Below are 56,472 nucleotides of genomic sequence, written 5' to 3'. Positions count from 1 at the left end.
GAGACCCTCGATGGCGTCGACATGCCGGAACGGATCCGCACGCAGCTCGTGGCGCTCGCGGACTTCGTCGTCGTACGGAAGAGATGATCACCATCACACGCAGCACGAGGCGGAGCGTCAGCCGCGCCATATGAATCGCGTCGCCGGCCGGTGACCTTGAGCGTCACCGGCCGACGGAGACCCCAGCACAGCAGAGGACCACTGCAACGAAGGGGAAGCCATGACAGCGACGACCGACGGAGGCAACGGGCCGCTGCGGGCCTCGGGTGCCGCTGCCGGCAACACGACCGCCCCCGCACCCGGCACAGCCACGACGGCCACGGGGCCCAAGGCCCCCGCGGACGTCCGCGAGGCCGCCGGGAAGGCGGTGGAACGGGCGGTCGACCATCTGCTCCGACGCCAGGACGCCCAGGGCTGGTGGAAGGGCGACCTCGAGACCAACGTGACGATGGACGCCGAGGATCTGCTGCTGCGGCAGTTCCTCGGCATCCAGGACGAGCGGACCACCGAGGCGTCCGCCCGTTTCGTGCGCGGGCAGCAGCGCGAGGACGGCACCTGGGCGACGTTCTACGGCGGCCCCGGTGAACTGTCCACCACCATCGAGGCGTACGTCGCCCTGCGGCTCGCGGGGGACCGGACCGACGACCCGCACATGCTGCGCGCTGCGGCGTGGATCCGCTCGCGAGGCGGCATCGCCGCGAGCCGCGTCTTCACCCGGATCTGGCTTGCCCTCTTCGGCTGGTGGAAGTGGGAGGACCTGCCCGAGCTCCCGCCGGAACTGATCTTCCTGCCCCCGTGGTTCCCGCTGAACATCTACGACTTCGGCCAGTGGGCCCGGCAGACGATCGTCCCGCTCACCGTCGTGTCCGCCAAGCGGCCCGTGCGTCCGGCGCCGTTCCCGCTGGAGGAGCTGCACACCGACCCGGACAACCCCTGCCCGCCCAAGGCGCTTGCCCGCGCGAGAAGTTGGGACGGGTTCTTCCAGCGCGCCGACAAGGCGCTGCACCTGTACCACAAGGTCGCCCCACGCCGTCTGCGCCGTACCGCCATGAACAGCGCGGCCCGCTGGATCATCGAGCGCCAGGAGAACGACGGCTGCTGGGGCGGCATCCAGCCCCCGGCCGTGTACTCCGTGATCGCGCTGCGCCTGCTCGGCTACGACCTGGAACACCCCGTGATGCGGGCCGGCCTGGAGTCGCTGGACCGGTTCGCCGTCTGGTACGAGCAGGACGGGCTGCCCGTCCGCATGATCGAGGCGTGCCAGTCACCGGTCTGGGACACCTGCCTCGCCACCATCGCGCTGGCCGACGCGGGCCTGCCCGCCGACCACCCGGCGCTGGTCAGGGCCGCCGACTGGATGCTCAGCGAGCAGGTCGTACGGCCCGGGGACTGGTCCGTGCGCAGGCCCGGACTGACGCCCGGCGGCTGGGCGTTCGAGTTCCACAACGACAACTACCCCGACATCGACGACACCGCCGAGGTCGTCCTCGCCCTGCGCAGGGTCAGGCACCCCGACCCGGAGCGTCTGGACGCGGCGGTCGAGCGCGGCGTCCGCTGGAGCCTCGGCATGCAGTCGAGGAACGGCGCCTGGGGCGCGTTCGACGCCGACAACACCAGCGCGTTCCCCAACCGGCTGCCGTTCTGCGACTTCGGCGAGGTGATCGACCCGCCGTCGGCGGACGTCACCGCGCACGTCGTGGAGATGCTGGCGTACGAGGGCAAGGCGGGCCACCCGCGGACCCGCCGGGCGATCGAGTGGCTGCTCGCCGAACAGGAGCCGAACGGCGCCTGGTTCGGCCGCTGGGGCGTCAACCACCTCTACGGGACGGGGTCCGTGGTTCCCGCGCTCACCGCGGCCGGACTGCCCGGGTCCCACCCCGCCGTGCGCCGGGCGGTCGCCTGGCTGGAGTCGGTGCAGAACGACGACGGCGGCTGGGGCGAGGACCTGCGCTCCTACCGCGAGGAGAAGTGGATCGGGCACGGCCCCTCCACCGCGTCCCAGACGGCCTGGGCGCTGCTGGCGCTGATCGCGGCGGGGGAGCAGGACGGCAGGGCCGCCCGGCGGGGCGTCGCCTGGCTCGCCGGCGCCCAGCGCGCGGACGGCTCCTGGGACGAGCCGCAGTTCACCGGGACCGGTTTCCCCTGGGACTTCTCCATCAACTACCACTTGTACCGGCAGGTCTTCCCGCTCACCGCGCTGGGCCGCTTCGTGCACGGCGAACCCCCCGCCGCCCGCGCGCACACCCGCAAGGGGGGATGATGGCCCGTCCCCCGGAGCCGGCCGGCTCCGCCGCACGGCTGCTGATCGCCTGCGCGCTCGGTATCGAGAAGGCCGCCCTGCGCAGCGGCGTCCGCGCCCTGGACGCGGACGGCCGGCCCGGGGACGTCACGGTGCTGCGTACCGGGATGGGTCCGGTCAACGCGGAACGGGCCGTGCTCGCCGCCTGTGCGAGCGGCCCACTGCGCGAGGCCGCCGTCGTCGCCTCCGGCTTCTGCGCGGGGCTCGCCCCGGGCATGCACCCCGGTGATCTGGTCGTCGCGGACGAGACCCGCTTCGACGAGGTCACCACCGCGTGCACGGCTGCCGGACTGCTGCGCCGGGCGGTGGCCAGGGCCGTACCGGGACGCACCGTGCACGGCGGACTGCTGACCGGCGTCGACCATGTGGTGCGGGGCAGCGAGCGCGCCCGGCTGGAGGCCACCGGGGCGATCGCCGTCGACATGGAGTCCGCGGCCACGCTGAGCAGCGCGCTGCGCACCGGCCCCCGCCCGGTTGCGGCCGTCCGGGTGGTCGTGGATGCTCCGGAGCACGAACTGGTCCGTATCAGCACGGTACGCGGTGGAATATCGGCTTTCCGTGTTCTTCGTGCCGTCCTTCCTGCTTTCTACGAATGGCACCGTTCTTTGCTGCTCCCCAGGAGGTGAGCCAGATGGCCATGCCGCTCCGCCAGACCATCAGGGTCGGGACGTATCTCTTCGAACAGAAGCTCCGCAGGCGTGAGAAGTTCCCCCTCATCGTTGAACTCGAACCACTGTTCGCCTGCAATCTCGCGTGCGAAGGATGCGGCAAGATCCAGCATCCCGCCGGCGTGCTCAAGCAGCGGATGCCGGTGGCGCAGGCGGTCGGGGCGGTGCTGGAGTCCGGGGCCCCGATGGTCTCCATCGCCGGCGGCGAGCCGCTGATGCATCCTCAGATCGACGAGATCGTCCGCCAGTTGGTGTCCCGGAAGAAGTACGTATTTCTCTGCACGAACGCGCTGCTGCTGCGCAAGAAGATCGAGAACTTCGAACCGTCACGCTACTTCGCCTTCGCCGTGCACATCGACGGACTGCGCGAGCGGCACGACGAGTCGGTCGCCAAGGAGGGGGTGTTCGACGAGGCAGTGGAGGCGATCAAGGAAGCCAAGCGCCGCGGCTTCCGTGTCACCACCAACTCGACCTTCTTCAACACCGACACCCCTCAGACCGTCATCGAGGTCCTGAACTACCTCAACGACGACCTCGAGGTCGACGAGATGATGATCTCGCCCGCGTACGCCTATGAGAAGGCGCCCGACCAGGAGCACTTCCTCGGTGTCGAGCAGACCCGCGAGCTGTTCAGGAAGGCGTTCGCCGGCGGCAACCGGCGGCGCTGGCGGCTCAACCACTCCCCGCTCTTCCTCGACTTCCTCGAAGGCAAGGCCGATTTCCCCTGCACGGCCTGGGCCATCCCCAACTACTCGCTGTTCGGCTGGCAGCGCCCCTGCTACCTGATGAGCGACGGCTACGTCCCCACCTACCGCGAGCTCATCGAGGACACCGACTGGAGCAAGTACGGACGGGGCAAGGACCCGCGCTGCGCCAACTGCATGGCGCACTGCGGCTACGAACCGACCGCCGTGCTCGCCACCATGGGTTCGCTCAAGGAATCCCTGCGCGCCGCCCGCGAGACGGTCAGCGGCAGCCGGTGATCCCACGGCGGCGGCGAGCGGCGGTCCGCCGGACCGGCCGCCGCGGCCCGGAGCCGTCCAGCACGTGAAGGGGGCAGACATGTCGATCCGCGACCACAGTCCGGGGGCCTCGGGACCTCACGGCGCTCACCGGGCCCGACCTCGGTCCGGCGCCGCCATGGCACTCCGGGACCGGCCTGCCGAGGGCCCAGGCAAGGAGAACTGAGTGATGACCGAGGCGTCCAAGGGCTTCGACCTGGCGACACTGCTGGCCCGGCGCGGGGCCGAACGCTACGAGCTGCACGCCCGTCACCTCAACCACCAGCTTCCGCGCATGCTGCACACCATCGGCTTCGACAAGATCTACGAGCGGGCCGAGGGCGCGTACTTCTGGGACGCCGACGGACACGACTACCTGGACATGCTCGCCGGGTTCGGCGTCATGGGCCTCGGGCGTCACCATCCGGTCGTACGCAAGGCCCTGCACGACGTGCTCGACGCCTCACTGCCGGACCTCACCCGCTTCGACTGCGCTCCACTGCCGGGCCTGCTCGCGGAGAAGCTGCTCGCCCACACGCCGCACCTGGACCGGGTGTTCTTCGGCAACAGCGGAACGGAGGCGGTGGAGACGGCGCTGAAGTTCGCCCGGTACGTCACCGGCCGGCCGCGGATGCTCTACTGCACGCACGCCTTCCACGGTCTGACCACGGGGTCCCTCTCGGTCAACGGCGAGCCCGGATTCCGGCAGGGCTTCGAGCCGCTGCTGCCCGACTCGGCCATCGAGCTCGGTGATCTGGACGCCCTGGAGCGCGAGTTGCAGAGCGGCGACGTCGCGGGTCTGATCGTCGAGCCCATCCAGGGCAAGGGGGTGCTGCCGAGCCCGCCGGGATTTCTGCGGGCCGCACAGGAGCTGCTGCACCGGCACAAGGCGCTGCTGATTGCCGACGAGGTGCAGACGGGCATCGGGCGCACCGGCGACTTCTACGCCTTCCAGTACGAGGCGGGCGTCGAGCCCGACATGATCTGCCTCGCCAAGGCCCTGTCCGGCGGCTACATCCCCATCGGGGCGACGCTCGCCAAGGACTGGATCTTCAAGAAGGTCTACTCGTCCATGGACCGGGTGCTGGCGCACTCCGCCAGCTTCGGATGCAACGCGCAGGCGATGGCCGCGGGCCTGGCCGTCCTGTCGGTGCTGGAGGACGAGCATGTCGTGGCGAACGCCCGGGTGACGGGCGAGCTGCTGCGGGCGCGGCTCGCCGCGCTCGTGGACCGCTACGAGCTGATGCGGGAGGTCCGCGGCCGCGGCCTGATGATCGGGATCGAGTTCGGACGCCCGGAGTCGATGCGGCTGCGCAGCCGGTGGGCCATGCTGCAGGCCGCCCGGAAGGGACTGTTCGCGCAGATGGTCGTGGTCCCGCTGCTGCAGCGGCACCGGATCCTCACCCAGGTCGCCGGCGACCACATGGAAGTGATCAAACTGATCCCGCCGCTGATCATCGGCGAGCGCGAGGTGGACCGGTTCGTGACGGCGTTCACGGCGGTCATGGACGACGCCCACAACGGCGGCGCCCTGATGTGGGACTTCGGCAAGACGCTGGTCAAGCAGGCCGTGGCCAACCGCTGAGCGGATCCCCGGAGCCTTTGCCTGAGAGGCAAGAAACTTGCCTCCTGGGCAAGAGCCTGGCGCAATGGACGCATGACCACTTCCGCCGCACCGACGGGCGAGGGGATCCACCACGTCGCGCCGCGGCTGCGCGAGCTGCGCCGCCGCCGCGGGCTGACCCTCGAGGCCGCCGCCCAGCGCGCCGGGCTCTCCCCGGCCCATCTGTCCCGGCTCGAGACCGGGAACCGGCAGCCCTCGCTGCCGATGCTTCTCGCCCTCGCCAGGATCTACGGTACGACGGTCGCCGAGGTCCTCGGCGAGCTTCCGCCCGAGCGTGAGCCGGTCATCCGGGCCGGCCGCCGAGAGCCGGCGTCCGCCGACGGCTGGACGTACCACCAGGCCGGCGCTCCCGGCCGGGCCATGCAGGCCCTGCGGGTGGTCGTCCCGTACGGAGCCCAGGGCGATCTGATCCGGGTGCACCCGGGCGAGGAGTGGCTGTACGTCCTCGGCGGACGGCTCCGTCTCGGCCTCGGCGACGCCGTCCACGAGCTGGCGCCCGGGGACAGCGCGCACTTCGACTCGCTCACGCCGCACCGCATCGCGGCCGCCACGCCCGAGGGCGCGGAGCTGCTCTTCATGCACACCCTGCTGCAGAGTCCCGATCCGCACCCGCACGTCTGACCCCGGAGGTTGTGATGACGCCCACATGGGACCCCCTGGACAAGCCCCTGCCGGACACGCCCGAGAACAGGCGTGAGGACCGCTTCCCGCGCGGCCTGGTCATCCGCCTGTTCGCCTACCTCGTGGCGGGGCACCTCGTCGCCGCGTTCCTCTACCTGCTCTTCCTCGTGGGCGGCCAGAACCAGTAGGCGGCCCCGCCCCGGGGCTCAGCCCTCTTCGACGAGCCGTTCGCGCAGCCGCTCACGGGTCGTCGCGGAGAGCCCGAGCCCCTTCGAGAGGTACTGCTCGGTGCCGCCCCACGTCTCCTCGATCGTCTCGAACGCGGCGGACAGATAGGTGGCGCGGGCGTCGAACAGCGGGCTCAGCAGCTCCATGACCTCCGCCGACATGGCCTCGGGGGAGTCGTCGCCGCGCTTGACCTTGTAGCGGCGGTGCGGGTCGTTCGACTTCAGGTAGTCCGCCTCGATCGCCTCGCGCTCCACGCCGACGGCGAGCAGGGTCACCGCGATCGACAGGCCGGCGCGGTCCTTGCCGGCCGCGCAGTGCATCAGCGCCGGGACGCTGTCCTCGGCCAATGCGTGCAGGACGCGGCTGTGCTCGGCGGTCCGCTCCTTGATGATCATCCGGTAGGAGGCGATCATCCGGGCGGCGCCCTTGCCGTCGGCCAGGATGGACTTCAGCTGGTCGAGGTTGCCGTCCCGGACCATCTTCCAGAACTCCGCGCCGTCGGCAGGGTCGCTCAGCGGGAGATTCACGTTCCGAACGCCCGGGAGCTCGACGTCCGGGCCTTCCAGCCGCTGGTCCGCCGCATTGCGGAAGTCGAAGATCGTGTGCAGCCCGAGGGACGTGAGAAAAGCGGCGTCGCCCTCGGTGGCGTGCGCGAGGTGCCCGCTGCGGTAGAGCCTGCCGTGCCGCACGCGCCCGCCGTCCACGGTCGGCAGTCCGCCCACGTCCCGGAAGTTTCGGACTCCGGCCAGCCGGGGTTCGGTCGACGGGGCCTGCGGCAGCTGCTGCGTCACGTGGACTCCTTCAGGCGACGGCCGTCGGCGCCGGTCGCCGACGATGGCGCGATCCGACGATACGGCACAGGTTCATCAGGCAATCATGTCGGTCGTGATGCGTTCCGTGCCCGCGGGCGTGGCGGGACCGGCCGCCCCGGCACCGTCATGAGGGCGGGGCCCGCGGGCGCCCCCGCGCACCACGCGGCCGGGCTCCGCGTGAATGGCCGGCCGCCGCGATCGAAAGCCGAGGAGTGCGGCGGCCCGGCCCGATTCCCTTTGCGTGAAAGGGGCCTGCCGTCATTCGCTTGGTGTTTCTCCGGGATGCGGCTGGCTGAATTCAGGGTGGCCGGAAACGGGCGGCGAGGGGCTCCGCCGTGGGCCGCGCGGCGGCAGGGGACGAAGTCGGGCGTTGCGGACGGCGCTTGGTGCCCAAGTGTGCCCTTAGATGATTGTTTATGCCTTCTGTCCGAATTGAGCCTTTACGGATAACGTGCCCAGGATACGGGGGAGATGGGATGCGGCTCGTGAGCAGGATCATATTCGTGACGGAACGTGCCTGCTTTCCCTGTGTCAATTCCGTGGTCGGCAAGGGAATTGACCGTCACTCGTCCACGGAGGGTGACGAGCGGTGCGGCCCGGAAATCGTGACCGGGAAAGCCGGGCGAAATTCGCGGCTTGTACCGCCCGGTGTACTCGCCTACGGTCACGCTCAATCCGGACGGACCGCCTAATCCTGCCGCCGACCGGACTTCGAACCCACTCACGCGTGGCAGGAGCGGGGGAACCAGGTAGTACGCCGTATCCGGAGAATTCGGACGGCTCGGGGTTAATTCGTGCAACAAGCGCGAACGGGCATCTCCAGCCCGAACCCGACAGCTCACCTCGCAGGCGCCGGAGAGGAATGCGCCATGCCCGGAAAGGGTAAGCACCGCCGTCCCAAGGCCAACCCCGTCACTCGCGGCCTCGTCGCCGCCGGTACGGGCAGCGCCGCCATAGCCCTGCCGCTGCTCGGCGCAACCGGCGCCAACGCCGCGACCCCCGCCGCCGCTCCCCAGAAGGCCGCTCCGGCCTCGGTCGCCGCGGCCGCTCCGGCCGCGGCGAAGGCCCCGAAGACGTACACCGTCGTCGCCGGCGACTACCTCGCCAAGATCGCCGAGGAGCAGAACGTCCGCGGCGGCTGGAAGAGGCTCTACAACGACAACCGCCGTGCCATCGGTGCGGACCCGGCGCTGATCCACCCGGGTCTCGAGCTGACCATCAACGCGAAGTCGAAGGCGAAGAAGGACTCGGAGCCGCGCTCCGAGTCCAAGCCCCGGTCCTCGCGCGACGCCTCGCGGGCCGCGGCCCCCGCCGCCGCGGCTCCCGCCGCCGAGGCCCCCGCCGAGAAGGCCGCCCCGGCGTCCTCGGGCTGGACCGCTCCGGTCGGCGGCGGTGTCTCCACGCCGTACCGCGCGTCCGGTGCCATGTGGTCCAGTGGCTACCACACCGGCGTCGACTTCATCGCCGGCAGCGGCACCAGCGTGAAGTCCGTCGGGCCGGGCACCGTCGTCTCGGCCGGCTGGAGCGGTTCGTACGGCAACGAGGTCGTCATCCAGCACGGTGACGGCACCTACTCGCAGTACGCCCACCTCTCCTCCCTGTCCGTCTCCAGCGGTCAGAGCGTTTCAGGCGGCGAGCAGATCGGTCTGTCCGGTTCCACCGGCAACTCCACCGGTCCGCACCTGCACTTCGAGATCCGTACCAGCCCGTCGTACGGCTCCGACATCGACCCGCTGGCCTACCTGCGCCAGCACGGCGTCTCCATCTGACGTACACCGGCGGCCCGTTGGGCCGCCGGCCGCGCATCCCTCGTTCCGTCCGGCGGCGGAGCGGGGGATTCCGCGTATTCCGGCTTGACGGAAACTTGACAGGTGGCATAGATCACCTCCCGTCAACCCCTCCTTACGGTCGCGTAGGTCACATCCGTAAAGGAAAGATGTGCTCCCGTGGCAGACGATTCGAGAACAGAGAACAAGGGCGTATTCGGGTCGTACGCGGCGATCGGTGACAGCTTCACCGAGGGCGTGGGGGACCCCGGTCCCGACGGGACGTACGTCGGCTGGGCGGACCGGTTCGCGGTGCTGCTCGCCGACCTGACGCCGGAGCACACCTTCCGGTACGCCAACCTCGCCGTACGCGGCCGCCTCCTCGACCAGATCGTCGACGAGCAGGTCCCGAGGGCCAAGGAACTCGCCCCCGACCTGGTGACGTTCTGCGCGGGAGGCAACGACATCATCCGGCCGGGCAGCGACCCGGACGACGTGGCCGAGCGGCTCGAGCGGGCCGTCGCCGACCTCAAGAGCTCGGTCGGCACGGTCATGGTGACCACCGGCTTCGACACCCGGGACGTGCCGGTCCTGCGTCATCTGCGCGGAAAGATCGCCACGTACACCGCGCACGTGCGGGCCATCGCCGACCGCCACGACTGCCCCGTCCTCGACCTGTGGTCGCTCAAATCCGTTCAGGACCGGCGTGCGTGGGACGCGGACCGGCTGCACCTGTCACCCGAGGGCCACACCCGCGTCGCCCTGCGCGCCGCCCAGGTGCTCGGTCTCGACGTGCCCGCCGACCCGGACCAGCCCTGGCCGCCGCTCCCGCCGCGCGGTGCCTTCGAGGTGCGGCGCGACGACATCCAGTGGGCGCGCGAGTACCTGGTGCCGTGGATCGGCCGACGGCTGCGGGGCGAGAGCTCCGGCGACCATGTGGCGGCCAAGCGCCCGGACCTCCTGCCGCTCTGAGCCGAGGCGGCACAGTGCCCGGGGCTCACGCCCCGGGCGCAGACGCCCCGGCTAGCGGGACGCCGTGAGCGACTCGCGGTCCACCCCCAGCTCGCGGGCCAGCGCCTCGTCCGTCCACTGCAGCATCGCCGCACGGGTCAGCGAACCCGCGTACGACGTCATCTGAACGGCGAGCCCGTCGAGGAACGCCGTCAGACGCCAGGCCGCGGCCGCCGGGTCCTCGCACGGGAACTCCCCGGCCTCCGCGCCCTCCGCGATCACCTCGGCCAGCGCCGCCTTCCACTGCTGGTCGAGGGCGCGGGCGACCTCGCGCAGGGTCGGATCGCGCAGGGAGGCCGCCCAGGCGTCGATCCACAGCCGCCAGCCCTTGGCCTGGCCGGTCGGGGCGTACCAGCGGACGGCCGCCCGCAGCCGGCGCAGCGCGGAGGTGCGCCGCCCGAGGATTTTGCGCAGGTGGGCCAGGTCGGCGTCGGCGGCATGCGTGAACGCCGCGGCGACCAGCTGTTCCTTGGACGAGAAGTGGTAGAGCACCAGGGCGCTGGAGACGCCGAGGGACGAGGCGACATCGGCGATCCGCACGGCCGCCACGCCGCGCTCCTCGATCTGCTCGACAGCCGCGTTCAGCAGCTCCTCACGCCGCTCCGACACGTTCAACCGAATCCGGGCCACGGCGTCACCCTACACAGCCGATCTTGAGCGGGATCCCCCTTCCTGCCGAGGCGGAAGGGGATGCGGTGGTCCGGGCTCAGGCCGCCGTTCCGGTGGCGGACCGTGCGGCGGCCGGGATCTCGCAGTGGTCCTTGAAACCCTGGCTGGTCAGGCCGAGTGCCGCATTGATGCGCGAACGCAGGTTCTCCACCGCCACCATCGCCGTCAGCTCCACGAACGCCTCCTCGCCCAGCGCCGCGAGCAGGCGACCGGTCAGCTCGTCGGTCACCTCCGGCGGATTCGCGGTCATCGCCTCGGCGTACTCCATGACGTCCCGCTCCAGCGGGGAGTAGACGTCGCTGTCCCGCCACACGGGGACGTCCCGCACCTTGCGCGCGTCCATCCCTCGCGTCCGGTTCTCCCAGTGGCCGAAGTCCATGCACCAGCTGCAGCCGATCGACGCCGCGGACGCCATCGTGGCCAGCGCCTTGAGGTCCGTGTCGAGTGCCTTCCACCTGGCGACCGACATCTCCAGCCTCAGGTCGGTGAACAGCACCCGCCGGTTGTGTCCCAGGGCCCGCAGCGGGTCGAGGGCCTTGCCGTACCTGCGCCGGGTGTACCACTCGGTGAGGCGCAGGAACAGGGTGCGGCGCGGTGCGAGGGAGATGCGGGCCATGACGGGCCTCCTGCGGTCGTCGTGCGTGGCTCCGTACCTGTCGTACGGGTCTTCGCGGTGTCCTTTCGCCGGTACGACGGACGGGGGCCGCCGGAATGTGACATCGCGCCGGCAGGCTTCGGCGCGGGGCCCGTGGGGAGGGGGCAGGAACACCGGCGCCGGGGTGCGCGTTGCCCGTCATGACGGATCGGACGCAGCGCAGGACACCTGGCGTGACGTGCGTGCCCGCACATAATGAAGAAGCCCCCGATCATCAGGAGGTGTCGTGACCGGCGCTGGTTCCCCCCACTCGCTGAGAGCCCGGCTGCGTTCACTCAGGCCGGCCGCCTTCGGAGCCGACCCGGCCGGGGAGCGGATGGCGCGAATCCGCCGCTCTCCGAACTTCGCCGACGGCGTCTTCCGCAACCCGGTGGGCGCGCGCACCAGGCCCTCCGGCGGTTCCATGGTCGAATTCGCCAAGATCTACTTCGAGAAGGAGGCGCGGGCCCGCCGGACCCCGGTCGGTCATGTGCCCGTGCACCCGACCACCGTCGCCGATCTCGCCGAGCCGCCCGCCTCCGGGCTGCGGCTGACCTGGATGGGCCACTCCAGCGTCCTGGCGGAGATAGACGGCCGCCGGATCCTCTTCGACCCCGTCTGGGGCGAGCGCTGCTCCCCCTTCGCCTTCGTCGGGCCCAAGCGTCTGCATCCCGTGCCCGCGCCGCTCGCCGCTCTCGGCACCGTCGACGTCGTGGTGATCTCCCACGACCACTACGACCACCTCGACCTGCCCACCATCAGGGCCCTCGCCGGCACGGACACCGTGTTCGCGGTCCCCCTCGGTGTGGGCGCCCACCTGGAGCGCTGGGGCGTGGCCCCGGACCGGCTGCGCGAGCTCGACTGGAACGAGTCGGCCGAGGTCCACGGCATCCGGCTGACCGCCACACCGGCCCGCCACTTCTGCGGGCGCGGACTGCGCAACCAGCAGCACACCCTCTGGGCCTCCTGGGCGGTGGCCGGCCCCGAGCACCGGATCTACCACAGCGGCGACACGGGATACTTCCCCGGCTTCGCGGACATCGGGGCGGAGCACGGACCGTTCGACGCGACCATGATCCAGATCGGCGCCTACTCCGAGTACTGGCCGGACATCCACATGACACCGGCAGAGGGCATGCGGGCCCACCTGGACCTCCAGGGCGGTACGCCGTCCGGTGTGATGCTGCCGATCCACTGGGGCACGTTCAACCTGGCGCCGCACCCGTGGGCCGAGCCCGCCGAGGGCACCGTCACGGCCGCGTCCGGCGCCGGAGCCGCCGTCGCGTTGCCCCGTCCGGGTGAGCCCTTCGAGCCGACCGCGGCGAACGTGCCGTCCGCGCTGTGGTGGCGCGCGGTGGCGACCACTCCGGCCGGAGGCTGGACCCCTGCGACGGACGCCGCCGCGGCCACGGCGTCGGCCGTCACGGCCCCGCAGGCCCCTCCCGCGGCCGACAAGGACCCGGGCGGCACCCCGGAGGCTGCGCCCTCCCGCTGACCGGGAATCGCATCGGGCCGCAGCCGCAGCCGGAGCCGCAGCCGGCTCGCGTCGCACCGCATCCGTCGGCCGCACCCTGCGGCGGCCGGATCGGAACGGCCGGATCCAGCCGTGATCATCACTGTCGACCCCGTTGCCGCCCCGCGGCACGGGGTCGACGCGTGTTTTCGGGCTGGCGTACGAGCCCTCATACCAGAGCGGGACGCACGGCGGGGAAGTTTCCCAACTGCCCGCCGGACGCGGCTGCTCCGCGACTACCGTGTGTGGCCGGTGATCCACGGTGGGCTTGCCTTCGTGTGCCCTCGGCCCGCCGCGCACCGACGTCGCCCAACCGCAGTACGCCGATTCCTGGGGCCCACGTACCAAGGACGCTGATGTCTCAACTACGCGCACCCGCCACGCGGTCCGACCGCCGAGAGGGCGGGCGTCACGGCCGGCCAGGCGCCCGCACCCTGTCCTCGCCCGGGCGGTCGCAGACCTCGACGCCGTCGGAAACCCGCATAAGACCCCAACTCCTGCGCTCCGCAGTCCTGCCCACCGTAGCCGCCGCCCTCAGCGGCGCGGCAGCGGTGCTGTTCACCTTGCGTGTCGCGTCCCCCGAACCGACCCTCGCCCTGTGGGCCGTACTCCTGGGCATGGCCGCCCTCGCCGTGACGGCCGTGGCAGCGGCCGCCGTGGGCGCCGACCGCACGGCCAAGTCCCTGCTCGACCGCGCCTCCACGCTGCGCCGCACCACCGCGCGGGGACAGGCCGAACTGCGCACCGTCGTCGACGGACTCCGCCGCGGCGAAGTCCCCCAGCCCCGCCGCGACTCCGCGCCCCCGGTGCCCGGGGCGGACGAATTCGACCTGCTGGCACAGGAGTTGGCCCGCTCGCACGACGCCGCCGTCACGGCGGTCGTCCAGGCGTCCCGGCTCTCCAGCAGCGTCGGCAACGAGCAGAAGGTCGAGGTCTTCGTCAACCTCGCACGGCGGCTCCAGTCGCTCGTCCACCGCGAGATCCAGCTGCTCGACGAGCTGGAGAACGAGGTCGAGGACCCCGAGCTGCTCAAGGGCCTGTTCCACGTCGACCACCTCGCGACCCGCATCCGCCGGCACGCCGAGAACCTCGCCGTCCTCGGCGGCGCCATCTCCCGCCGCCAGTGGTCGAACCCGGTCACCATGACCGAGGTGCTCCGGTCCGCGATCGCCGAGGTCGAGCAGTACCCGCGGGTCAAGCTGGTACCGCCGGTCGACGGCACGCTGCGCGGGCACGCGGTCGCCGACGTGATCCACCTCCTCGCCGAACTCGTCGAGAACGCCACCCTGTTCTCCGCGCCGCACACCCAGGTCCTGCTGCGTGCCCAGCACGTCACGGCCGGGCTCGCCGTCGAGGTGGAGGACCGCGGCCTCGGCATGCCCCTCGGTGAACAGGACAAGATGAACGCCCTGCTCACCGACCCCGACCAGGTCAACGTCGCGCATCTGCTGCAGGACGGGCGGATCGGCCTGTTCGTGGTCTCCGCGCTGGCCCGTCGGCACGGCATCGCCGTACGGCTGCAGTCCAACATCTACGGCGGGGTGCAGGCCGTACTCGTCCTGCCGCTGGGCCTGCTCGGTGCCGAGCCGGGCGGATTCGCGCAGAACGAGGGCGAACAGCCCTCCGCCGGGCCCCGTATCGCGGCCACCTCACCGCCCCGGCTCCCGCAGTCCCCGGCGATCCCTCGGCCGCAGCCCGCCGGGGCCGACGCCCAACCGCCGGCTGATCCGCATCCGCGGACACGGCTCCCGTCCGAACCGCTCCCGCAGCACCGGACACAGCCGCAGCCGCTGCCCGCACAGCGCGAGCCGGTCCGGGTCTCGGACCGGCTCGAACCCCTGCCCGTACGCGGCGAGCACGGCGAGCGACCCCACCCGGCCGCCGCCCAGCCCGGTTACGGCCACACCCCGTCCCACCAGGAACCGCAGGAACCGGCAGCGGACCCCCCGCAGACCGACGTCGACCCGCTGCGCCCCCACGCGGTGCGCGACACCATGGGCCGCCCCCAACTCCCCAAGCGCCGCAGTCAGGAGCACCTGGTCCCGCAACTGCGCGACGCCCCCGCGCCGCGCAAGGACGACGACCAGGCCCTCCACGACCCGGGCCTGATGGCCGCCTTCCAGCGCGGCATCGGCCTCGCCGCTGCGCAGCCGCCGACCGCCCCGGCACGATCCGACCTGCACCCCCAGGACACCACCATCAAGGAGTAGATGCACCATGGCGAGCGATGTGCCGTCCGGCCACGTCTCGGACCTCGACTGGCTGCTCAGCGGCCTCGTACAGCGAGTGCCGTACACCCGCAACGCTGTACTGCTCTCCTCCGACGGCCTGGTCAAATCCGTTCACGGCCTGGACAACGACAGCGCGGACCACATGGCCGCCCTGGCCTCCGGCCTCTACTCGCTGGGCCGCAGCGCCGGCGCCCGCTTCGGCGACGGCGGCGAGGTGCGCCAGGTGGTCGTGGAACTCGACTCCACCCTGCTGTTCGTCTCCACGGCCGGCTCCGGCACCTGCCTGGCCGTGCTCGCCGGACGCGAGGCCGACGCCGCCGTGCTCGGGTACGAGATGGCGATGCTGGTCAAGAGCGTACGGCCGTACCTGGTCACGCCGGCCAGAGCGGCCGCGGGGGTGCCGAGCACTGCGGGGCAGTGACATGCCCGCGCCCAAGGAGGGGCCGCTGCTGGACGACGCGGCCGGCCGGCTGATCCGTCCGTACACGGTCAGCGGCGGCCGCACCCGTCCGACGACGGCGCTGGATCTGCTCAGTCTGGTGATGGCCACCGGATCGGCGCCGCAGGGACACCTCGGCCCCGAACACACCATGGCACTCGGACTGTGCCACGGGCCGACGTCGGTCGCCGAGATCTCCGCGCACCTGAGGCTGCCGGCCGTCGTCACCAAGGTGCTCCTTTCCGACCTCGTGGCCTGCGGCGCCGTCACCGCGCGGGCGCCGCGCACCCATGACACATCCACGGACCGATCACTCCTGGAGGCGGTGCTCGATGGCCTACGACGACGGCTCTGAAACCGCCGACCTGTTTCCGGCCGCGCTCAAGATCCTGGTCGCGGGCGGTTTCGGAGTGGGCAAGACGACGTTCGTCGGAGCGGTCAGCGAGATCGATCCGCTCAGCACGGAGGAGCTGCTCACTCAGGTCAGCGCCGCGACGGACAGCCTGGACGGCATCGAGGCCAAGACGACCACCACGGTCGCCATGGACTTCGGCCGGATCACGCTGGACGCCCGCCACGTGCTCTACCTCTTCGGCACACCGGGCCAGGAGCGCTTCTGGTTCATGTGGGACGAGCTCTCCGAGGGCGCGCTCGGAGCGGTCGTCCTCGCGGACACCCGCCGCCTGGAGGAGTCCTTCTCCGCGGTGGATTTCTTCGAGCGGCGCGGCATCGGGTTCGTCGTCGCCGTCAACGAGTTCGACGGTGCGTACCGCTACGAACCCGACGAGGTGCGGGCGGCGATCGACCTCAAGCCGGAGGTGCCGGTCGTGCTGTGCGACGCGCGGGTCGCCGGCTCCGGGATCGCGACCCTGGTCACCCTCGTCCAGCATCTGCTCACCACCACCGCCCAGCCCGCCCCGGCACCGAGCTATGGAGCACCGACATGACGTACGACCCCACCGGCCACCTGCTGCTGACCCCGGTCGACCGCGAGGCACCCGCCCGCGTGCAGCGCCTGCGCCAGCTCGGGTTCGGGGAACGGCCCGACCCCGCCTTCGACGACTTCGCCCACAAGCTCGCGGAGGTGACCGCCGCGCCGTACTCGATGGTCAACTTCATCGACGAGAAGCGGCAGTTCTTCGCCGGGCTGCACACACCGGGCGGCACGCACCGCGGCACCGACCTCGGCGCGGCCGCGACGGGCGGCGGGGTCAGCCGGTTCATGGCGCGGGACCACGGCTACTGCCCGCATGTGGTCGTACGGCGCAAGGCGCTCGTCCTGGAGGACGTCTGCGACTACCCGCGTTTCGCCGGCAATCCGGTCGTCGACGAGATCGGCATCCGCTCCTATCTGGGAGCGCCGCTGATCGACCGCACGGGGATCGCCCTGGGCACGATCTGCGTGGTGGACACCGAACCGCGCCCGTGGGGCAGGGCGGGGCTCGAGACGATCAAGTCCCTGGCGGCGGAGCTGATCGCGCAGATCCACCGGCGGGAGGACGGGAGCATCTGAGGCGGGGCCCCGGGGCGGGCGGGCGCCCCGGGGCGTGTCGCCCCAGGAACCGTCCTCCGCGCTGTCGCCCGCGCACGCCTCAGCCGGTGGGCGCCATCCGTACAGCGTCCGACAGCCGTTGCGACCACTGGCCCTTCGCCGTGCCGAGCGCGACCTCGGCCAGGCGGAGCAGCTGGACGTCGGACGTGCCGGCGGGCGCGAACATGTGCAGCGCGTCCCGCATGTAGCGCTCGATGGGTCGGTCCGTGAACAGCCCGGCGGCGGCGTGGATCTCCATGGCGTTGCGGGCGGAGTCGATCGCCGACTCCACGTTGACCAGCTTGGCGTTCATCAGCTCGGCGTCGCAGGACATGCCCGCGTCCAGCAGGTGGACCGCGTGGTACGCGGCGAGCCGTGAGGTCATCAGCCGCGACTGCATCGTGCCCAACTTCAGCTTGACGGACGGAAGTTCGTGCAGCGGCCTGCCGTAACGGTGGCGCTGCTCGCAGAAGCGCGTGGTCTCCTCCAGGATCGCCTGGTGGATGCCGAGGGACACGGCGGTGAGGTTGGCCCGCCCGTACAGCACGCTGGAGGAGTACGCGACGGACAGTCCGTCGCCCTCCTCGCCGAGGCGGTTCGCGGCGGGGACGCGGCAGTTGTCGAAGAACAGCTCGCCGAAGCTGAAGCCGTGCAGTCCCATCGTCGGCTTCTGCTCGCCGATGCGGAACCCCGGCCGGCCGGACTCGACGAGGAAGGCGGTCAGCCCGTGCGAGCCCGGACCGGTGCGGACCACGACGCCGTGCAGATCACCGACATGGCTGTTGCCCACATATACTTTCCGGCCATTGAGGACGTAGTCGTCGCCGTCGCGCACGGCGGTGGCGCTTATGCCGAGCACGTGTCCGCCGGACTCCGGCTCGGTGACGGCGATGGTCGGCAGGCATTCGCCGGCGGCTATCGCCGGAAGCCAGGTCTTCTTCTGCTCGGTGTCGCCGAAATGGACAATCTTGGCGACGCCCAGCTGCGACGCCTGCACCATGGCGCCCATCGCTCCGCTGACCCGTGACAGCTCCTCGATGATGAGGGTCTTGGCGAGGTGGCCGAGAGCCATGCCGCCGAAGTCTGCGCTGATCGTGACGCCGAGCCAGCCCTGCCGGGCGATCAGCAGGGAGAGGTTCCTGTCGACCGCGCGGGTGGCCTCCATGGCCGGAATGCGCGGGCGCACCTCCCGTTCGGCGAAATCCCTCACCTGGGCGCGCAGCTGGTGATGCAGTCGACTGGCGAAATAACCGTCCATCGCGAGCTCCCCTCCGCGTAACGCCTGTTCGCGCAGTTGTGCGAGCAGGTGGTGCATCGGCAGTGGCCCCGTCCCGAACAGGCCGACACTTCAGCCTGTTGACCCTTCCCGACCGGAACAAGGCCACTGTCAAGTTTGGCCGAAATTCAGAGCGTTGACGTTTGATTGGAGATATGAGCTGTGTGGGTACAGCCGCTCTCCGCCGCTGCTCGGGACCATTCCCCGTGGCCCTTTTCCTGCCACATGCCAGCGGCAAAAGACGCGGAGGCGTGGGCTGAAAACGCCATGGGGGATACCTCGGATGTGCACAGGAGTGCTATCGGTGAACATGTGCACGATCGATATGGCGCCCAACAGGACCAAAAACTGACCTTGTCCGTTACGGGTTTTCTGTGGCACCGGAATTCACCAGTGTCGTGCCGTGAGTTTCGATCACCAAGCACCGGTGCTCGGCCTTGCGCGCGGCCGATACATCACTCCGCGGGGCCGCCGGGCGGATCCGCCGCGACCGGACCGCCGCGGTCCCAGCCCGGGCTGCGCACGGTCAGGCGCAGGTCGTCCGGGGAGACCTCGGCACCGCAGTGGCGGCAGCTGTGGACCATGTCCAGTTCCTCGCCGCAGGAGTGGGTGAAGACGGCGGGCGGCTCGTCCACGAGCCAGCGGTCGCCCCAGTCGCGCAGCGCCGTCAGCACGATCAGCAGGTCGCGGCCCGCGTCGGTGAGGTGGTACTCGAACCGGGGCGGGTGTTCGCTGTACCGGCGGCGGGTGAGGACGCCCACCGCCTCCAGGTGACGCAGGCGTGCGGTCAGGACATCGCGCGGGGCGCCGGTGTTGCGGGCGATCGCACCGAAGCGGTGGTTGCCGAAGCTGATCTCCCGGACCGCGAGCAGCGCCCACTTCTCTCCGACCGCCTGGAGCGAGACGGCGATCGAGCAGGGCCTGCCGCGCGAGTCCACGGTGAGTGCGGCGGCAGGTCCGTCCCCGGGCGTCGGTGCCTTCATACTCCTAGGTTGCCATATCCAACTCACCTTCTGGCGTCACACCCGCCGGCGGCGACAGAGCGCGGTTCCTGCCGCGGCACCCCCGCCCGGCGGCGGGCTCCGGCACCTGAGTGCCGCGGCCGAGGGCGTCGGTCGAGCAGGGGACAATCGCCGTATGGACGAGCAGCGCAGTGCCGGGCCCCGCCGTGACCGAGACGCGGAGGGCCGCGCCCGCAGTGCCCGGCCCCGCGACGGTCTCGGGCGCCCCCTCCCGTACGGCGCCCCGGGGGTGGAGCGACAGCCCGAAGGCGTGCGGCGCACCGGCCCCGAGACAGTGGCCGAGGCGCAACGGCTGCTGGACGCGGGTATGCCGTTCCACGCCCACGAGGTCTTCGAGGACGCCTGGAAGTCGGGCCCTGCCGCTGAACGGGAGCTGTGGCGGGGGCTCGCCCAACTGGCCGTCGGCCTCACGCACGCCGCCCGCGGCAACACCACGGGGGGCGCGCGGCTGCTGCTTCGTGGAGCGGAGCGGATCACGCCGTACCAGGGACCGTACGGGATCGACGTTCCGGGCCTGGCCCGGTGGGCCCGGGAGCTGGCGGGCGGCCTTACGGGCCCGGTGGACGCGGGGGCCGAGGCCCCGCAACTGACAGGTGGTCCGGCGGACCGGGCGCCCGGCCCCGGCAGGTGACGTACGCGGCCCGGCACGCGACGGGTCGGGCCGGACGCGTTGCGGTCAGCCGGACGGGCCGGGGTGCGGTCCGGGTCGGCCCCCGCTCGCGCCGCCCGGCTCGCGGTGGTGCGTCCGGCCGGCGTGGGGGATGCGGGCTAGCGGCGCGCGCCGAGCAGGCGCAGCAGCACCGACGCATGGCTGACGTCCGGGTCCTTGGCCGCCGTGAGCAGAGTCAGCGATCCGTCGGCCGCGAGTCCCCTGAGCCGTTCCAGGGCCTCGGCCGCCTCGGGCTCGGCGAGTTCGTCCTCGTAGCGCCTGCAGAACTCCTCGTACGTCCCGTCCGGGCTGTGGTACCAGCGGCGCAGTTCCGTCGACGGGGTGAGCGCCTTGGGCCATTCGTCGACGCGCGCCTCGGTCTTGGCCAGCCCGCGTGGCCAGAGCCGGTCGACGAGTACGCGCACACCGTCGTCCGGCTCGGGCGTCTCGTAGACCCGGCGGACCTTCACCCTGTCGGAACGTCGCTGCATTCCTCCAGGGTCACCGCTCGGCCGCCAGGACGCAGCGGAACGTCGCCGTACGGTCCACGCCGGATCCGTGGCGAACCCAAGCGCGGGAAACGGCACCGCCGCTGCCCGCCCGGCGCCCCTTGCGTCAGGCGGGCTCCTCGGCCTGTGTGTCCGGCAGCCGCAGCAGGCACAGCAGGCTCACAACGCACACCCCCACGAGGTAGGCCGCCACCGCCCAGGGCACGCCGTCGCCCGTCGTCTGCGCCAGCCTGCTGTTGATCAGGGGTGTGAGCGCTCCGCCGAGCACGGCCCCCAGGTTGTACGAGACCGCCGTCCCCGACGTACGCAGCCCTGGTGCGAACAGCTCCGGGATGTACGCGCCCTGCACGCCGAGCATGGTGATCAGGGCGAGGAGCATCACGGTCGTGCAGGCCCACAGGGTCGGCAGGCCGCCGGTTCCCAGGAGCGCCAGATAGGGCACGGCGGTGACGCCCATGGCCAGGCAGCCGGCGATGCTCAGGGTGCGCCTGCCGTAGCGGTCGCCGAGCGCGGCGGCGACGGGAGTGGCGGCGGCCATCACGGTCATCGCCGCCATCAGGCACAGCAGCGTCCCTGTGGCGGTGAAGCCCGGGCGGCCCGCGAGGTGGGACATCGCCCAGGCGGTGGCCGTGTAGTGCACCGCGTACGTGCACGTGACCGCGCCCGCCACGAGCAGGATGCGACCCCGGTGCCGCCGCAGGACGGTCCGCAGTGGGGAGCGGGCGAGGGCGTCGTCGCGCGCGAGCCCCTGGAAGACCGGTGTCTCGGCGATCCTGGACCGCAGGAGGAAGCCGATCAGGGTGAGGAGCCCCGCGCACCAGAACGGCACGCGCCAGCCCCAGGCCAGGAACTGCCCCTCGGTGAGCGCCGCCGAGAGCGCGAGAACGCAGCCGTTGGCGAGCAGGAAGCCGATCGCCGGGCCGGTCTGGGGGTACGAGGCCCACAGACCACGGCGGCCGGCCGGCGCGTGTTCGCCGGCGAGCAGGACCGCCCCGGTCCATTCGCCTCCGATCCCCAGCCCCTGGACGAAGCGGAGGACGACGAGGCAGACGGGCGCGGCGACCCCCAGCTCCCGGTAGCCGGGCAGCAGCCCGATGGCGAACGTGGCGAGGCCGGTGACCAGCACCGTGGACTGCAGGACGACGCGCCGGCCCAGCCGGTCTCCGATGTGTCCGAAGAGGACCGAGCCGAGCGGGCGCGCCACGAAGCCGGTGGCGAAGGTCCCGAACGCGGCCAGCGTCGCCGCCGCAGGGGCGAAGCCGGGGAAGAAGACGGGGCCGAACACGATCGCGGCGGCGGTGGCGTAGAGCGCGAAGTCGTAGAACTCGATGACCGTGCCGACGAGTGCCGCGCTCGTGACCCGGTTGACGGACGCCGGTGTCCGTACCGGGCGCTCGGTCGGCTGCCGGATGCTCACACGTCCTCCTCGGCCGTCCACAACCGCACGCGTTCCTCCAGCTCGACGGCGGCCTGCACCCTGCGCTGCCGGTACGGGGCCAGCTCGCGCCGCATTCCGGCGACCGCGCGCGTGACACGAGTGGAGCGCACCCCGTCCATCAGCTGCAGCGCCTGATCCCAGGTGGCGCACGCCTGCTCCACCAGGCCCTGCCGGCACTGCATCCTCCCGGTGTGCGCGACGCTGAGCGCGGTGATGCGCCGGTGATCGCCGTCGGGTCGGCTCCACACGGCCTGGCTGAAGTGGCGTTCGGCGACGTCGTAGGAGCCGAGGTGCTCGGCTGCCTTGGCCGTGTGGTTGCCCACGCAGGCGCTCGCCGATCCCCACAGCGCCGCCCAGAACGGCATCTCCCGCTCGTCCGCGCCGTCCACGAGCCGGGCCGCGCGCGCCGCCTCCGCGACGGCCTCCCTGCCCCGGCCGGCCATGGCGAGCGCGCGGGCACGGGTGGCGAGGTACAGGGACTCGGTCGCCGGGTCCGTACGGCCCCGCACGCGCCGGAGCGCTTCGTCGAGGAGGTCGAGCGAGTGCTCCGGGCGGCCCACCTCCATGCCGTGGTGGGCGAGGACGCGCAGGACGAACGCGCCGTGCAGCTCGTCGTCCGCCTCGCGGGTGAGGGCGTACGCCTGGAGGTAGTAGCGCTGGGCGAGTCCCTGTTCACCGGCGTCGTACGCCTTCCAGCCGGCCAGGTAGGCCACGCACGCCCCGGCCGACAGCATCTGCCGCTTGATTTCCCCGGTCCGGAAGCGGGCGCGGCACAGCGCGGCGACGTCGCTTCTGAGGTACTGCACCAGTGCCGTGCGTCCGTGCTGCCCGCCGAAGCGCTCGTCCACGGCGGTGAACAGCCGGGTCATCTCGCGCACGGCAGCCACCTCCGTCTCCCCGGCGGTGCCGGTGCCCTGTCCTGCGTCTCCCGGCTCCGCGCGGGGTGCGCCGGCTGCCAGGGGAAGGGCGGCGGCGTCGACGCTGTAGGGGACGGTGCGGGACCAGGGGCTGCGGTCGATGTCCGCCGCGGCGAGGGCGTCGAGGACCTCCAGCGGGTCGCGGTCGTCACCGGACCCCGGAAGGGGGTCGTCGTCGGCCTCAGGCGAGGTCAGCAGGCCGAGCTGGACCGGTGACACGGGCAGCGGCAGCCGCCGCGAAAGGGCCTCGGCGATGAGCTGGGCTGTGGCGCGTCCCGGCCGGGTGCCGGCGATCCAGTGGGCGACGGCGGAGGAGTTCGTGCGTGCGGGGATGCCGTTCTCGGCGGCGAGGGCGCGGATCTGGCGGGCGAGCTCGGCGTAGCTGTAGCCGGACTCGCGCACGGCGCGTGCCAGTCGCTCGTTCTTGGGGCGCACACAGCACTCCCTTCTGCTCCGGGTCCGGTTTAAGCGGTCTAAGCGACCCTGCCGCCGACGGACGCTATCCAGGCCGTGCGCGGTCCCGTTGATTCCTCGTCAGAAGACCGCACGCATGGGTGAGGAGCTCGCCAAGTGCCTGCACGCACGCACGGTTTCCGGGAGGATGCGCCGGATGCGCGCACGGTCGTGGAGCGCGAGCTGGAGTTCGAGCTCGTGCTCGGACCCCGTCCGGCCGCGCGCACGCCGGTGGCCGTACCCACCCGGCTGGTCTACCGCGTCAGTGATCCGTACGCCGTGCACATCGCCTTCCACATCGACACGCCCGACCCCGTCAGCTGGACGTTCGGGCGGGACCTGCTCATCGACGGGGTGTACCGGCCGAGCGGCGAGGGCGACGTGCGGATCTGGCCCGCCACCGTCCACGAGGAGCGCAGCGCGATCTGCCTCTTGCTGTCGGCGCCGGACGGGAACGCCGTGCTGCGGGCTCCCGCCACGGCGCTGACGGCCTGGCTGGAGCGGACGATGCGGCTGGTGCCGCCGGGCGACGAGCGGCTGCTGGTCCCGGCAACCCCCTGAACCACCGCCATCGCGGCATTACCTCCACAGGTGGATCTTTCGCTCACTTGTCCAAGGACGGCTGCCGTCGGCCGTCCGCGCGGGCATCATTCAGTCCCTGCTCCTTGGTCCTGACGCCTGACTAGCTGCGAACGTCCGGTGAACGGCAGCATGGGAGAGAGGGCGACGCCTGTCCGCGTACGGAGGCGGTACAAACTTTGACAAGGCAAGACTTTGCGTTCTGCGGGGCCGAGCTGGCAGCTGTCTACGTGCTGGCCGAGGAGAGCGACGGCCTGCGCCTGGCCGAGGTCGCCGGGGACCGCGGTGGGGCGCACGGGCTGCCGACGCACGTCCCGCTGACCGGCCGCTCGCCGGCGGCGGACGCCTTTCGCGCGGGCCGGCCGCTGTGGCTCGGGCCCTCGGACGTCGCCGCGTACGGGGCGGGCGGGGACGCGCCCCTCCTCGACCCCGGATCGGGCACCTCTCCCCGCCCGCTGTCGCTGGGGGCCCTGCCGCTCGGCCGCGGCGCCACGGAGCTCGGGTGCCTCGTGGTCGCCGGGGACGTCGGCGGCGGCTTCGACGCCGACAGCCGCACACTGCTGGAGCTCTACGCCGATCAGGTCGCGGCCGGGCTCGAATCTGCCGCGGCCCGCTCCTCCGGCCGCGCCCCGCACCCGCGCTCGCACGGCCCCTCCCTGGTACCGCCGCAGGGCGGCGCGTTCACGCTGACGCTGAGCACGGGCGCGATGGACGCCGATCCCCAGATGCTGAGGCTGCTCGGCATGGCGCCCGAGCGGTTCGACGGCCGGGCGGAGACGTTGCTGGCCTGCGCGGTGCCGGACGACGTGCCGGCGCTGATGGACATCGTGGAGCCGGGCCGACTGGCCGAGGCGGGGGGCCAGTTGGCGTTCCGTGTCCGGCGCCCGGGTGGCGAGCTGCGCTGGCTGGGACTGCGGTGCCGGCTGCGGTTCGGCGCCGACGGAACACCCGAGCGCATACTCGGCGTGGTGGCCGACGCCGCCTACCTGCGGCCCACCGCCGACGAGGTGGCCGTCGTGCAGGAGCTGTCGGCGAAGCTGGCGGGAGCCACGACCGTACGGGAGGTCAGCCGGCTCGTGGTCTCGGCGCTGAGCGGCCCGCTGCGCGCGGACCGGATCGCGATCGCCGAGCTGGAGGGCGACCGGCTCTTCGTCACCGTCCTCGACCCGCCGGACCACCACGCCTGGCCGCAGGTGTGGCAGTCCGAATGGCGCTCCGAGTGGCCGGACGCGTCGTGCCACGCCCTGCCCACCCTGCAGAACGCGCTGCGCGACGGCCACGTGAGCCTGTGGACCTCGGGCACCGGTCTGGAGCCGGGTCTGGCCGGAATCGGTCCGGGTGGTCTGGCGGTGCTGCCGCTTCCCGCGGACGGGCGCATGGTCGGGGTCTGCCTGGTGGGGTGGGGCGCGCCGCACGAGTTCGGCCCGGAGGAACGGTCGCTGCTGACGGCCGTCGCGGGCCTGGTGGGCCAGGCCCTGACCCGCGCGCACGCCCTGGACGCGGGCCACGAGCTGGCGACGATGCTCCAGCGCAGTCTGCTGCCGCGGAAGCTTCCGGCACTGGCCGGCGGGGTCGCCGTAGCCCGCTACCTGCCCGCCACGGTCGGGCTCGAGGTGGGCGGCGACTGGTACGACGTGATCCCGCTGAGCGACGAGCACGTGGCCCTGGTCATCGGCGACGTCCAGGGCCACAGCGCCGGTGCCGCGACGATCATGGGCCAGATGCGCACGGCCGTGCGCGCGTACGCGGTGGAGGGGCATCCGCCCGATGTGGTGGTCGCCCGTGCCAACCGGCTGCTCGTGGGCATGGAGACGGACCTGTTCGCCACCTGTCTCTACGCGGACCTGGACATGGAGGAGGGCATCGCCCGGTTCGTACGGGCGGGGCACCTGCCGCCCGTACTGCGCCACCCCGACGGCACGACACAGGAGCTCACGGTCGAGGGAGGGCCGCCGCTGGGGGTGCTCGCGGACTCGGAATTCCCCATGACCGAGGCCGGGTTGGCCCCGGGGACGCTCGTGACGATGCTGACGGACGGACTCGTCGAGTCGGCGCATCTCGCGCTCGAGGACGGCATGCTGCGGATCCGCGAGGTCCTCGCGGACGCCGACCCCGCCGACACGGGGCGGGTCGCGGACCGGCTGCTCGGCAGCGCCGACGGCCGCGACGACGACGTGGCCGTGCTGTTGCTGCGCTACGACGGCACGCGCGCCCGGCCGCGGCGGACCCACTGGACGGTGTGGCGGCTGCCGGACGCGGTGATGCACGCGCGCCGCTTCACGGCGCGGACGCTGAGGTCGTGGGATGTGCGGGACGAGGTGGACGTGGCCCTGCTGGTGGTGTCCGAGCTGGTCACGAACGCGATCGCGCACACCAGGGGCGAGGTACGGCTCAATCTGACGTTGTCGACGGACCGGCTCCGTATCGCGGTGAACGACGCGTCGCCGCGCAGTCCGGTCAAGCCGGCCAACGTGGACTGGGAGGCGACCGGCGGCCGGGGCCTGCTCATCGTCGAGGCGATGTCGACGGCCTGGGGCTCCGTACCGCTCAGCGGCGGGAAGCAGGTCTGGGCGGAGATCCCGGTGACGCCGGTGGACGCCTGAGGCGGGCGCGCGGGGCCAGCGGTGCCCGGCAAGATCCGAGAGAGAGGGCTTGGCCAGACCTTCGGTGCCGCGGGCAGCTGCGTTGTCGGTACCGCGGTCTACGGTGCGACCATGTCGTTCGCCCTGCCCGATGGTCTGCCTCCCGGCCGGTTCCTGTCGTGTGGTCCCGTACGCGTGTGGGTCTCTGACGCATTCCCGGAAGACGTCGGACGGCTGTGGCCCCGCCTGCTGAGCGAGCAAGGAGTACACGGCCTGGTGCCACTCCTGTGTTGGCCCGACGCCATGGGAAGACCGCTCAGCTCGGACCACGTCGACGCAGTCCGCCTGGAGGGGGTGCTGGCCGCGGACTTCGCCGAGTACCGCCGCAGGAGGCTGCCGTTCTGGACGGACCCGACGCCGGCCCCGGTACCCGAAGGAGTCGAGCCGTGGCCGCACGACCCCGGGCCGCCCTTCGAACAGTGGCCGGGCCTGGCGCCTGGGATGCCCCTCACTTCTGAGGGCCCCACACCCGAGGAGGCTGCGTCGAGCCTGCTGGCCGGGCTCATGGAGACGGGCCGGTTCGGGCTGGACGAGTGTCGCCTCGTTCTCGTCCCCGCCCATCGCAGCAGCGATGCTCTGGCGTTGATCGGCTGGTCCGCGCAGGCGCCGCTTCCTCTGCTGGGCGCACTCCTACGGAGCTGGGAGGACCGCTTCGGTGCCCAGGTCGTGGCGGTGTTCGGCAGCGAGCTGTACGTCTCGGTCGCGAGACCCCCCGTTGAAGCAGAGCACGCGAACCTGCTCGCTCTGGAGCACGTGCTGTCGACCGCGGACAACATCGTCGATGACCCGCCCACGCCGTTCCCCGAGTACGCGACGGAGCTGGTGGGGCGGACTTCCTGGTCGTTCTGGTGGGACTAGGGCAAGCCCGAGCCCGCAGCCGACGGGGTACCTCGAGGACGAAGAAGAGGAAGCCGATCTTTTCTAGCCGTCGGCGGCGGCCAGACCGTCGAGCAACGCATCCACCCCGGCGGTGAGTTGCTCCTCTCCGCCTCGCTCGGCCAGCTCCTGGCCGAGCGCCCGCAGCATGGGGAAGTCGCGGGCCGGCAGGCGGTGCAGTCCGAGCCGGAAGGCCGGGTCGGGCTCGTCGGGGTCGTCGACCACTTCCCGGAGATCGATCACGAGGTAGCCGAGGATCCAGGAGATGAACGCCCGGTACAGCCGCAGGGCGGCCCGGTCGTCGAGTCCCGCCGCATGCAGCAGCACGAGCAGGCGCTCGTGCGTCCGCAGCACGGCATGGGGCCGGCGCGTCAGAGGGGTCGTCAGCGTTCGCGCCGCGCACAGGGACACGACGTTCGGGTGCGCGACCGCGACGCGGTACATCTCCCGCGCGATGCCGTGGAGAGACTGCCGAAGGGCGGCCCTGTCCAGGGAGCGCGGCCCGGGTGAATCCGCGAGGGCGGCGGGTCCGGCGGCGGACAGCCGCTCCTCCAGATCGAGGAACAGCGTCTCGACGAGCCCGTCCAGGAGGTCGTCCTTGCTGGGCGTGTACCGGTACAGGGCCATGGTCTCCACGCCGAGCTCCTCGGCCACCCGCCGCATGCTCAGCGCCGGCAGCCCTTCGCCGTCCGCCACCAGGAGGGCGGCCCGCAGAACCCGTTCGCGGCTCAGACGCCCGCGTCCCGATGCCGATGGTTCGTCGCTCATGATCGTGTCCGGACCTTGACGGTGCCCGCCCACACGGAGCAGCATATATGAGATAAACGTACGAAATAAACATATGGCGCAGATATAGGCCATATACGTATTCCCGGCGAACGGGAACGCCCGAGCACGTAACCGGGCGGATCGCAGGCGGGCCGCCGCTCCGGCGCTCGGTCACCTCAGGGGGTCAGCCACGCCCGGGCAGGACGAGGAGACAGCCATGGCCATCGAGAAACTGGCGCCGTCGCTCGCCGCGGCGTACGAGCGCTATGTCGTGGAAGGCCGCAGTCGCGGCGTGCTGAGGAGGCCGGCGGGGATCATGGGACTCGTCTCCGTCGAACAGCGCGCCAAGCCCGTGCGCGTCGTCGTCTCGCTGGAGTGCGACCCCGACGTGCGGCCGGCGCAGGAATGGGGCGACGAGGCGGAGGTGAACGAGGGCGGCCGCCGGATCCGGACGGCGATCGTTCCGCTCGACGCCGTCGAGCGGCTGTCCGAACAGCCCGGCGTGCGCCGTGTGGTGCCGGCCTCACAACTGCGCCCGTCCCTCGATCTCGCGCAGGGAAAGATCGGCGTGCCGGGGTTCCGCAACCGTACGGGGCGCGCCGGCCGCGACGTCCTCGTCGGCGTGGTGGACACGGGTATCGACTCGGCGCATCCCGTCTTCGCCGGGCGCATCGAACGAGTCTGGGACCAGACGCTGAGCGGCGGCAGCGGCGTGCCCGAGGGCCGTTACGGCGCGGAGTTCACCGGCGCCGGGCTGGGCGCGAGTTCGCTGTCCCGCGACACGGACGGACACGGCACCCACGTCGCCGGGATCGCGGCGGGCGCCGAAGGCGTCGCCCCGGAGGCACGGATCGTCGCGGTGAAGACGGACTTCCAGGACGCGCACATCATCGACGGCATCCAGTACGTCTTCCGTCTCGCGGGCGAGCTGGGCCTGCCGGCCGTGGTGAACCTCAGCCTGGGCGGCCACTTCGACCCGCACGACGGAACGGACCTGATGTCCCTCGCCATCGAGGAGGAGTCGGGACCGGGCCGCATCGTCTGCTGTGCCGCGGGCAACGAGGGCGACGACGACATCCACGCGCGCATGAGCGTCGTGGACGGCGGCCGCCGTTCCGTCCCCTGCCACTCCGGCAGGATCGACGGCGCCCCTTCCCTGTTCTGGCTGAACGGCTGGTACCCCGGCGCGGACCGGCTGGACGTCGCCATGGTGTCGCCGTCGGGTGACAGCACCCCGTTCCAGCCGGTCACGACCCTGGGATCGCCGGTGCGCAGCTACGACCTGGCCGGCGGCACCGTGCAGATCGTCACGCCCGGCCCCGACCCGGCCAACGGCGACCACAATTTCTTCGTGGCCGTGGAACCGACCGTGCCCGCTTCGGCCCTCTCCGCGTCCGCGTGGCGGCTCGTGCTGCGCGGTGCGCATGTGATCGGCGAGCGCTGCACGGCCGACGTGTGGATCCTCGGCCGCGCGGAAGCGAACCCCCAGCCGCAGTTCAGCGGCCCGTCCGTGCACGACGCGCTCAAGGTCGGCTCCCCGGGGGCGGCCACGTCGGCGATCACCGTCGCGGCCTCCACCACCCGCGCGGAATGGCAGGACATCGACGGCATCACCCGCCACGCGACCTGGCTGGAGCCGAACGACATCGCGAGCTTCAGCAGTGAGGGCCCGCGCCGCGACGAGGCACGCAAGCCGGACGTCACCGCACCCGGCGCGATGATCGTCTCCGCCCTGTCACGGGACGCCGTGGACCTGCGGAGAGCCTTCATGATCGACAACCGGCATGTCGCGTTCCAGGGGACGAGCATGGCGTGCCCGTTCATCGCCGGCGTCACCGCCTTGCTGCTCCAGGGCGATCCCGGCGCAGATCCGGCGAAGGTCCTCTCCGCCCTGACCGCCGCCGCGGCGATCCCCGGCGGGGCTCCGGGCGCGTTCGACCCCAAGTGGGGTCACGGACTCGTCGACGCGAACCTCCTCTGAGACCTTCGCAGCCGCTCCGGGACACCCCTCTGTGACAATCGAGGACGTGGACTACGGAAAGCTCGACGTCTCTCTCGCGGCCGCGGTGGACACCTCGAGCGGTGACCCGGACGCCCGGAACCTCCTGGTGACCGTTCACCTGCATGGGGTGCCCACGGCAGCGCAGCGGGGAGTCCTGCGCGACACGGGAGTCGAGGCCCCGTCCCCGGACCGCACGGTCGCGACCGGCACGGTCTCCCGCCGAGGCGTCGAGAACCTCTCCCACGAACCATGGGTGCGGTCCCTGTCCCTGTCGTCGACGCGTCGCCCTCTGGCCGGGGACCCCTGACCGTGACGGCCCGTCGCCGGGCAGTGCCCCGCGACACCGGTGGGGCCTGAGCCCGGCGCCACGCCGCCAGGGCCTCGGGGCGGCGTGACATGGCCGGGGCCGTACCGCCGAACCGCGTCCGAACCGAAGCAGTGCCCGAGTCCCCGGACCGTCCGCGGATCTGCTCGGATCACATGCCGACGATCAGTCCGAGGTCCGAGACCAGGGCCGGCGGACCCACCTGACCGCGCTGCGAGCCCGTACCGGCCGCTTGGAGCCCCCCGGCGCACCCGGTGAGAAGCGGGCCGCCCCACCGCAGGCGACGGCCGACGCGGCGAGCGCGTACGCGATCGTGCCGGCGTCGGGGACCGCCCGGGCGGTCAGGTAGGCGGCGGCGCCGGCGACGGCGATGCCCAGCCACTCCCACCGGCCGTCGAGCGCGACGAGGGCGACCAGCAGCAGGGCGTACCAGGAGTAGCCGGGGGTCGTCAGGAGGAAGGCGGTTCCGGTGACCAGGAGGGCTCCGCTCCAGGGGCGCTCGGGGTCGCCGCGGCGGATCGCGTACAGGCTGACGGCGAGCATGACGGTGATCACTGCGGGCACGGACCAGGAGTCGGGCAGGACCAGGCGCAGCAGGGCGTAGCGGTTGTCGGCGGAGGCGTCCTGGTAGCCCTCTTCCTCGGCGTAGCCGCCGAGATAGCCGAAGACGGAGGAGTGGGAGAGCAGGACGTACGGGAGGTAGAGCGCGGCGAGCGCGGCGGCGGCGGGGAGCAGGGTCGCGGCGGCGTCGCGCCCGCGGCGTACACCGGACAGGGCGCCGGGGATCAGGACGGCCGGCAGGAGTTTGACGGCGGTGGCCAGGCCCAGGAGGGCGCCTCCCACCGCACGGTGACGGACTGTCAGGCCGAGTGCGGCGGCGGAGAGCAGGACCGCGAGGGCGTCGGCGTGGGCGTTGTTGACGGCTTCGACGGGAACAGCCGGGCACCAGGCCCAGTAAGCGGCGTTGCGCGGGTCCCCCCTGCGGCGCAGGATCCGTAGCAGCACCAGGGTGGTGGCCAGAGCCAGGACCGCTCCGCCGGTCTGGAATGCCTTGTGGCGGACGCCGTCCGGGGAGACGGCGTGGACGAGGAGGAAGTAGAGCTCGCCGGCCGGGGGATAGACGGTGTGGACCTGGGGGCGGTTGATGCGGGTGCATACGCCGTCGGAGACACCGGCGAGGTCCGGCTTTCCGCAGGCGGCCCCCGTGGGGAAGAGCCAGGTGTCGCGGAGCGGCACGAGCGCGGGATCGGCGGGAGCGTGGTCGTAGGGGGAGATCCCCGCGGCCTGCACCCGGCCGTCCCAGGCATAGCGGAACGAGTCGGTACTCGTCCGGGGCGCGGCGGCGAGTCCGGTGGCGGCCACCGCGATGCCACCGGCGACGACGAGGGCGGCGGTGTGCCGGGCGGGCGCCCTGCGCAGGGTCCAGGCGGCCGCCGCGAACAGGGCCCAGGAGGCGGCGTACCACCAGGACAGGCCGGCCAGGCCGGCGAAGTAGCCGTCCTTGCGGACGGTGAGGACGAGCGCGGCGGTGAGCACGGCCAGGAGCACGATGGTGGCCACCGTGGCCCGGGGGGTGGTGGCAGGCGGGTGGGTCACGCGTTCACCCTGGCAGCGCGCGGACCGTCGCCGACGGTGGCACGGCAGGGCGTCCGCGTTTCGTAAGGTGTCGGACCCGTCCGCGCGACCGGTCGGCGCGGTTGCATGAGTGCATGGGAACCCGAATCGGCCGGCACCGGAACCTTCCGGCCTTCAGACTGCCCGCACTCCGGCTGCCTCACCTACACCTGCCCGCCCTCCGCCCACCGGCCTTCTCGGGGCGTCTGCACGATCCGCGCACCGCAACGGCGATCGGGCGGTGGCTCGGCGTGGCGCTCGCCGTGTGCTTCCTGACGGGGCTGATCAGTCACTTCCTGCAGAGCCCGCCGGACTGGCTGGCCGATCACCTGCCCTCGCGGCCGGTGTGGGGGTACCGGCTGACGCAGGGGCTGCACGTCGGTGTGGGGCTGGCGGCGATCGTGCTGCTGCTGGCGAAACTGTGGGCGGTCTACCCCCGGCTGTTCGTGTGGCCGCCGGTCCGGTCGGTGCGGCACGCTCTGGAGCGGCTGTCGGTGGCGGTGCTGGTGGCCTCGGGCGTGTTCCAGGTGCTGACCGGCCTGTTGAACATCGCCGAGTGGTACCCGTGGCCGTTCTCCTTCGTGCCGGTCCACTATGCCGTGGCCTGGGTCGTGGCCGGGTCCGTGCTGCTGCACCTCGCGGTGAAGGCACCTGAGATCAGGGCCCATTGGAGCAGCCGGTCTGCTGGCACGCTCGCGCTGTCGGACGAGGAACGGGACGGCCCTGACCGGAGGGCGTTGCTGCTCGGGGTCGGGGCGGCCGTGGGCGCCGTGACCGTCACGACGGTCGGCCAGTCCTTCACCCCGCTGGCCTCCGTCGATCTGCTGGCGCCCCGTCATCCCGGTTACGGGCCGCAGGGCCTGCCGGTCAACCGGACGGCGGCCGCCGCCGGGGTGACGGACGCCGCGGTCCTGGACTGGTCCCTGGAGGTGCTGGGGCCCCGGCCGTACCGGTTGACCCTTGCCGAACTGGGCCAACTGCCCCCTTCACGGGCGCGGCTGCCGATCGCGTGCGTGGAGGGCTGGAGCGTGGACGCCTGGTGGAGCGGTGTACGGATCCGGGACCTGATCGAACGGGCGGGAGCCCTGCCGGACGCCGGGGTGCGGGTGGTGTCCCTCGAAGTGCGGGGAGCGTACCGGGTGATGGAGATGGGACGGGAGTACGCGCAGGATTCGCTGACGCTGCTGGCCCTGCGGCTGAACGGCGATGTGCTGTCGGCCGACCACGGCTTTCCCGCGCGGATCATCGCGCCGAACCGGCCCGGTGTACTGCAGACGAAGTGGGTCACCCGGCTGGAGGTGCTGTGAGGTCCGTGTCCGTGGTCCGTTACGCGCTGGGCGCGCTGGGCCTGCTGCTCATCGGGATCGGCGGCCGGCATCTGGCGGCTCGGCCCGACCCGTACGACGTCCTGTTGTGGATGGCGGGCGCGCTGGTGCTGCACGACGGCGTGCTCGCGCCGGTGGTGCTCGCCGTCGGGCTGCTGGTCGCGGCGGTACCGGCGCGCCCCGTCGTGCGCGGCGCGCTCGTGACCGGCGGGGCGCTGGTGCTGGTCACCCTGCCGCTGCTGCTGCGTCCGGGAGCGCCGCCCAACCCCTCGGCCCTGCCCCTGCCCTACGTGCGCAACCTGCTGCTCGTCCTGTCGGTGGTCGCGGGGGTCGCGCTGGCCTGGGTGGGCCTGACCCGGCTGCGGCGGCGGCTCAGGGCGTCCGGGGCCGGTCCTCAGGCCCCGCCGGAGGGCTGACGGCGGGCACGAGTTCGGCGAAGTGCCGCCCCGCCACCGTCCAGACATGGGCGGCTGCCCACCCTGCCCTGGCGGCATGGCGGAGCAGGGCCTCGGGGCCGACCCGGGCCCAGGGAAAACGTGTGCCGAGGCCGCCGCGCCCGTCGTCCAGCCGCACCTCGCAGCGCTCGTCCACCTCGATCGCAGCGGCCTCGGCTATGAGCCGCCCGTGCGGAGCGAGTATCCGGGCGGTCCGCCGCAGCAAGGCCACGGGATCTCCGCCGATGCCGATGTTGCCGTCGACGAGCAGGGCCGTGGTCCAGCGGCGTTCGCCGGGCAGGGGCTCGAAGACGGACCGGCACAGGGCCATTCCGCCGCGGCGTACGGTCCGTGTCACCGCGGCCGGGCTCACGTCCACCCCGAGCGCCCTGTGGCCTCGGCCGGCCAGCGCGGCCACGAGCCGGCCCGGACCGCAGCCGATGTCCAGAACCGCGCCGCTGCACCGGGCGAGGACGCTCTCGTCGGCGGCGTCCGCGTCGGCGCACCAGCGTTCGACGTCCAGGGGCAACAGCCGGCCGTCGTCGCGGCGCAGGAAGAGCGGGCCGTGCCCTGCGCGCAGCGCCCAGGCGTAGGGCTCGTCCCGCCAGGCAGGAGCGGGTGGTGTGCCGGCCTTGTCGCGCGCGGCGGCGGGGGCCCTCATCGCACTGTCCGCGGGGCTCCGGTCAGCCGGCGATGCACGGCGGCGAACCGTCCGGCGGGGGCCTGGCCGGCCACGGCGGCTGCGTCGGCGGCGGTGTCCACGTCCCGCAGGCGTGGCAGGAGCCCGGTCCTCAGCCCGGCCGCACGCAGGCGCTCGTACTGCACCGCGCCGGTCTCCGGTACGGACATCGGCACGCCGCGAAGCAGCGCGGGGTCGGGGGTGGCCAGGCCCAGGGCCCAGAACCCGCCGTCGGCGGCCGGGCCGAACCAGGCGTCGTGACTGCCGAAGTCCAGAGCGGGATCGAGGAGGCCGGGTGTGACCTGCGGGGTGTCCATGCCGATCAGCAGCGCCGGACCGGTGCAGGCGGCGAAGGCGGCGGCGAGCCGCTCGTCGAGGCCGCCGGCGCACTGGGGCAGGACCTCGAAGCCGGGCGGCAGCCAGGGGCCCGGGGAGCCGTCCAGGACCAGGACGTGCCGGTCGGCGGTGGTGACGGCCACTGCCGCAAGGGTGTCGGTGAGGGCGGCTTCGGCCAGGGCCGCCGCCTCCTCGGCGCTGAACGGCGGGGTGAGACGGGTCTTCACCCGGCCGGGCAGGGGTTGCTTGGCGATCACGAGCAGGGTGGTCACCGGACGCCTCCGAGGGCGGTGGCGTGCGGGAGCTCGGCGAGGACCGCGCGCATGTCGCGGACCGCGTGCCACGTGCCCCGCCAGGTGCCGGTCACCTTGGACTTCCCGGTGCGGGGCAGATAGGGCACGTCCTGTTCCCGGACCCGCCAGCCCGCATCAGCGGCCCGGACGACCATCTGGAGCGGGTATCCGGAACGCCGGTCGGTCAGGTCCAGGCCGAGGAGGGCCTCGCGGCGCGCCGCTCGCATAGGGCCGAGGTCGTGCAACCGCAGCGCGGTGCGGCGGCGCAGCATCCGGCACAGGGCGAGATTTCCGGCGCGGGCGTGCAGCGGCCAGGCCCCCCTGCTCCGGGGCCGCCGGCGGCCGAGCACGAGATCCGCCTCGCCGGCGGCGACGGCCCGGACGAAGCCGGCCAGCAGACCGGGGTCGAGGGAGGCGTCGCAGTCGCAGAAGCAGACGAACTGGGCCTCGGCGGCCAGGAGTCCGGCATGGCAGGCCGCGCCGAAGCCGCGCCGGGGCTCCGCAACGACGGTGGCTCCGAGGGAGCGGGCGATGTCGGCCGATCCGTCGGTGGACCCGTTGTCCACCACCAGGGCCCGCCAGCCGGCCGGGATGCGGGCGAGGACCCAGGGCAGGGCCCCGGCCTCGTTCAGACAGGGAAGGACGACGTCCACGGTGTCAGCGGTCACGACTGCCACCGTAGGAACTCCTGGCAGACATAGCGGACATCGACTCCTTACGAAAAACGGACACCGTCCGTACGGCGTGATCCCGGAGAGGACACCGGGAGGCAGCCGGTGCAAGGCTGGATGCCATGAGTACGCGAACGCCGCCCGCCCGGATCCTCGTCGTCGACGACGATCCGACCGTCGCCGAGGTCGTCACCGGCTACCTGCACCGGGCCGGCCACAGCGTCGACCACGCCGCCGACGGCCCCACCGCCCTCGACCGGGCGGCCCGCCACCCGCACGACCTGGTCGTCCTCGACCTCATGCTGCCCGGCATCGACGGACTGGAGGTCTGCCGCCGCCTGCGCGCCGACCGTCCCGTTCCGGTGATCATGCTGACGGCCCGCGGAGACGAGGACGACCGGATCGCGGGCCTGGAACTGGGCGCGGACGACTACGTCACCAAGCCGTTCAGCCCACGCGAACTGGTCCTGCGGGTCGAGTCCGTGCTGCGGCGCAGCCGCACCGTGACCGCGGCAGGGGGCGGCGGGCAGCCGGTGCCGCGCCGGGCCGGGATCCAGCTGGATCCGGAGACCCGGCGCGCCACCAAGGACGGGCAGCCGCTCACCCTCACCCTGCGGGAGTTCGATCTGCTCGCGCACTTCCTCACCCACCCGGGGCGGGCGCACAGCCGCGAGGAGCTGATGCGGGAGGTGTGGGGCTGGGACTTCGGTGACCTGTCCACCGTCACGGTGCACGTCCGCCGCCTGCGCGCCAAGATCGAGGACGACCCGGCAGCGCCCCGGCTGATCCAGACCGTCTGGGGCGTCGGCTACCGCTTCGAGCCGACGGAGGAGGGGAAGCCGTGAACGACATCCTGCTGATCGCCCTCTTCGCCTTCGGCGGTGCGGCCTGCGCGGGTGCGCTCGGCGCCCTGGCGCTGCGCCTGCTCCGGTACAGGTCGGTCGCCGTGTCCCTGGCCGTGGTCGCGGCGGTCACCGTCACCGCCATGCTCGCCGGCACCCTCGCCGTGGCCTGGGCGATGTTCCTGTCCCCGCACGACCTGACCGTCGTCACTCTCGTCGTCGCCATGGCCGCCGCCGTGTCCCTGGCCACCGCACTGCTGCTGGGCCGCTGGGTGGTGGCCCGCAGCCGGGACCTCGCGCGAGCAGCCCGGGACTTCGGAAACGGTGGCGGTTTCGCCGCACCGCCTGCGCGCGCCACCGCCGAACTGGCCGACCTAAGCCGTGAGTTGGCCGCCACGAGCGCCAAGCTCGCAGCCTCGCGTGAACGTGAACGCGCACTGGATTCCTCGCGCCGCGAGCTCGTCGCCTGGATCTCCCACGACCTGCGCACCCCGCTCGCCGGACTGCGCGCCATGTCCGAGGCCCTGGAGGACGGCGTGGCGACCGACACCGCCCGCTACCACCGGCAGATCCGCACCGAGGTCGAACGCCTCGACGTCATGGTCGGCGACCTCTTCGAGCTCTCCCGTATCCACGCCGGCGCACTGGTGTTGACCCCCAGCCGCGTCTCCCTGCGGGACCTGGCGGCCGACGCCCTCCTCGGCGCCGACCCGCTCGCCCGGGAACGCGGCGTACGGCTGCTCGGCGAGGACATCGCCCACGTGCCCGTCGACGTGGACGGCAAGGAGATGACCCGGGTCCTCGCCAACCTCCTCGTCAACGCCATCCGCCACACGCCGGCCGACGGCACCGTCGCCGTGACCGTCGACCGGCGCGAGGACACGGCCGTGCTGTCCGTCACCGACGGCTGCGGCGGCATCGCCGAAGAGGACCTGACGCGTGTGTTCGACACGGGCTGGCGCGGCAGTACCGCGCGGACGCCCCCGGCCGGCGCCGGACTCGGGCTCGCGATCGTACGCGGCATCGTCGAGGCCCACGAGGGACAGGCCGAGGTGCGCAACGTGCCCGGCGGCTGCCGTTTCGAGGTGACCCTGCCGCTGGCCCGCGCCGGCGTCTGACCAGCGCCCGCGCCCGGGACAGGGGCCGGCTACCCGAGCCCGGCGGAGGCCCGTTGGGCGGCCCGCGCGAACTCGGACATGCCCTCGGCGAAGTCCACTTGCGGCCGCCAGCCCAGTTCACGGCGCAACCGGGACGAGTCCGCGGTGATGTGCCTGACGTCGCCGAGCCGGAACTCGCCGGTCACCACCGGCTGCGGCCCGCCGTGTGCGGCCGCGAGCACCGCCGCCATGTCCCCGACCGTGTGCGGTTCGCCGCTGCCCACGTTGTAGGCGGCATGCCCGTCCGCGGACCCTCCTTCGAGGCCGGCCAGTGCGGCCACGTTGGCCCGGGCCACGTCCCGTACGTGGACGAAGTCCCGACGCTGCCCACCGTCCTCGAAAACACGGGGAGCCTCGCCGAGGGCCAGGGCGGACCGGAAGAACGACGCCACGCCCGCGTACGGGGTGTCCCGTGGCATCCCGGGCCCGTAGACGTTGTGGTAGCGCAGTGAGATCGCCCGCCCGCCCGTCGCACGCGCCCAGGAGGCCGCCAGGTGCTCCTGGGCCAGTTTCGTCGTCGCGTACACGTTCCGCGGGTCGACGGGCGCGTCCTCGGCCACCAGGCCGGGCACGAGCTGCGCACCACAGCGTGGGCAGCACGGTTCGAACCGTCCCGCCTCCAGGTCCGCCACGGCCCGCGGTCCCGGCCGGATCACCCCGTGGGCGCGGCACTCGTACCGGCCCTCTCCGTAGACCACCATCGACCCCGCCTGCACCAGGCGCCGCACCCCGGCCTCGGCCATGCCCGCCAACAGCACCGCGGTCCCCAGGTCGTTGCAGGCCACGTAGGCCGGGGCGTCCGCGAAGTCCTTCCCGAGGCCCACCATCGCCGCCTGATGGCAGACCGCCTGTACCCCACGCAGCGCGGAACGCACGTCCTCCGGGGCACGGACGTCACCCCGGACGAACTCGGCGATCGGCAGCTCGGGAGCGGTGGGGTGCGCTGCGGGCAGCAGCGCGTCCAGCACCACCGGCTCGTGCCCCTCGGCGGCCAGCGCGGCCACCACGTGCGAGCCGATGAACCCGGCTCCTCCTGTGACAAGTACTCGCATGCCCCGCACGTTACGGCGACCGGGCTCGGCCGCGACCGAGCCCGCACCGGGCCGTAAGGCTTCCGTCACCACCCGGCGCGACCGGCGCACCGGAGTGCCTGCTCCGCGGACGTCCCCCGAGCCGGATCAGGCGGCCGGCAGCCGGGGCGGATCAGGTGGCAGTCAGCCTGGCCGCGCCGAAGGAGACGTCGAAGCGGTCGCACCAGATGGTGACGCTGGTGTACTCGGACAGCTTCAGGTCCGCCGGGATCGGGTAGTTCTGGTCGCCCTTGTTGCCCTTGAGCTTGCCCAGGCCGACGTACTTGCCGTCGTCGAAGACGTGCCAGCCCGCCTTGCCTTCCTTCACCGGGGCATCGGTCAGCCATACCTTCAGGTCCGGCCCGTTGCTGGTGTCCAGCCCCTCCAGCCGCAGGGTGTGCGAGCCGTCCGGCAGCCGCACGATCTTCGCGGTGCCGGTGGTGGTGTGCTCGTGGCTGACCAGGTTTCCCTGGGCAAGGGTCCGAGGGACGGGCGACTCCGAGGGTGCCGGCGCCCCGGAGGCGGCGGCCGACGTGCTCGGCGCTGTGGTGGGAAGGGCTTCACTGACCGTCTGGTCCTGCCACAGCTTCCACGGCTGGAACCAGTACAGCCCTGCGGCCACCACCACAACCGCCACTGCCACCGCCACGATCGCCAACGGCCGACGCCGCCCGTCTTCACGTTCCACCCTGTGCTCCTCCCTCGTCGGTCAGTACGCATTCAACGTCATCGGGAGCACGCGGCCCAGAGAGGCGCCCATGACGGAAGTGTTACGGCAGTTGCCCGGGCTGCGGCCGCCGCAGCGTGGTGGTGAAGACCTACGGCCGTCGGCCTTCGGGCGAGGGACATCGGATCCGGAAGTGGTTCGGCACGGACCGAGGACGCCGTGCGGCAAGAGCGCCGGCCCCGGGGCGCGCGCCGACGGCTGTCGACCCCAGCTGACAGGTGCGGCCACCACACCTCGGAACGCACGAAAGGCCGGCCTCTCGATCACGAGAGAACGGCCTCCGACCTGCGTTTCCGCACAGTCGGGACGACAGGATTTGAACCTGCGACCCCTTGACCCCCAGTCAAGTGCGCTACCAAGCTGCGCCACGTCCCGGTGCCCGTGTGACCTGGGGTTTCCCCCGGCCCGACGCGCATGAGAACAATACCGCACTCGACCCGGTGGTCACGAACCGGTATTGCGCCACCCCACGTCGGAGGGCGCGCTTGGCCTCAAGCGCACGGGTAGTTCGTCAATCGTTCCCGGACCGGGTGCGGCGGGCGTACGCGCGGGCGGCGCGGGCGCGGTCGCCGCACCGGATTGAGCACCAGTGGCGGCGGCCGTGGCGGAGCAGGTAGCGGTTGCACGGGGTTGAACCGCAGGAGGTGAGGCGCTCTGCGTCGGGGCTGGTGAGGAGGTCGGCGGCGTCGGCGGCGAGGGTCGCCAGGGCGTGGTCGACGATCTCGGTGGTGGGGTGGGGGGCCGCCCGGTAGGGGCCGTTCTTGTCGTCCCACCGCAGCAGAGGAGCCGTGGGGACACGGGTCATCGCGTCATTGACGGCGGCGACAGCGGCCGGGAGCGCGGGAAGCCCCATGGTCCGGGAGGCGAACAGCCCCCTGATCTGTTCGCGCAGGGCGCGCAGCTGCGTGGCGCACATCTCGCGCATGCCGACGTCGACCGGGGCGAGACCGCGTTCCGTCAGCCATTGGTTGGCCTGCGCTGGTGCGCCGAGGAGGTCCACCATGTGCCCGCCGGGCAGCGCGACGGCGCTGTTGGCGAGGGCGAGGGAGGGGTACTGCTCCTCCCCGGGCGCAGGCGGCAGGGTGGAGTCTGCCATGACGGCCTCCTTCACGATTGTCACGGTAGAGCTTGCCTGTGTCCGTGAGAAACACGTACCGTCATCTCACGGTCAACTCGCATCCTATCCGTGAGGTGCTTCCCTGTGTCTTCTCTCCCTCCGACGACTGAGCAGTTCCCGGTCCGCGTCTTCGGCGGTCCGACCGCCCTCTTCGAGTACGGCGGTCTGCGCTTCCTGACCGATCCGACCTTCGACGGCCCCGGTGAGTACCCCGCACCCGCCGGTCCGACCCTGACCAAGACCGCGCCCTCCCTCGGCGCCCCCGCCGGCCTCTGCCCCGTCGACGTGGTCCTGCTCTCGCACGACGAGCACGCCGACAACCTCGACCGCACCGGCCGAGCCCTGCTCGCCGACGTGCCTCTCACCCTCACCACCACCGGCGGCGGACAGCGCCTCGGGGGGAAGGCCAAGGGACTGGCCGACTGGGAGTCCGTCGAGCTGGAGCGCCCCGGCGGCGGCACGATCACCGTGACCGGCGCCCCTGCCGTCCACGGCCCCGGCCCGCGCGAGGCGGTCGAGCCCTTCACCGGCCAGGTCGTCGGCTTCGTCCTCACCGGAGAGGGCCTGCCCACCGTCTACGTCAGCGGCGACAACGCCTCCCTCGACCTGGTCAAGGAGATCGCCGCACGCTTCGGCCCGGTGGACACCGCCCTCCTGTTCGCCGGAGCCCCCCGTTTCCCGGTGGTCTTCGACGGTGAGCTGCTCGTCCTGGACAGCGCCCAGGCCGCCGAGGCCGCCCGGATACTCGGCGCCCGCCGGGTCGTTCCCGTCCACTACGACAGCTGGGCCCACTTCACCGAGGGCCGCGAGGAGCTGGCAGCCGCCTTCACCGCTGCCGGCCTGGCCGACCGCCTGGACTGGGGCCACCAGGGCTGAGCCGGCAGGAAAGGCTTCGGCCCGACGGCAGCTCGCCCTCCCGGCAGCGGCACCTTCTGCCAGGCAGCACACCGATCGGGGGCCGGGCATGCAGCCTGGCCCCCGACGGACGAGGAGCCCGGCTGACGGTCGTCCCCGCCATCACCGCAGGGGACGTGGTCGGCATGACCCAGGATCCCGACGCGGCGGGGCCGGGCATGCGATGCCCGGCCCGCACCCGGGCCGTGCCCCGCACCCCGCCGCGAGGCCCCGCCCTGCGCTCCGAGCAACCCCGCGCTCCCGTCCGTCATGCCTCGGGCGGTCACGCCAAGTCCGGGTGCGCCTCCAGGAGTTTGCGAGGAGCCGCCTGGCGCCAGGAGTCCAGGAGGATCGCCCGCAGCTCCTCCTCGTTCTCCAGCGCCCCCAGCCGCACCCGCAGCCACGCGTAGTTGTCGTCGTGGCCCGCGCGCAGGAAGAACTTCTGCGGCTCCGCCGCGATCAGCTCCTCACGGTCCTCCTTGGGGCACTTGACGCCCATCACCCGGTCGTCGTCGTCCAGTGAGGCGAAGATCCGGCCGCCCGCCTCCAGCCGGAAGGTGGGTACGCCCCAGGACAGCTTCTCCATCGCGCCCGGCAGCGCCAGCGCGATTCTGCGTACGTCGTCGGCAGTGGCCATACAGCGACCGTACGACGCGCCACTGACATACCCCCAGGACTGCCACGCGAGCACCGCGCCCGCCCCTGCCGCGGTCCGGCCGCTCCGCCCGAAGCGCCAACTGCCCCGGCACTGGGCGCTTCCGGGCGTGAGTAGTTGAGGTACAGGAAATCCGGCGGGATTGATCACGGTCGGCCACCACCGGCCGGCGGCATCGCGACGCCTGGCAGGGCCTGCGCGCCGCTGCATGCCCCGGACGCTCCGAGGACATCGATGACGAAGACCGATTCCGGACGCTGCATCAGGTCAGTTCGACGGTGTCCCCGTGTCGTACACGTCCCGGCTGTGCGACCGTGGCCAGGGCGTCCAGCCGCATGTCGTGTGCCCGCGCAATGGCTCGCAGGATCAGCGGGGAGTGCGGCAGGTCCTGCTGGGCCTCGTTGGTCATCACGCATCGCTCGCTGGAGCGCTCGAACCGTATGCACAGAGCGCCGCCGATCCGGGCGGTGCTGCCGAACCACCCGTCTTCCACGAACGGAGGCGTGCCCGGCGGTGTCCGCACCAGCAGGTTCGGCCGAAACCGGCGCTCGTCGACGGGCACGCTGGGAACGGCCGCGCGGACCCAGTCGAGGGTGGCGGTGGTCAGGACGCTGAGGGGGAGCTGGTCGAAGTGCGAGATCGCGCCCTCGCGGGCCACTTCGACGTCGTTCCGGTCCAGGTAGTGCCGCACATAGGAGGTCGCGTCCGGCACCGGCTCGCCGTCCGGGTCCAGCAGCTCGGGCACCTCCGTGGCTGCTCCCCGTGGGTATCGGGACTGCAGCTGCAACAGCCCCGGCATGCGCCTGAACCGGCGCGTGTTCTTGCCCGAGCCGAACTTGCCCTCGGCGTCCCGCACAGCGTAGAGCCGGTCGCCGACGAGGCCCCGGGCATCCACGGCGACCTCGTCCAACGGCTCACCGCCGATGGACTTGATGGGGTACCGCCAGATCCGCTCGATCGTGCCGAGCACCGTGCCCATGTCCGTCCCTCCCGCGAGTTGCTGGTCAGTTGGCTTCCGCGGCTACCCGCACCCCGAAGCCGATGAGCACCACACCCGTCACGCGGTCCAGCAGGCGCCTGACGCGCGGTCGTTCGAAGACCGAGCGCGCCCTGGAGACGAGGTAGGTATAAGACCCGAGCCAGGTCAGAGTCAGCGCCGCGTGCAGCAGGACGAGCAGGCCCATGCCGGCCGCCGTGGGCAGTCCGTGCGGGGCCAGGGTCGGCAGCAGACCGGTATAAAAGACGGCGATCTTTGGATTGAGGACGTTGGTGGTGAGGCCCGTCAGGTACGCGCCCCCCGAACCGGTGGTCTTCGACTCGGCGGTTCGCGGCGCGGAGCGGCGGCTCTGCCAGAGGGCCTGCAGCCCCAGGAAGACCAGGTATGCGGCGCCCAGGATCTTGACGACGAAGTACGCCTCCGCCGAGGCTGCGAGGATCGCCGCGAGCCCTACGACGGTGAACACGCCCCACACCAGTAGCCCGGTGGTGATTCCGGCAGCGGTGCGCAGGGCCTCCGCCGTGCCGGAGGCGATCGCGCGCTTGGTGACCACGGCCATGTCCGGCCCCGGTACCACGGTCAACAGGGCGAGCACTCCGGCCGCCATGGCTGTCTGAGTCCACAACATGCGGTCAGTCTGCTTCGAAACGATCACACCTGAGATGTGACAACGATCACGGTCGAACGCGTCCTCGGCTTGAGGTACTTCGGGCCGACAGCACACCTGGGAACCACATCCCCGACCTCCGGGAACTACGCGCAGGCGCCGTACCCCGGCAGCTCGAAGCCCCCGGGAAGTTCCCCATCACCAGCAAGATCAATCTCAGCGGCGCTTCTGTTACCGCAACTGCTCACACTCCGCTGCCGACCCATTGACCCCCCGTGAGGGCGGAACCTACGCTGTGCCGCGTATGCCAGAAAGCGCTTTCTATCCCGCTGGACTCCACCTGCACCCGGGAGCGCCATGAGTAGTCATCGACCAGGGGTACGCCGCAGAGCGCCCTTCCCCCTCATCACGACCCTGCTGGCGCTGCTCGTCGGACTCGGGGTGACCCTGTCACCTCCCGCCGAAGCGGCGCCCTATCGCGTACTGGTCTTCTCCAAGGTCACGAATTTCCACCACGACTCGATTCCCGCCGGCATCGAGGCCGTCAAGAAGCTCGGCAGCGAGAACGGCTTCGAGGTCGAGGCCACCGACGACGCCGCCGCCTTCACCGACACCAACCTCGCCCGCTTCCAGGCGATCGTCTTCAACAACACCAACTCCACCCCGCAGAGCGGCGATCTGCTCGACGCGGCGCAGCGCGCGGCGCTGCAGAAGTACATCCGGGGCGGCGGCGGCTGGGTGGGCCTGCACGCCGCATCGGCCAGCGAACGCGACTGGGCCTGGTACGAGGGTCTCGTCGGCGCGATCTTCGACAAGCACCCGGCCGTCCAGACCGGCCGCGTCAAGGTGCTCGACCGCACGCACCCCTCCACCGAGGGCCTTCCCGAGCTGTGGGAGCGCACCGAGGAGTGGTACAACTGGCGCACCAACCCGACCGGCAAGGTGCACACGCTCGCGCAGATCAAGGTGCGCGACGGCATCACCGGTCTCGACGAGGGCGTCGACCACCCCTGGTCCTGGTGCCAGAACTACGACGGCGGACGCTCCTGGTTCACCGCGGGCGGGCACGCGAAGTCGGCCTTCCAGGAGGAAGGTTTTCTGCGGCACCTGCTGGGCGGCATCCAGTGGGCCGCGGGGAACAGGCCCGGCGACTGCACGGCGACGAAGACCGGTTCGTTCCAGCGCACCCCGCTCGTCACGAGCGACCTCGCGGACCCGTTCGAACTGGCAGTCGCGCCCGACCGCCGGGTCTTCTTCATCCAGCGGACCGGCAAGGTCAAGGTGATCGACCAGCAGACGCTGAAGGTCACGACCGCACTGGACTTCGCGTACACGCCCGAGATGACGAGCCAGTCCGACGGCCTGCTCGGCCTCGCGCTCGACCCGGACTTCCCCCGGAACAACTGGCTGTACCTGCTGAACTCCGACAAGACGGAGAAGCAGCTCAACCTCTCCCGTTTCACGGTCACCGGCAACACCATCGACCCGGCGTCCGAGAAGCGGCTGCTGACGATACCGACCCTGCGCGGCGAGGGACGGGCCAACTCGCACATGGCCGGTTCCCTGGCGTTCGACAAGGACGGTGACCTGTACGTCGCGACGGGCGACAACACCGACCCCTTCGCCTCCGACGGCTTCACTCCCATCGACGAGCGCGAGGGCCGCCGGGCCTGGGACGCGCAGGGCACCTCCGGCAACACCAACGACCTGCGCGGCAAGATCCTGCGGATCACCCCGAAGGACGACGGCACGTACGCGGTGCCCGAGGGCAACCTCTTCGCGCCCGGCACCGCGAAGACCCGCTCCGAGATCTACGCGATGGGCATGCGCAACCCGTTCCGCATCACCACGGATCCGGTCAGCGGCGCGCTGATGGTGGCCGACTACGGTCCCGACGCACGGGCGGCCAGGGCCGACCGGGGACCCGAGGGCACCGTCGAGTACACCCGCGTCACCCAGGCGGGCAACTACGGCTGGCCGTACTGCATCGGAAACAACACCCCGTTCAACGACTACGACTTCGCCACCAGGACCTCCGGCCCCACATTCGACTGCGCCCGGCTCGTCAACGACTCGCCCAACAACACGGGGCTGACCGAGCTGCCTCCGGCCAAGCCCGCGACCGTCTGGTACGCGTACTCCGCGTCGGCCGAGTTCCCCGAGGTCGGCACCGGTGGCGGCGGTCCGATGAGCGGGCCCGTCTACGACTACGACCCGGCGAACACGTACCAGGGCAAGTTCCCGGCGTACTTCGAGGGGAAGTGGTTCACCTACGAGCTCACCCGCCGGTGGTTCAAGTCCTTCTCGTTCCAGCAGCACGACCAGACATTCACCGACCCGCGGTTCGCGCCGGCCAGGGCCGGTGACCTGCACTCCATCAACCCGGTGTTCGCGGACATGAGCTGGAACCAGCCGTTCGAGGCGGACTTCGGCCCGGACGGTGCGATGTACGTGATCGACTTCGGCCTCGGCAGCGGCACCGGACGGGGCGGCAGCAACGAGGGTTCGGGGATCTACCGCATCGACTACGTCGGTGACGAGCGACTGCCCGCCGCGAAGGTCACGGCGACTCCCGACAGCGGCAGCGCGCCGCTGACGGTCACGTTCTCCAGCGAGGGCTCGGGCCTGCCGGACGGCAAACCCGTCACGTACGCCTGGGACTTCGACGGGAACGGGACGACGGACTCGACCGAGGCGAACCCGACACACGTCTACCGGGAGAAGGGGCGGTTCACCGCGCGGCTCACGGTCACCGGACCGGGCGGTCTGACCGGCCTCGCCGTCCATGACATCACCGTCGGCAACACCCGGCCGGTGGTGACGATCCAACAGCCGCCGAACGGTGGCATGTTCGCCTTCGGCGACACCGTCCCCTTCGTCGTGAGGGTCAAGGACAAGGAGGACGGCACGATCGACTGCTCGCGCGTCGTCGTCCAGTCCCAGCTCGGGCACGACTCCCACCTGCACCCGCTGGACAACTACACCGGCTGCGCGGGCGAGATCGCGTCCGACGCCGGGGACAGCCACGGCCCCGGGCAGAACCTCTACTACGGCATCACGGCGCAGTACGAGGACAAGGGTGCTCCGTCGGCTCCCGCGCTCACCGGTTCCGCCTCGCTGACCCTGCGGACCGCGTTCCGCGAGGCCGAGCACATGACCGCGACGGGCGGCGCACAGCAGGGCGCGGTGGTGGGCACACGCGCGGACGCGTCCGGCGGCAAGCGGCTGACGGAGATCGAGCACGGTGACTGGATCCGCTTCGACCCGGTCCACCTCAAGGGCATCGACTCGGTGACGGTCGGCGCGGCATCGGGCGGCATCGGGGGAACGGTCGAGTTCCGTGCCGGGTCGCCGACCGGTCCGCTGCTCGGCGCGGTCGACGTACCGCCCACCGGCGGCTGGGGCAGTGTCGTCTCGCCGACGACGGCCCTGGCGGATCCGGGCTCCACGGTCGCGCTGTACGCCGTCTTCACCAACCCCGCCTGGTCGGCTGCCGGACCCGATCTGTTCGCGGTGGACTGGCTGCACTTCAACGGCGCCGGCGTGGAGAAGCGCCAGGGCGCCAAGGTCACGGTGACGGCCGAGCCCGGCTCCGGACGGACCCTGGCCCTGGCGGGCGAGGTCACGCTGCCGGAGGGCCGGACGGCCGCCTCGTACCACTGGGACTTCGGCGACAACACGAGGCCCGCGGGCGAGGAAGGCGCCACCGCGACCCACACGTACGCCCGCGCGGGCACCTACACGGCTCACCTGACGGTGACGGACGACAAGGGCGACACAACGACCGGCCACGCACGCATCACGGTCGGATGAGGAGGGAGCACCACATGAACGACAGCAGACGCGCGTTCCTCGGCAGGGCGCTCGGGATGGCGGCGGCCGCGGCCGCGGTCGCGGCATCCGGTCCGCCTGCCCACGCGGCGGAGCCTGCGGAGCCGGAGGAGGCGGCCCGCCGCTGCCGTCGCATCCCGCCGTCCGGCATCGGCATGCACCTGTACACGATGCGGACGCCGCTGGCCGCCGATTTCCGGGGGACCCTGGCCCGGCTCGCGGAGATCGGTTACATGACCGTGGGAGTCAGCGGCCGGCACGGCAACAGCGCCGCCGCCATCCGTTCGATGCTGGACGAGACGGGGCTCAGGGCGGTGCTGGAGCACGTCGGCTACGACACCGTCCGGGGGAGCGGCCTGCCCCGGGCGCTGGAGGACATCCACACGCTGGGCGCCCGCTGGATCGTGGTGCCGAGCCTGCCCGGGGCCATGCACACGCCGGCCGGTTTCCGGGAGGCGGCCCGCGAGTTCAACAAGGCGGGCCTCGCCGCCCGCGAAGCCGGCCTGGGCCCACTGCTCTTCCACAACCACGGCCTGGACCACCAGACGGTCGAGGGCGAGGTCCTGTACGACATCCTGCTCAACGAGACCGACCCGGAGCTGGTCGGCTTCGAGCTGGACGTCTACTGGGCGGCGAAGGGCGGCGGCAGCGATCCGCAGGACCTGTTCGTCCGGCACCCGCGGCGTTTCCCGGCGCTGCACGTGAAGGACATGGCGCCGAACGGCGGCTTCGCGGACGTCGGTTCCGGGGTCCTGGACTTCGCCGCGATGTTCGACACCGCCCGCAGCGGCGGGGTGAAACAGTGGCTGGTCGAGCACGACTCGCCGGCCGACCCGTTCGCCACCGCGCGCAACAGCTACACGTACCTGGCGAATCTGCGCTACTGACCCGGTGAACGAAGGAGCCCTGTACCACTCCCCCTGGTGAGTGGTACAGGGCTCCGGCCGTGGTGCGGGCCCGGTGCCCGGCCCGTCAGTCCTGGGCCGAGGCGGCGCCGAGCAGACCGCGGATACGGGTGGTGGCCTCCCGGAACTCGGGCCGCCCCATCGTCTCGGTGTAGTCGCGTTCGGCGGGCAGGCCGACATCGATGATCTCGGTGACGGTGCCCGGCCGCGGGCTCATCACCACGACACGGTCGGCGAGGTAGCAGGCCTCCGATATGGAGTGGGTGACCAGCAGCACGGTGGTGCCGGTCTCCCGCCAGATGCGGTTGAGCTCCGTGTTCATCTGCTCGCGCGTCAGGGCGTCGAGCGCGCCGAACGGTTCGTCCATCAGCAGCACCGGCGGCTCGTGGAGCAGCGCCCGGCACAGGGCGACGCGCTGCTGCATGCCACCGGACAGCTCGTGCGGCAGCGCGTCCTCGAAGCCGCTCAGGCCGGTCATGGCGATCAGCTCGTCGGCTCGCCTGCGCCCCGCCTGCGCGGGCATCCTGCGCATCTCGGCCTGGAGCAGGATGTTGCGGCGGGCGGAGCGCCATTCCAGGAGCGCGGCGCGCTGGAAGACGTAGCCGATGTCGTGGCGCGGGCCGCGCACGCGCTCGCCGCCCAGCAGCACCTCGCCCGATGAGGGCGCGAGGAGCCCGGCGACGAGCTTCAGGAGCGTGGACTTGCCGCATCCCGAGGGGCCGACGATGGCGACGAACTGGCCCATCGGGACTTCGAGATCGATGTCCTTCAGGGCGGTGACGTCCCGGTTCCTGGTACGGAAGCGGACGGCCACGTCCTTGAGGGAGACGGCCGCGCCGCCCTGTCCGTCCCGGTCCGTCACGGCCGGTTCCCGGAGGGTGGTGTCCCTGGCCATGGTCATCCCTTCATCGCACTGGCGCTGTCCCAGTACTCCGCGACGGGCCCCGCACTGCCCACCAGCCCGGCCTCGGCGAAGACGTCGATCGTCTGCTGCCAGTCGGCCTCGGTGTTGACGCCGGGGGCCCGGCCACGGGTGGCGTCGGTGTGGAGGAGGGTGAGCGTCGTCGCGAACTGCTCGGACAGGACCGTCTTCGGCGGCAGTTGCTCGCTCGCGCCCGCCATCGAGGCGACGGCCGGCTCGGGTGCCTTCTCGGCGGCGGTGAACGACTCGCTCACGGCCTTGGCCATGCGCTGCGCGAGGTCACCCCGGGTCTGGAGGATCTTGTTGCCGGCGATCAGGCCGTTGGAGTAGAAGTTCAGCCCGTTCTCGGAGAAGCGCAGGTGCGCGACGGGCTTCTTCGCCTTGTCCTGCATGGTGGGGCCCTGGTCGCTCGCGTAACCGAGCAGTCCGTCGGTCTTGCCGGAGATGACGGCGGCGATCTTTCCCGCGGGGTCGGTGTTCTGCACCTTGACGTCCGACTCCTGGAGGTTGTTCTTCTTCAGGAAGATCGGGAACGTCTTGGAGAGCGCGTCGCCCGCCGTCCCCGCGATGGTCCTGCCCTTGAGGTCGGCCGGGGACGTGATGCCCTGTGAGGCGAAGAACTGCACCGAGGAGGGTGTGGTCTGCAGGAACACGCCGAGACTCTTGACCTTCACTCCGGCGTCGACCCCGGAGAGCACGGCGGGCGTGTCGGCCCAGCCGAAGTCGGTCTGCCCGGCGCCCGTCGCCTGCACGGTCTTCTGTGACCCCTGGCCGGCCCTGATGTCGAGGTCGATGCCGTGCTTCTCGAAGATCTTCTGCTGCTTGCCGTAGTAGAACGGCGCGTGTTCGCCGTACGGGTACCAGTTGAGGGTCAGCGTCACCTTGTCCAGTTCCTCGCCCGACGAGCTGGTCGAGGTGCCGGAGCCGTCCTCGCCGCAGGCCGTGGCGACCAGGAGCAGCGGTACGAGGCCGGTCAGAAGTCGTCTGCGCGCAGTCATGGCTGGTCCTTCTCGTCAGCTGGGTCAGAACGTGGTGGTGGCGCCGCTCTCGCGGCGGCTGGCGTGCCACGGGAGGAGGAGCTTCTCGGCGATCTCGACGAGGACGAAGAGGACGACGCCGATGAGGGACATGACGAGCAGCCCGGCGAAGAGCATCGGGGTGTCGAGGTTTCCGTTGGCCTGGAGGATCACGTAGCCGAGGCCCTCGTTGGCGCCGACGAACTCCCCGACGACGGCACCGGTCACGGCGAGCGTGACGGCGACCTTGAGTCCGGAGAAGAGGTGGGGCAGCGAGGCGGGCAGACGGATCTTCACGAAGGTCTGCCAGGGGCTCGCGCCCATGGTGGAGGAGAGCTGCAGCATCTCGGGGTCGACCGCCTTGAGTCCGGTGACCATGGAGATGACGACGGGGAAGAAGGCGATCAGTACGGCGATGAGGATCTTCGGTGCGATGCCGAAGCCGAGCCAGACGACGAACAGCGGCGCGATGGCGATCTTCGGCACGACCTGCGCGAACAGCAGGATGGGGTAGAGGGTCTTCTCGACGGTGGCCGAGTAGACCATGACGACGGCGGCGAGCACACCGACGGCGACGGCGATGACGAAGCCGAGCAGGGTCTCGTACGTGGTCACCCAGCTGTGCTGCCAGATGTAGTCGGCCTTCGAGGTGAGCACGTCCAGCGTGGCGCCCGGCGAGGGGACGAGATAGGGCTCGACCAGTTCGGCTGCGGCGACGGCCCACCAGGCGGCGAAGCAGGCCAGGAGCAGGGCCAGCGGCCGCCAGCTCTGCTCGATCAGCCGGCCGGCCCGTTCGCCGGCCGTCGGCGCGTTCCGCCGGTCCACGCCGGCAACCTCGGCGGGCGGTGCCTTGATGGCGGTCTGACTCACGGTCAACTCCTCCGAGCTCCGGCCTGTTGCCCGAGAAAAAGCTTGCAGAAAGCGCTTTCTGACAAGGTGTCGCCACGCTAATGAGCACACGTCCGCATGGTCAATAGGTCGTCCCCAAAAGTTGTCCGGGCCCACTTCGCGAGGGGCGCGGGCCACCTCGGCCTCGCGCCGGTTCATCGACCGGGTCGGCCTCGCGCCATGCGTCGCTGATGGCGGGCCGGATGCTCCGCCGTGCGCTCCCCGTGGTCGGGGTTGGCGATGCGCCCCTGTTGCTGGTCACCGCGAAGTCCCTCACGCCCAGGTCCACGCCGATTTCGTGCCCGGCCCACGGAACGCCGAGCGGGTGTGGTGCGCAGGGGCCATCCGGACACACGGTCGCTGCAACCTGTGCTGCGGTCGAGGCGCGGCACGTCGCATGGGCTCGGGCGGCGCAATGCGGGTTCGTGACCACCGGGTCGAGTGCGGTATTGTTCTCATGCGCGTTCGGCCGGGGGAAACCCCAGGTCAGACGGGCACCGGGACGTGGCGCAGCTTGGTAGCGCACTTGACTGGGGGTCAAGGGGTCGCAGGTTCAAATCCTGTCGTCCCGACTTGAAAGAGTCGCGGATCAGGGGCCGTTTCAGAGCAATCTGAAACGGCCCCTTGATCGTTTTCGGGACTCTTTGGTGACCAGCCTCCTTGGCCGCGTGAGTGACGGGGGCGATCTGACCGGCAGCGATGGTGGGGCCTGCCGGCACGCTGAGGCAGACGGAGAGTGCGGCGGCCAAGTCCGGCGCGTCGCGACCGAAGCAGGTTCGAGCCATGATCGCCAGCCATGAGGGCCACACGAGCGCACCTCTTACACCGACCTGACGAGCCCTGTGGTGTGGCTGTTTGGGCGGAGCCGCCCACGTCTATGGATCCGATGCTTGGACGGCAGACGTCAGTGTGTGCCATCCAATGCGAGCACAGAACGGGTCGGTGTCCGGAACACAGAGCCACGGCGGGAAACGGACACGGCAGACAGCTCTGTTCTGCAACGCGGTCTGACCCTCCACATCGGCAAACAAGAAATTCATCCCTGATCAAGCGTCGTCCGAAGGAGCCCAAAACGATGCCCAGACGCTCCGGATGGCGAGTCGCACTGGCCGCCTCCACCGTAAGCCTCATTGCCGCAGCTCCCCTCATTGCTGTGGAGCCGGCACTGGCTCAGCCATATCCGCCAGGCCCAAGTCTTCAGATCGACGACCCCACACTGTCTCCCGGCGATGAGGTCGACTTCGTCGCGACCGGCCACCGGCGGCACGAAGAGGTCGAATCAAGTCTCGTCCCTGGGGACGGAGGCGGAGATGGTGTCGCCGGCGCCGCCGCCGGCACCGCCGGATCGGTGAACGCCGCCGTACTGAGAGGATCATCCGCATTCCCGGTGCCCCTTTCTGCCGCACGCGCCGACGACGGCGACAAGGGCGACAAGGGCGACAAGGGCGACAACGGCGACGACGGTGACGACGGTGACGACGGCCTGTCGACCGTGCCACTCGCTACCCACTTCGCGGACGAGACTGGCCGCGTGGTCGATTCCGTCACCATTCCCGAGGACACCGAGCCCGGCGAGTACGACTTCACACTGGAAGGTCTGGAGTCAGGTCTCGTGCTGACCGCACGGGTGACCATCGAAGGAGACGGGGGCGACGACGGCGGCGGCGGCGACGGCGACGACGGCGGCGACCACGGCCGACCCGGTCAGGGCGGCGACGACCACGGCGACGACGACGGCGACCACGGCCGACCCGGTCAGGGCGGCGACGACCACGGCGACGACGACCACGGCCGCCCGGGACACGGTGGTGGCGAGGACGACGACCACGGCCGGTCCGGCCACGGCGGCGACGACGACGACGACCACGGCCGACCCGGGCAGGGCGGCGACGACCACGACGACGACGACCACGGCCGGTCCGGCGACGGCGACGACGACCACGACGATTCCTATGGCGAGAAGAGCGACCACGACGACTCCGGCAGCGGCGACAAGTCGTCCGATCACGACGGCTCCTCGCTCGCCAAGACCGGCTCGTCGGACGCAACGACGGCTATGCTCGCCGCGGCAGGCGGCCTCGTGCTGCTCGGCGGAGGATCGCTGGTCCTCGTGAAGCGTCGGCGTACGGCGGGTCAGCAGCAGTAAGTCGAATTCGCACGCAGCACAGACAGAATCTCGGACAGCACTCAGCTGCCCGAGATTCTGTCTGTTTGAGACGACGATCCGTACCGAGCAGCCGACGCGAGGGCAGCCCGCTGCCGACGGCCCGCTTCTGCAGGTCCGTTGAGTTGGCCGAGCCGACGAGCGTGCCGGAGAGGCATCGCTGGCACACGAGTGGTCAAACGCCGGAAACCCGCTTGAGCTGCGGTCGGTGCATCGGCGCTTTGATCTGGACGGCCTGGCGGGCCCCGGGGATGTGTTGGAGGCCGTGCCGGAACAGTCCGACACGGCCTCCCACGTTCTTCCGACGTTCTGGCCGGTGTTCTACTTCGTGCCTCGGATGACATAGAGGCCGCGAATGCGCTCGATTGTGAAATCGCTCAGGTCGAGCTCGGTGCACCAGCGCTCGAGTCGGCGTCGCGGCTGGGGGCGCTCGAACTGGGGCGACAGCCAGTCGAATGTGTCCAGGACCGACCAGGTGCGCAAGGTTTCGGCGTTGGTCAACCCGAGGTGGCGGTGATTGGCGACCGGAACCAGTCTGGTCAGGTAGTCGCCCACTCGTGGAACTGCGCTGAGACGCATGGACAGCGGCAGCAGCCGCGGCGTGACGGACTGGACGGCGCTGTACAGCTTGGGGGGAGGAATCCGCTTGGTGACGGGCCGCAGCAAGTGCCGGAGATGCGGATAAGCGACGATCGCTGCGTACACGTCGACGCAGAATTTTCCACCGGGCCGTAGGTAACGCATGAGCGTCTTGAAAGTCCGCTCGACGTCAGGCGTGTGCTGGATCACCCCGATGCAGACAAGGTAGTCGAACGACTCCTCCACCAGCGGCAGGTCATAAATACTTGCCTGGAACAGTCGTAGATCGGCAAACCGGGAGTTGGATGCGGCGTTGGCGTCCACCGCGTTGGAGATATCGAAGGAGGTGACGACAGCACCGGTCTGGCAGAGCACCTCAGTGAACCGTCCGGCGCCGCTTCCGCACTCGAGGACTTCGCGGCCCTCAAGCTCGTCGGCGCTCCATCCGCTCTCCCGCAGTAGTCGGTCTCTGGAGATCGGGAGTCCCACATGCGAGTCGAGCTGGGTAAGCCGATGCCGAGTCCATTGATATCCGAAGGACTTTCCATAGTTTTCCTCGGGGACGAACCTCGGAATCCCACCCCGCACCGGATAGGTGCGTCCGCACCCTTCACAGATCAGCGCGGTTTCTCTATGAAGCTGTGTGAGGCAGTCAGGGCAACGAAGCGCCTCGAACCAGCGATAATCCCGATTCTTTTCCGGGAGGCTGTCAGTCGATCTCATGGACATGCGGAACAGGCTAAGTGATCATCCGCTTTGGAGTGGGCAAGTACTCGCGTGTCTCGTTGTCGCCGAGAATCTTGGTGCCCCCTCGGCAGGGGCTAGGGGCGGATGCGGGCTTACTCAGCGGCAGTTGGAAGTCGTCGAAGGACTCTTGTGTGGCCGTACGGGAAGTACCTGTTTGACAACCAGTCTGCTGGATCCGCTCGTGAGCGGGCCGTCGGCCGCGGTACCGGCCTGGTGCTCGTCCGGGGACATCCCTGATTCCGGGTCCCGCTCCGGCCGGATTTCGGAGCTCCGCCGGCCTGGCGGTGTACACCTGTCTGGCCGATGGGGGATTGGCTCGCTGTGACGCACCGGACAGCCACCACGGCGTCACGGGTGCTCGGATGCTGGTTGTGCACGGGCCCGGATGCAGCGGCTTTCCCGGTGGTGGGCGAGGTACTGCTCCCGCGGTCCCCGCCTCCGGGCGGCCCTTCGCGGCCCTGTGCCGGTTCATGCGACCGGCATGTGCACGTACCTGACTGCTTGCCAGACGGGTTCACCAGCTCACCCGTCCTGCTGATGAGTCCCGCAGGCCTTGTTTGACCGGAAACATCACCGTCTATGGATCCCGGTATCGGATTTCGGTCGCCCATGCGAGATGTCACCGGTTACCGGCTGTCCGGCACGGGTTGCTCGGCTCTCCAAGCCGACGACCGCTCATTGCCTGGTCGCGCGGCTGCTGAAGGAGCCCTGAGAATGCCTGGACTTTTTGGATGGCGGGTGCCCCTTGCCGCCGCCGCGGGCCACGGCGGCGTATCCTCCGGCCACGGTGAGGAGGGCCGCAGGCCGGCACACCCCGATGCCTCGGGCGCCCCGGCCGCTTTGGCTGCCGCGGCAGGCGGTCTGCTCCTCGGCGGCGCCTCGCGGTTGGTCGCCAACTGCCGACGTGTCCGCACCGGATGCGGTTGAGAGACCGACGATGCCGTCAAAACCTCGCATCAACCCGGCCGCCTTCATGGCATCCATCCGTCGGACGAAGCTGTTTATCTGGGGGGCGGCAGCCTTCCTCGTCGCCGGTGCGGGTTGGGTGCTGGTCACGGGTCTGTACGCCCGCAGCGAGCTGCTTGCCGCGCAAAGCGACTTGGAGTCGCTGCGGAACGCGGTGACGGCGTCCCCGCAGGAAGCGACCGCGGGAGACGTCGGGGGCCGCTGGGCCCGGGCCGAATTGCCTGCCCGGTCCGCCGCGGCGCACGCGGATCGGGCACGGCGGCTGACCACCGGGCCGGCGTGGTTCGTGGCCGCGCATATCCCCGTGCTCGGGGGTCCTTTCCAGACCGTGCGCGGGACGGCGGATGCCCTCGACCGGCTGACCGGCGGGGTCCTGCCGGCGGTCGTACAAACGGCCGGCAACCTCACCGAAGGTCCTGGCGCCGACGGCGGCCACCTCAATCTCTCCGCGCTGCGCAGGGCCGCGCCGGCTCTTGAGGAGGCATCGCGCACGGTCGTCGCAGTTCGTGCCGAGACGCGCGGACTGCCGCGCC

General features: G+C 71.4%; 53 protein-coding genes, 2 tRNA genes and 1 riboswitch (2 of these 56 cut by a window edge). Of the genes, 31 read left to right on the top strand and 24 right to left on the bottom strand.

Going from position 1 to position 56,472, the window contains the following annotated elements:
- From HW130_RS01260 to HW130_RS01230, 7 genes are all read left to right on the top strand, one after another.
- A protein-coding gene (locus HW130_RS01260) for a polyprenyl synthetase family protein (protein ID WP_177147522.1) crosses the window boundary here: on the top strand, window positions 1-87 show its 3' end. Its footprint begins 999 nt before the window's first position; only the last 87 of its 1,086 coding nucleotides appear in the window; its start codon lies off the left edge, out of view; it ends in the stop codon at window positions 85-87.
- A 133-nt stretch (window positions 88-220) separates the two neighbouring features.
- Window positions 221-2,260, top strand: a complete 2,040-nt coding sequence (gene shc, locus HW130_RS01255) for a squalene--hopene cyclase (protein ID WP_177147437.1) — start codon at window positions 221-223, stop codon at window positions 2,258-2,260.
- Window positions 2,260-2,925: a 1-hydroxy-2-methyl-2-butenyl 4-diphosphate reductase gene (locus HW130_RS01250; RefSeq protein WP_177147521.1), complete on the top strand. Its 666-nt coding sequence runs from the start codon at window positions 2,260-2,262 to the stop codon at window positions 2,923-2,925. Before shc ends, HW130_RS01250 begins: the two co-directional genes overlap by 1 nt.
- Window positions 2,926-2,930: 5 nt before the next feature.
- Complete coding sequence (hpnH, locus tag HW130_RS01245) at window positions 2,931-3,950, top strand: adenosyl-hopene transferase HpnH (protein WP_177147436.1); 1,020 nt, start codon at window positions 2,931-2,933, stop codon at window positions 3,948-3,950.
- A 208-nt stretch (window positions 3,951-4,158) separates the two neighbouring features.
- Complete coding sequence (locus HW130_RS01240) at window positions 4,159-5,553, top strand: aspartate aminotransferase family protein (RefSeq protein WP_177147435.1); 1,395 nt, start codon at window positions 4,159-4,161, stop codon at window positions 5,551-5,553.
- 72 nt (window positions 5,554-5,625) lie between these two features.
- Entirely contained in the window at window positions 5,626-6,213 is a 588-nt protein-coding gene (locus HW130_RS01235) for a helix-turn-helix domain-containing protein (protein ID WP_177147434.1), read from the top strand.
- 14 nt (window positions 6,214-6,227) lie between these two features.
- Complete coding sequence (locus tag HW130_RS01230; RefSeq protein ID WP_177147433.1) at window positions 6,228-6,401, top strand: DUF6126 family protein; 174 nt, start codon at window positions 6,228-6,230, stop codon at window positions 6,399-6,401.
- Between the two features lie 18 nt (window positions 6,402-6,419).
- Here HW130_RS01230 and HW130_RS01225 read toward each other — a convergent pair whose 3' ends face one another.
- Window positions 6,420-7,232, bottom strand: coding sequence for a tyrosine-protein phosphatase (locus tag HW130_RS01225; protein WP_177147432.1), 813 nt, complete (start codon window positions 7,230-7,232; stop codon window positions 6,420-6,422).
- Between the two features lie 729 nt (window positions 7,233-7,961).
- Window positions 7,962-8,118, top strand: a riboswitch (cyclic di-AMP (ydaO/yuaA leader).
- Between the two features lie 4 nt (window positions 8,119-8,122).
- Here HW130_RS01225 and HW130_RS01220 point away from each other — a divergent pair.
- Both HW130_RS01220 and HW130_RS01215 read left to right on the top strand, forming a co-directional pair.
- A complete protein-coding gene (locus HW130_RS01220; protein WP_177147431.1) occupies window positions 8,123-9,022 on the top strand; it encodes a LysM peptidoglycan-binding domain-containing M23 family metallopeptidase in 900 nt (299 codons plus the stop codon).
- A 177-nt stretch (window positions 9,023-9,199) separates the two neighbouring features.
- Entirely contained in the window at window positions 9,200-9,991 is a 792-nt protein-coding gene (locus HW130_RS01215; protein WP_177147430.1) for an SGNH/GDSL hydrolase family protein, read from the top strand.
- Window positions 9,992-10,042: 51 nt separating this feature from the next.
- Here HW130_RS01215 and HW130_RS01210 read toward each other — a convergent pair whose 3' ends face one another.
- Both HW130_RS01210 and HW130_RS01205 read right to left on the bottom strand, forming a co-directional pair.
- The gene (locus HW130_RS01210; RefSeq protein ID WP_177147429.1) at window positions 10,043-10,660 is read right to left on the bottom strand and encodes a TetR/AcrR family transcriptional regulator; all 618 of its coding nucleotides are present in this window, start codon (window positions 10,658-10,660) and stop codon (window positions 10,043-10,045) included.
- 76 nt (window positions 10,661-10,736) lie between these two features.
- Complete coding sequence (locus HW130_RS01205) at window positions 10,737-11,315, bottom strand: carboxymuconolactone decarboxylase family protein (protein WP_177147428.1); 579 nt, start codon at window positions 11,313-11,315, stop codon at window positions 10,737-10,739.
- Between the two features lie 265 nt (window positions 11,316-11,580).
- Between HW130_RS01205 and HW130_RS01200 the strand changes: the two genes are divergently transcribed.
- From HW130_RS01200 to HW130_RS01175, 6 genes are all read left to right on the top strand, one after another.
- Window positions 11,581-12,828, top strand: coding sequence for an MBL fold metallo-hydrolase (locus HW130_RS01200; protein ID WP_177147427.1), 1,248 nt, complete (start codon window positions 11,581-11,583; stop codon window positions 12,826-12,828).
- Between the two features lie 374 nt (window positions 12,829-13,202).
- Window positions 13,203-15,056 (top strand): ATP-binding protein, encoded by a 1,854-nt coding sequence (locus HW130_RS01195; protein WP_177147426.1) that lies wholly within the window; start codon window positions 13,203-13,205, stop codon window positions 15,054-15,056.
- 7 nt (window positions 15,057-15,063) lie between these two features.
- The gene (locus HW130_RS01190) at window positions 15,064-15,498 is read left to right on the top strand and encodes a roadblock/LC7 domain-containing protein (protein ID WP_177147425.1); all 435 of its coding nucleotides are present in this window, start codon (window positions 15,064-15,066) and stop codon (window positions 15,496-15,498) included.
- Between the two features lies 1 nt (window position 15,499).
- A complete protein-coding gene (locus tag HW130_RS01185) occupies window positions 15,500-15,871 on the top strand; it encodes a DUF742 domain-containing protein (protein WP_177147424.1) in 372 nt (123 codons plus the stop codon).
- Window positions 15,849-16,463: an ATP/GTP-binding protein gene (locus HW130_RS01180; RefSeq protein WP_177147423.1), complete on the top strand. Its 615-nt coding sequence runs from the start codon at window positions 15,849-15,851 to the stop codon at window positions 16,461-16,463. The genes HW130_RS01185 and HW130_RS01180 overlap by 23 nt, the downstream gene beginning before the upstream one ends.
- The gene (locus tag HW130_RS01175) at window positions 16,460-17,029 is read left to right on the top strand and encodes a GAF domain-containing protein (protein WP_177147422.1); all 570 of its coding nucleotides are present in this window, start codon (window positions 16,460-16,462) and stop codon (window positions 17,027-17,029) included. The genes HW130_RS01180 and HW130_RS01175 overlap by 4 nt, the downstream gene beginning before the upstream one ends.
- Before the next feature lie 79 nt (window positions 17,030-17,108).
- Here the strand turns inward: HW130_RS01175 and HW130_RS01170 are convergent, their stop codons facing one another.
- Together HW130_RS01170 and HW130_RS01165 are read right to left on the bottom strand one after the other, a co-directional pair.
- Window positions 17,109-18,305 (bottom strand): acyl-CoA dehydrogenase family protein, encoded by a 1,197-nt coding sequence (locus HW130_RS01170; RefSeq protein WP_177147520.1) that lies wholly within the window; start codon window positions 18,303-18,305, stop codon window positions 17,109-17,111.
- Between the two features lie 473 nt (window positions 18,306-18,778).
- Window positions 18,779-19,306 carry a helix-turn-helix domain-containing protein gene (locus HW130_RS01165; RefSeq protein ID WP_177147421.1) on the bottom strand — a complete coding sequence of 176 codons (528 nt, stop codon included), beginning with the start codon at window positions 19,304-19,306 and terminating at the stop codon, window positions 18,779-18,781.
- Window positions 19,307-19,460: 154 nt separating this feature from the next.
- Between HW130_RS01165 and HW130_RS01160 the strand changes: the two genes are divergently transcribed.
- Window positions 19,461-19,976 carry a DUF309 domain-containing protein gene (locus HW130_RS01160; RefSeq protein ID WP_177147420.1) on the top strand — a complete coding sequence of 172 codons (516 nt, stop codon included), beginning with the start codon at window positions 19,461-19,463 and terminating at the stop codon, window positions 19,974-19,976.
- A gap of 137 nt (window positions 19,977-20,113) precedes the next feature.
- On the opposite strand, the gene HW130_RS01155 is transcribed toward HW130_RS01160, so the two are convergent.
- The 3 genes from HW130_RS01155 to HW130_RS01145 form a co-directional block, all read right to left on the bottom strand.
- The gene (locus HW130_RS01155; RefSeq protein WP_177147419.1) at window positions 20,114-20,485 is read right to left on the bottom strand and encodes a DUF488 domain-containing protein; all 372 of its coding nucleotides are present in this window, start codon (window positions 20,483-20,485) and stop codon (window positions 20,114-20,116) included.
- Between the two features lie 124 nt (window positions 20,486-20,609).
- The gene (locus HW130_RS01150; RefSeq protein ID WP_309140282.1) at window positions 20,610-21,920 is read right to left on the bottom strand and encodes an MFS transporter; all 1,311 of its coding nucleotides are present in this window, start codon (window positions 21,918-21,920) and stop codon (window positions 20,610-20,612) included.
- Window positions 21,917-23,293, bottom strand: a complete 1,377-nt coding sequence (locus tag HW130_RS01145; RefSeq protein WP_177147418.1) for a hypothetical protein — start codon at window positions 23,291-23,293, stop codon at window positions 21,917-21,919. Before HW130_RS01145 ends, HW130_RS01150 begins: the two co-directional genes overlap by 4 nt.
- Before the next feature lie 135 nt (window positions 23,294-23,428).
- On the opposite strand from HW130_RS01145, the gene HW130_RS01140 reads away from it, so the two are divergent.
- From HW130_RS01140 to HW130_RS01130, 3 genes are all read left to right on the top strand, one after another.
- The gene (locus HW130_RS01140) at window positions 23,429-23,872 is read left to right on the top strand and encodes an SsgA family sporulation/cell division regulator (protein ID WP_177147417.1); all 444 of its coding nucleotides are present in this window, start codon (window positions 23,429-23,431) and stop codon (window positions 23,870-23,872) included.
- 197 nt (window positions 23,873-24,069) lie between these two features.
- The gene (locus HW130_RS01135; protein WP_177147416.1) at window positions 24,070-26,493 is read left to right on the top strand and encodes a SpoIIE family protein phosphatase; all 2,424 of its coding nucleotides are present in this window, start codon (window positions 24,070-24,072) and stop codon (window positions 26,491-26,493) included.
- A gap of 255 nt (window positions 26,494-26,748) precedes the next feature.
- Window positions 26,749-27,390 carry a DUF4253 domain-containing protein gene (locus HW130_RS01130; RefSeq protein ID WP_309140281.1) on the top strand — a complete coding sequence of 214 codons (642 nt, stop codon included), beginning with the start codon at window positions 26,749-26,751 and terminating at the stop codon, window positions 27,388-27,390.
- Window positions 27,391-27,453: 63 nt separating this feature from the next.
- On the opposite strand, the gene HW130_RS01125 is transcribed toward HW130_RS01130, so the two are convergent.
- Window positions 27,454-28,176, bottom strand: coding sequence for a TetR/AcrR family transcriptional regulator (locus HW130_RS01125; RefSeq protein ID WP_177147414.1), 723 nt, complete (start codon window positions 28,174-28,176; stop codon window positions 27,454-27,456).
- A 217-nt stretch (window positions 28,177-28,393) separates the two neighbouring features.
- On the opposite strand from HW130_RS01125, the gene HW130_RS36560 reads away from it, so the two are divergent.
- Together HW130_RS36560 and HW130_RS01115 are read left to right on the top strand one after the other, a co-directional pair.
- Entirely contained in the window at window positions 28,394-30,157 is a 1,764-nt protein-coding gene (locus HW130_RS36560; RefSeq protein ID WP_177147413.1) for a S8 family serine peptidase, read from the top strand.
- Between the two features lie 46 nt (window positions 30,158-30,203).
- Window positions 30,204-30,485: a hypothetical protein gene (locus tag HW130_RS01115; RefSeq protein WP_177147412.1), complete on the top strand. Its 282-nt coding sequence runs from the start codon at window positions 30,204-30,206 to the stop codon at window positions 30,483-30,485.
- A 183-nt stretch (window positions 30,486-30,668) separates the two neighbouring features.
- Here HW130_RS01115 and HW130_RS01110 read toward each other — a convergent pair whose 3' ends face one another.
- Window positions 30,669-32,099, bottom strand: a complete 1,431-nt coding sequence (locus tag HW130_RS01110; RefSeq protein ID WP_309140280.1) for a glycosyltransferase 87 family protein — start codon at window positions 32,097-32,099, stop codon at window positions 30,669-30,671.
- A 113-nt stretch (window positions 32,100-32,212) separates the two neighbouring features.
- On the opposite strand from HW130_RS01110, the gene HW130_RS01105 reads away from it, so the two are divergent.
- Together HW130_RS01105 and HW130_RS01100 are read left to right on the top strand one after the other, a co-directional pair.
- Window positions 32,213-33,424 carry a molybdopterin-dependent oxidoreductase gene (locus HW130_RS01105; protein ID WP_177147411.1) on the top strand — a complete coding sequence of 404 codons (1,212 nt, stop codon included), beginning with the start codon at window positions 32,213-32,215 and terminating at the stop codon, window positions 33,422-33,424.
- A gap of 5 nt (window positions 33,425-33,429) precedes the next feature.
- Entirely contained in the window at window positions 33,430-33,858 is a 429-nt protein-coding gene (locus HW130_RS01100) for a hypothetical protein (RefSeq protein ID WP_309140279.1), read from the top strand.
- Here HW130_RS01100 and HW130_RS01095 read toward each other — a convergent pair.
- Genes HW130_RS01095 through HW130_RS01085 form a run of 3 tightly spaced genes read right to left on the bottom strand, consistent with a single transcriptional unit; the run spans window position 33,815 to window position 35,861 of the window.
- Window positions 33,815-34,537 carry a bifunctional 2-polyprenyl-6-hydroxyphenol methylase/3-demethylubiquinol 3-O-methyltransferase UbiG gene (locus HW130_RS01095; protein WP_177147409.1) on the bottom strand — a complete coding sequence of 241 codons (723 nt, stop codon included), beginning with the start codon at window positions 34,535-34,537 and terminating at the stop codon, window positions 33,815-33,817. The genes HW130_RS01100 and HW130_RS01095 overlap by 44 nt on opposite strands.
- Window positions 34,534-35,163, bottom strand: a complete 630-nt coding sequence (locus HW130_RS01090) for a DUF2064 domain-containing protein (protein WP_177147408.1) — start codon at window positions 35,161-35,163, stop codon at window positions 34,534-34,536. The genes HW130_RS01095 and HW130_RS01090 overlap by 4 nt, the downstream gene beginning before the upstream one ends.
- Entirely contained in the window at window positions 35,160-35,861 is a 702-nt protein-coding gene (locus HW130_RS01085; RefSeq protein WP_177147407.1) for a glycosyltransferase family 2 protein, read from the bottom strand. Before HW130_RS01085 ends, HW130_RS01090 begins: the two co-directional genes overlap by 4 nt.
- Before the next feature lie 116 nt (window positions 35,862-35,977).
- Here HW130_RS01085 and HW130_RS01080 point away from each other — a divergent pair, with 116 nt between their 5' ends.
- Together HW130_RS01080 and HW130_RS01075 are read left to right on the top strand one after the other, a co-directional pair.
- Window positions 35,978-36,700, top strand: coding sequence for a response regulator transcription factor (locus HW130_RS01080; RefSeq protein WP_177147406.1), 723 nt, complete (start codon window positions 35,978-35,980; stop codon window positions 36,698-36,700).
- Window positions 36,697-37,815, top strand: a complete 1,119-nt coding sequence (locus HW130_RS01075; protein WP_177147405.1) for a sensor histidine kinase KdpD — start codon at window positions 36,697-36,699, stop codon at window positions 37,813-37,815. The genes HW130_RS01080 and HW130_RS01075 overlap by 4 nt, the downstream gene beginning before the upstream one ends.
- Before the next feature lie 29 nt (window positions 37,816-37,844).
- Here HW130_RS01075 and HW130_RS01070 read toward each other — a convergent pair whose 3' ends face one another.
- From HW130_RS01070 to HW130_RS01055, 4 genes are all read right to left on the bottom strand, one after another.
- Entirely contained in the window at window positions 37,845-38,906 is a 1,062-nt protein-coding gene (locus HW130_RS01070) for an NAD(P)-dependent oxidoreductase (RefSeq protein ID WP_177147404.1), read from the bottom strand.
- Between the two features lie 151 nt (window positions 38,907-39,057).
- Complete coding sequence (locus HW130_RS01065) at window positions 39,058-39,612, bottom strand: DM13 domain-containing protein (RefSeq protein ID WP_177147403.1); 555 nt, start codon at window positions 39,610-39,612, stop codon at window positions 39,058-39,060.
- Window positions 39,613-39,952: 340 nt separating this feature from the next.
- Window positions 39,953-40,026: transfer RNA gene (locus HW130_RS01060), tRNA-Pro, on the bottom strand.
- A 136-nt stretch (window positions 40,027-40,162) separates the two neighbouring features.
- Window positions 40,163-40,747, bottom strand: a complete 585-nt coding sequence (locus tag HW130_RS01055) for an ABATE domain-containing protein (protein ID WP_177147402.1) — start codon at window positions 40,745-40,747, stop codon at window positions 40,163-40,165.
- Between the two features lie 105 nt (window positions 40,748-40,852).
- On the opposite strand from HW130_RS01055, the gene HW130_RS01050 reads away from it, so the two are divergent.
- The gene (locus HW130_RS01050) at window positions 40,853-41,644 is read left to right on the top strand and encodes an MBL fold metallo-hydrolase (protein WP_177147401.1); all 792 of its coding nucleotides are present in this window, start codon (window positions 40,853-40,855) and stop codon (window positions 41,642-41,644) included.
- A gap of 301 nt (window positions 41,645-41,945) precedes the next feature.
- Here the strand turns inward: HW130_RS01050 and HW130_RS01045 are convergent, their stop codons facing one another.
- The 3 genes from HW130_RS01045 to HW130_RS01035 all read right to left on the bottom strand — a co-directional run bounded on the left by HW130_RS01045 (window position 41,946) and on the right by HW130_RS01035 (window position 43,939).
- Window positions 41,946-42,299, bottom strand: coding sequence for an MmcQ/YjbR family DNA-binding protein (locus HW130_RS01045; protein WP_177147400.1), 354 nt, complete (start codon window positions 42,297-42,299; stop codon window positions 41,946-41,948).
- 280 nt (window positions 42,300-42,579) lie between these two features.
- Window positions 42,580-43,296 (bottom strand): MOSC domain-containing protein, encoded by a 717-nt coding sequence (locus HW130_RS01040; RefSeq protein WP_177147399.1) that lies wholly within the window; start codon window positions 43,294-43,296, stop codon window positions 42,580-42,582.
- 25 nt (window positions 43,297-43,321) lie between these two features.
- Window positions 43,322-43,939, bottom strand: coding sequence for a LysE family translocator (locus HW130_RS01035; protein ID WP_375256496.1), 618 nt, complete (start codon window positions 43,937-43,939; stop codon window positions 43,322-43,324).
- A 339-nt stretch (window positions 43,940-44,278) separates the two neighbouring features.
- Between HW130_RS01035 and HW130_RS01030 the strand changes: the two genes are divergently transcribed.
- Both HW130_RS01030 and HW130_RS01025 read left to right on the top strand, forming a co-directional pair.
- Window positions 44,279-47,734, top strand: coding sequence for a ThuA domain-containing protein (locus HW130_RS01030; RefSeq protein WP_177147397.1), 3,456 nt, complete (start codon window positions 44,279-44,281; stop codon window positions 47,732-47,734).
- A 14-nt stretch (window positions 47,735-47,748) separates the two neighbouring features.
- On the top strand, window positions 47,749-48,639 hold the full coding sequence (locus HW130_RS01025) for a sugar phosphate isomerase/epimerase (protein WP_177147396.1): 891 nt from the start codon (window positions 47,749-47,751) through the stop codon (window positions 48,637-48,639).
- 85 nt (window positions 48,640-48,724) lie between these two features.
- Here HW130_RS01025 and HW130_RS01020 read toward each other — a convergent pair whose 3' ends face one another.
- Genes HW130_RS01020 through HW130_RS01010 form a run of 3 tightly spaced genes read right to left on the bottom strand, consistent with a single transcriptional unit; the run spans window position 48,725 to window position 51,471 of the window.
- Complete coding sequence (locus tag HW130_RS01020; RefSeq protein ID WP_375256492.1) at window positions 48,725-49,552, bottom strand: ABC transporter ATP-binding protein; 828 nt, start codon at window positions 49,550-49,552, stop codon at window positions 48,725-48,727.
- 2 nt (window positions 49,553-49,554) lie between these two features.
- Complete coding sequence (locus tag HW130_RS01015; RefSeq protein ID WP_177147394.1) at window positions 49,555-50,577, bottom strand: ABC transporter substrate-binding protein; 1,023 nt, start codon at window positions 50,575-50,577, stop codon at window positions 49,555-49,557.
- 24 nt (window positions 50,578-50,601) lie between these two features.
- Complete coding sequence (locus HW130_RS01010; RefSeq protein WP_218182972.1) at window positions 50,602-51,471, bottom strand: ABC transporter permease; 870 nt, start codon at window positions 51,469-51,471, stop codon at window positions 50,602-50,604.
- A gap of 510 nt (window positions 51,472-51,981) precedes the next feature.
- Between HW130_RS01010 and HW130_RS01005 the strand changes: the two genes are divergently transcribed.
- Together HW130_RS01005 and HW130_RS01000 are read left to right on the top strand one after the other, a co-directional pair.
- A tRNA-Pro gene (locus tag HW130_RS01005) sits at window positions 51,982-52,055 on the top strand.
- Window positions 52,056-52,870: 815 nt separating this feature from the next.
- The gene (locus HW130_RS01000; RefSeq protein WP_177147392.1) at window positions 52,871-53,629 is read left to right on the top strand and encodes an LPXTG cell wall anchor domain-containing protein; all 759 of its coding nucleotides are present in this window, start codon (window positions 52,871-52,873) and stop codon (window positions 53,627-53,629) included.
- Window positions 53,630-53,968: 339 nt separating this feature from the next.
- Here HW130_RS01000 and HW130_RS00995 read toward each other — a convergent pair whose 3' ends face one another.
- Window positions 53,969-54,955: a methyltransferase domain-containing protein gene (locus HW130_RS00995; RefSeq protein WP_177147391.1), complete on the bottom strand. Its 987-nt coding sequence runs from the start codon at window positions 54,953-54,955 to the stop codon at window positions 53,969-53,971.
- 991 nt (window positions 54,956-55,946) lie between these two features.
- Between HW130_RS00995 and HW130_RS00990 the strand changes: the two genes are divergently transcribed.
- On the top strand, window positions 55,947-56,472 hold the start of the coding sequence (locus HW130_RS00990; protein ID WP_256355726.1) for a DUF4012 domain-containing protein. The gene runs 1,268 nt beyond the window's last position; 526 of the gene's 1,794 nt are visible here — the first part of the coding sequence; the start codon lies at window positions 55,947-55,949; its stop codon lies off the right edge, out of view.

This window comes from Streptomyces sp. PKU-EA00015 (assembly GCF_013387495.1).
GTDB lineage: Bacteria > Actinomycetota > Actinomycetes > Streptomycetales > Streptomycetaceae > Streptomyces.
This window is presented reverse-complemented; position numbering and strand designations above follow the sequence as displayed.

Excerpts from the sequence above, each read along its gene's own strand:
- shc (WP_177147437.1), top strand. The coding sequence starts at position 221 with ATGACAGCGACGACCGACGGAGGCAACGGGCCGCTGCGGGCCTCGGGT.
- HW130_RS01250 (WP_177147521.1), top strand. The coding sequence starts at position 2,260 with ATGGCCCGTCCCCCGGAGCCGGCCGGCTCCGCCGCACGGCTGCTGATC.
- hpnH (WP_177147436.1), top strand. The coding sequence starts at position 2,931 with ATGGCCATGCCGCTCCGCCAGACCATCAGGGTCGGGACGTATCTCTTC.
- HW130_RS01240 (WP_177147435.1), top strand. The coding sequence starts at position 4,159 with ATGACCGAGGCGTCCAAGGGCTTCGACCTGGCGACACTGCTGGCCCGG.
- HW130_RS01235 (WP_177147434.1), top strand. The coding sequence starts at position 5,626 with ATGACCACTTCCGCCGCACCGACGGGCGAGGGGATCCACCACGTCGCG.
- HW130_RS01230 (WP_177147433.1), top strand. The coding sequence starts at position 6,228 with ATGACGCCCACATGGGACCCCCTGGACAAGCCCCTGCCGGACACGCCC.
- HW130_RS01220 (WP_177147431.1), top strand. The coding sequence starts at position 8,123 with ATGCCCGGAAAGGGTAAGCACCGCCGTCCCAAGGCCAACCCCGTCACT.
- HW130_RS01205 (WP_177147428.1), bottom strand. The coding sequence starts at position 11,315 with ATGGCCCGCATCTCCCTCGCACCGCGCCGCACCCTGTTCCTGCGCCTC.
- HW130_RS01195 (WP_177147426.1), top strand. The coding sequence starts at position 13,203 with ATGTCTCAACTACGCGCACCCGCCACGCGGTCCGACCGCCGAGAGGGC.
- HW130_RS01190 (WP_177147425.1), top strand. The coding sequence starts at position 15,064 with ATGGCGAGCGATGTGCCGTCCGGCCACGTCTCGGACCTCGACTGGCTG.
- HW130_RS01185 (WP_177147424.1), top strand. The coding sequence starts at position 15,500 with ATGCCCGCGCCCAAGGAGGGGCCGCTGCTGGACGACGCGGCCGGCCGG.
- HW130_RS01180 (WP_177147423.1), top strand. The coding sequence starts at position 15,849 with ATGGCCTACGACGACGGCTCTGAAACCGCCGACCTGTTTCCGGCCGCG.
- HW130_RS01175 (WP_177147422.1), top strand. The coding sequence starts at position 16,460 with ATGACGTACGACCCCACCGGCCACCTGCTGCTGACCCCGGTCGACCGC.
- HW130_RS01170 (WP_177147520.1), bottom strand. The coding sequence starts at position 18,305 with ATGGACGGTTATTTCGCCAGTCGACTGCATCACCAGCTGCGCGCCCAG.
- HW130_RS01165 (WP_177147421.1), bottom strand. The coding sequence starts at position 19,306 with ATGAAGGCACCGACGCCCGGGGACGGACCTGCCGCCGCACTCACCGTG.
- HW130_RS01160 (WP_177147420.1), top strand. The coding sequence starts at position 19,461 with ATGGACGAGCAGCGCAGTGCCGGGCCCCGCCGTGACCGAGACGCGGAG.
- HW130_RS01155 (WP_177147419.1), bottom strand. The coding sequence starts at position 20,485 with ATGCAGCGACGTTCCGACAGGGTGAAGGTCCGCCGGGTCTACGAGACG.
- HW130_RS01125 (WP_177147414.1), bottom strand. The coding sequence starts at position 28,176 with ATGAGCGACGAACCATCGGCATCGGGACGCGGGCGTCTGAGCCGCGAA.
- HW130_RS36560 (WP_177147413.1), top strand. The coding sequence starts at position 28,394 with ATGGCCATCGAGAAACTGGCGCCGTCGCTCGCCGCGGCGTACGAGCGC.
- HW130_RS01105 (WP_177147411.1), top strand. The coding sequence starts at position 32,213 with ATGGGAACCCGAATCGGCCGGCACCGGAACCTTCCGGCCTTCAGACTG.
- HW130_RS01095 (WP_177147409.1), bottom strand. The coding sequence starts at position 34,537 with ATGAGGGCCCCCGCCGCCGCGCGCGACAAGGCCGGCACACCACCCGCT.
- HW130_RS01080 (WP_177147406.1), top strand. The coding sequence starts at position 35,978 with ATGAGTACGCGAACGCCGCCCGCCCGGATCCTCGTCGTCGACGACGAT.
- HW130_RS01070 (WP_177147404.1), bottom strand. The coding sequence starts at position 38,906 with ATGCGAGTACTTGTCACAGGAGGAGCCGGGTTCATCGGCTCGCACGTG.
- HW130_RS01055 (WP_177147402.1), bottom strand. The coding sequence starts at position 40,747 with ATGGCAGACTCCACCCTGCCGCCTGCGCCCGGGGAGGAGCAGTACCCC.
- HW130_RS01045 (WP_177147400.1), bottom strand. The coding sequence starts at position 42,299 with ATGGCCACTGCCGACGACGTACGCAGAATCGCGCTGGCGCTGCCGGGC.
- HW130_RS01040 (WP_177147399.1), bottom strand. The coding sequence starts at position 43,296 with ATGGGCACGGTGCTCGGCACGATCGAGCGGATCTGGCGGTACCCCATC.
- HW130_RS01030 (WP_177147397.1), top strand. The coding sequence starts at position 44,279 with ATGAGTAGTCATCGACCAGGGGTACGCCGCAGAGCGCCCTTCCCCCTC.
- HW130_RS01025 (WP_177147396.1), top strand. The coding sequence starts at position 47,749 with ATGAACGACAGCAGACGCGCGTTCCTCGGCAGGGCGCTCGGGATGGCG.
- HW130_RS01020 (WP_375256492.1), bottom strand. The coding sequence starts at position 49,552 with ATGGCCAGGGACACCACCCTCCGGGAACCGGCCGTGACGGACCGGGAC.
- HW130_RS01015 (WP_177147394.1), bottom strand. The coding sequence starts at position 50,577 with ATGACTGCGCGCAGACGACTTCTGACCGGCCTCGTACCGCTGCTCCTG.
- HW130_RS00995 (WP_177147391.1), bottom strand. The coding sequence starts at position 54,955 with ATGTCCATGAGATCGACTGACAGCCTCCCGGAAAAGAATCGGGATTAT.